The sequence below is a fragment of the Thermostichus sp. OS-CIW-26 genome, from assembly GCF_054058395.1.
Genome location: NZ_JBSSAG010000001.1, coordinates 170,023 through 226,233, shown reverse-complemented (window position 1 = coordinate 226,233; position 56,211 = coordinate 170,023). Strand labels below are relative to the sequence as shown.

Here is a 56,211-nt window from a genome sequence, read left to right as displayed (position 1 = left end):
GGGCTGTTCGAGGATGTTTACGTCGAGGTCGACCGCCGGCGAGCCGTAAGCAGGGCGGAAGCCTCATGAATCGTGACCTGGCCTATGTTGCCCTGGGAAGCAACCTGGGGGATCCGCTGCAGCAGTTGCGCTTGGCTGTGCAGAAGTTGCGCCGGTTGGGAGAGGTGGTGGCCTGTTCCAGTCTCTACCGCAGCCCAGCCCAAGGGGGGCCACCCGGACAGCCTGACTACCTTAACGCAGTGGTGGCGTTGGATCCCTTTCCCCCCTACCAGTCTCCCCTGGAGTTGCTCGGGGCGCTGCTGGCCATCGAGCAGGAGGCAGGACGGGTGCGGCGCATCCGCTGGGAGGCCAGAACCCTGGATTTGGATCTGCTGGCCATGGGCAGCCGCATCCTGAACAGCCCTGAGCTGACGTTGCCCCACCCCCGCATGATGGAACGTGCTTTTGTCTTAGCTCCCTTGGGGGAGATCGCTCCCGACTGGCGTCACCCTGAGACCGGTGTGGGGGTCAAAGAGGCACTCATCAGTTTGGATCAGTCCTGGCTGGAGCGCACAACCCTCGGCTGGGAGTAAGAAAGAGTTTGGTAAGCTGGTTAGGGATTTCGGCAAAAGGGATCCCATGGACAGCCTCCAACTCTGGCAGCGCTACTGCGATTGGCTTTACTACCATCCCGGCCTGGAGATTTTCGTCGATATCAGCCGCATCCGTTTCACTCCCCCTCAGGTGGAAGCGCTACGGCCTCGCTTTGCCCAGGCTTTTGCCGATATGCAGGCTTTGGAGGCAGGAGCCATTGTCAACCCCGACGAAGGCCGCCAGGTGGGCCACTATTGGCTGCGGGCGCCCGAGCTGGCTCCCACCCCTGAAATCCGGCAGGCCATTCAGGATTCCATTGAGCGAGTGGAAACCTTTGCCGAAAAGATCCATCGCGGAACCATCCCGGCCAGCGGGGGGGGACGGTTCACCGAGCTGCTCTGCATCGGCATTGGCGGCTCAGCTCTGGGGCCGCAATTTGTGGCGGAGGCCCTGGCTCCGCTGCACCCCCCCCTGAACATCCACTTCATCGACAACACGGATCCCGACGGGTTTGACCGGGTGCTGGGGCGGCTGGCCAACAAACTGGGGCAAACGCTGGTGATCACCACCTCCAAATCCGGCAGCACCCCGGAGCCCCGCAATGGCTTGGTGGAGGTGAAGCTGGCCTACCAAAAGGCTGGGATCCCTTTTTCTGCGCATGCGGTGGCCATCACCGGCCCCGGCAGCCAATTGGAGCAGCAGGCGCGGCAGGAGGGGTGGTTGGAGGTCTTCCCCATCTTCGACTGGGTGGGGGGGCGCACCTCCGAAACGTCCCCGGTGGGCCTGTTGCCGGCAGCGTTGCAGGGCATTGATATCCGGGCTTTGCTGGCCGGGGCAGCCACCATGGATGAGGCCACCCGCCTGCCCCACCTGGAGCGCAATCCCGCCGCTCTGCTGGCCATGGCCTGGTACATCGTCGGTCAAGGGCAAGGGCGCAAGGACATGGTGGTTTTGCCCTACAAGGATCGCCTGCTGCTGTTTAGCCGTTACTTACAACAGTTGGTGATGGAATCCCTGGGCAAATCCCACGATCTAAACGGCAACCGTGTGGAGCAGGGCATCGCCGTTTACGGCAACAAGGGCACCACCGACCAACATGCCTACGTCCAGCAGTTGCGGGATGGCTTGAACAACTTCTTTGTCACCTTCATCGAGGTGCTTCAGGATCGGGAGCCTGGGATCCCTTCCCCCTTCGTGGAGCCGCAGGTGACCAGTGGCGACTACCTGAACGGCCTGCTGCAGGGCACCCGCCAGGCCCTCTACGAAAACGGTCGCGACTCCATTACCGTGACGCTGCCACGGGTAGATGCCCGCTCGGTGGGGGCCTTGATTGCCCTCTACGAGCGAGCCGTGGGCCTCTACGCCTCCCTAATCCAGATCAACGCCTACCATCAACCGGGGGTGGAAGCAGGCAAAAAAGCCGCCAGCGCCGTCTTGGAGCTGCAACGGCGATTGCTAGAGACGGTGCAGGAGCAGCAGGGATCCCTGACTTTGCCCCAACTGGCAGAGAAACTGGGCTGCCCGGAGCGCATAGAAACCCTGTACTGGATTGTGCGGCACCTACACGCCAATGGCCGCGGAGTCCTGTTGACAGGGGATCCCGCCCGCCCCCTGGAGCTGAGCATCCAGCCCCGGCCCGCTTGATCCTCTGATTTCCTGGATTGGGTGTGGAGCGCAGGCTTGAGTTGGTCAATCTGTACCTCGCCTTAAGCCCTTCCCCGCCAGCCGGCCCGCCTGCCTAGAATCGAGCAAGAGTCCACTCCAGGAGGAGACTATGGATCAATCTGCTGCCGTCCTGCCCCTACAAACCCCGAAAGATGTCTCCATCGAAGATATTGAGCAGGAGCTGAACAAGATCTGGTCTTCCAAAGGAGAGAGCGTTGCCGCCCGCGCTGCCACCTTTACCCTGGTGGTGTACGAATCTCTGGACGATGCGCTGTTGCTGCCTTCCCCCACCGTCGAAGCCATCGCCACCCAGAACCCCTGTCGCGTCATTGACCTGCGAGCCAAACGAGAGGGATCTGCAGACGACGCCATCGAGGCCCAGGTGGCCGCCTACTGTCCGGTGACCCGTGAGCAGCGCAGCTCGTTGGTCTGTTGCGAATACATCACCCTGAAAGCGCCCGAATCGGCCTTTGTGCGGGCCTGCAGCACGGTCGCCTCGCTGCTGATCCCCAACTTGCCCACCTTTTTGTGGTGGCAAGGGGATCTGGATTTGAACAGCTTGCTGTTTCAAAAATTGGTGGCTCTGAGCAACCGGGTCATCGTCGATTCACGGGGCTTTGTCAATCCAGAAGAAGATCTGCAGGAAATCCACCTCTTGGTGGGTGAGGGGCGCCACTGTGGGGATCTCAACTGGCGGCGGCTGCTGCCTTGGCAGGAACTCACCGCCCAAGCCTTTGACCCTCCCGACCGGCGGGAGTCCCTATACCTCGTAGATCGCGTGAACCTCGACTACAAAGCCGGCAATCCCTGCCAGGCGTTCCTCTTCCTGGGCTGGCTGGCCAGTCGCCTGGGGTGGACTCCCACAGAGCGGGTTCAGGCTCAAGAACACGATTACAAGATTGACCGCATCCGCTTTCAAACCCAAATGGGCGGCGAGGTGATGGCAGAACTGGCCGCTGTGCCCTTGGCCTCGGAAATCAGCCAGCCGGGGGATCTCATCGGGCTGCGCCTCACCTCCAGCAACCAAGAAGCCGACGCCTGTACTGTGCTGTGCTCCGAAATCACAGGGTGTATGCGCATGGAAGCCATGGGGGGCGCTCAGAGATGTGTGGTTCGCCAGGTGGCTCCCCTGGAGCAGGATTCCCTCGACACCCTGCTGGCTGCCGAGTTGCAGCGGCTTGGCCCCGACTACCTCTACGAAGAAACCCTAGGGGTGGTGGATCAGATGCTGAAGCTGGGCAAAAGCTGAGATCTGCTTCTGGTTTAAGTGACATACTCCCGCACTCATGCTGATGCAAAGCGCTCCGCGCCGCTAAAGCGAGAGAGTGCGGGCTTCAAGGACTCCGTCCCGCTGACGCGAACAGTGACTCCGGTTAGCGCTCCGCGCTGCTAGCGCGAAAAGGACGGGATGCCCCACCACCCTGTACTTGATGTTTATAGCGGCAGTGTATAAAACCCCGCTACTTTTTATGTTTATGGCACCAGTCAAGGACAAAACATCATGTCCCCGCCTTTCATCCCGACTCTCACCCTGGATAGTGGCTAGCCACTAGTCACTAGCCCCTAATAGAGGGCGGGGCTTCCCAGCGGTGTAGCTAACGGGGTGCAGGGGCAATCAGTCCCGCGCCCTGTCCACAGGACGAGCGCCGGGAGGATGTTATAGTAGCTACAGAGGGGTCGGCTAGCTGCGCAAGGTCACCGGAAATTGTGTTGCCAACTGCGCCCTCACCTGGTTTTGCAGAGCTTCTACCTCCGCATCCGTGAGGGTGCGATCGGGAGCGCGGTACACTAGGCGGAAGGCAAGGCTGCGCTGCCCTGCAGGTACTCCTTGGCCCCGGTACTCGTCGAAAAGCTGCACCGATTGGAGAAGTTCTCCGCCCGCTCGACGGATAACCTTCTCGATCTCACCAACGGCAAGGTCGAGTGGCGCAAAGAAGGCGATATCCCGATCGGCAGCAGGAAAGGGCGAAAAGGGGACAAATTGCACAATGCCCCGTCTCTCCAGGCTTTCCAGCAAGGGATCCAACTGCAGCTCAAAGCCATACACCTGATCTGGCAGCCCCTTTTCCTGACAGAGGCGGGGGTGCAGTTGCCCGAACAAACCGATGCGGGATCCCTCAATCCACAAACTGGCCTGGCGACCGGGGTGAAGCAGCGGCGATTGCTCTTCAGGGGGATCCAGACGAAACTCCGGGCCAAATCCCAGCCGCTCCAGAGCGGAGACCAGCAGCCCCTTGGCCTCGAACCAGTCCATGGGTCGGTTGCGGTGCTGCCAATCGTGGGGATTGGGATCCCCGCCCAAGATACCGCCGATATGCTCAGCTTCCCGGTAAGGGTGGGGGTTGGGGGGAAGGGCATGGGCAAAAACACGACCGATTTCAAAGGCTTGGAGCGGGCCGTTGCCTTGATCCCAGTTGAAGCGGAAGGCCTCCACCAGGCCGGGAAGTAGCGCATTGCGCACGGCTGAATATTCAGGCGAAAGTGGATTGGCAATCCTCACCAAAGATCCATCCTCCTCCGCTGGGCAGAGGGAGATGTGATATACCTCTGTCAGGCCAATGCCCCGCAGCACTTCTCGGATCTGGCGGGTGAACGTTTCCCGCGCCGAAAGGGATCCCACCTGCGGCTCGGTGGGTAGGGTTTCTGAGAAGCGGTCATAGCCGTAGAGACGGGCAAACTCCTCGATGAGGTCGATCTCCCGCTCAATGTCCCGCAGGCGATAGGGGGGAACGACGACCTGCCAGACGCAGCGGGCCACGGTTGCCGTCTCGGTAGCGGGGGAGAGGGCACTCTGGGAATTGGCCCCTTCGCAACGGGAGAGCTGAAAGCCCAAGGCAGATAGGATCTCCTCCACATCCGCCGCCTGCACCTCGTCCCCCAACACATCGATCAGCCGCGACAGCCGCAATTTCAGGGTGCGTTCCAGGGGGGGCCGCTGGTCAAAGGTGGTGAGGCCGGCCACTGCTCCCCCTGCCAGTTCCAGGATCAACTGCACCGCCCGATCCCGGGCCTGATCGAGGGTGGCAAAGTTAACCCCTCGCTCATAGCGGGTGGAAGCCTCGGTGCGCAGACCTTGAGACCGGGCCGAGCGCCGCGTCACCGCTGGATCGAATAGGGCTGCTTCCAAGAAAATGCGGGTGGTGGTCGAGCCGACCTCGGTTTCTTCCCCTCCCATGACCCCGGCCAGAGCTACCGGTTGGCTGCCGGCCACAATGAGATGACTGTCGGCTTGCAAGGTGCGGGTTTGGCCGTCCAAGGTCTTTAAGGTTTCTCCCGGCTGGGCCAAGCGCACCTCGATGGTGGGTTTTTTCTTGCCCATGACCTGGAGCAGGCGCTCCCAGTCAAAGGCGTGCAAGGGCTGGCCCCATTCCAGCAGGATCAGATTGGTAATATCCACTACATTGTTGATGGAGCGCATCCCGGCGGCGGCCAGTCGGTGTTTTAGCCAGTCGGGGGAAGGGCCGACTTTCACCCCTTCGATCAACACGCCACTGTAGGCGGGGCAGGCTTTGGCGTCGGCAATGCGCAACTGAAAGTTGGGGATGGGCTTGGTTTGGAGAGGCTGGACGGGGGGCAGGCGCAGCGGGTTGCGGGTGAGGGCAGCCACTTCGCGGGCGATCCCCACCATGCTCAGGGCATCGGCCCGGTTGGCGGTGGAAGTGAGATCCAGCACCACATCGTCCAAGCCCAAAAGAGGACGCACATCAGAGCCAAGCGGATGGGCCTCCAGATCCAAGTCGGGCGGGAATTCGTGGATCCCTTCGGAAGATTTCTCCAGCCCCAGCTCGGCCAGAGAGCAGATCATGCCCTCCGAGATCACCCCCCGCTTGTCGGCTTTGGCAATGGTGAGGGAGAGGGCGGGCAAATGGGTGCCGGGTGTAGCCACTGCTACCAGGATCCCAGGGCGGGCGTTGGCAGCTCCACAGACAATGGTGGCAGGCCGATCGGATCCCAAATCCACCTGGCAAACCTGCAGCTTGTCGGCGTTGGGGTGAGGCTCGGCAGCCAGGATCCTGCCCAAAACCACCCCATCTGCCCAGGTGCGGCGGTCTTCGATCTCTTCCACTTCAAACCCCGCCAGGGTGAGGGCCTCCCCCAGTTCTTCGGGTGAAAGTTGGAAATCCACCAGTTCTCGCAGCCACTTCAAGGAGATGCGCATCGCTGAGCCATCGGTGCAAACGCCGCACCCATTATCGCTCACCTGGCCCTCTTCTCCAGCCGGGATCCCGGCCCAAGATCGTGGGATGGCATAGACCCAGTTCTGGCCGGAACCGGTGGGACAGGGTGGGATGCTAAAACGGTGAAGGCGACGGCTAAGGTCAGATCCAGCGGATGGCAAGGTGAGGAAAGATGAAGGAAGACTGGGCAAAACGGTTGCGCAACGGGTTGATTGCCGCAGTAGCTGTGCTCTTGGCAGCAGGACTGTTTTTGGCTAACCAAGGGCGTCAGGCGGGCAGCAACCTAGAGGCTCTAGCCCAAGAAGCCATACCTTGGGAGCAAGCTCAGGCCAATGGCAAGCCTTCTTTGGTGGAGTTCTATGCCGATTGGTGCAGCACCTGTCGTGCCATGGCACCCCTCCTGGCCAATCTCAAAAAGGAATTTGCCGATCAAGTCAACTTTGTCATGCTCAATGTGGATAATCCCAAGTGGCTGCCGGAGCTGAGCCGCTACCGGGTGAACGGCATCCCTCATTTTCTGTTTTTGGATCGGCAGGGAGAAGTGCTGGGATCGGCGATTGGCGAACAGCCGCCGCCGATTTTGCGGGCCAATGTGTTGGCTCTGGCAACTGGACAGCCCCTGCAGTTGACCAACATCGGGCCAGTGTCTGCGCTGGAGCGGAGCGGGCCTATCCTCCCCAATCAGCCGGATCCCCGCAGTCATGGTTAGGAGTTTGGTCCAGGGTTTTGTTGTCTTGGACACAGGCGGAAAGGTCTGGCCTCGGTTTGATATTGGATAACTTCTATCCATTCTCGTAGCTCACAAGAGCAGGCCATGGCTGTCGAGACAACACCGATTTTGCCGGATCCGCAACGGTTGATCCCGAGCGAGCGCCTCAGACAACTGAATGTCCGCTCTAATTCAGCCGGGATCCGGCAGCTTTTGGGACATTTGGCGGTGATGGCGGTGAGTGGCAGCCTGTGGGTGACCCAGAAAGGTGTCAATGGCTGGATTGCCCTGCCGGCGCTGGTGGTTTACGGGGCCAGTTTGGCGACGATGTTTGCTGCTTTGCACGAATGTGTACACCGCACCGCTTTTGCCAGCCCAAAACTGAATGACGGGGTAGCCTGGGTGGCGGGCTTGCTCTCGTTTTACAACAGCACTTTTTATCGCCGATACCACAAATGGCACCACCGCTATACCCAGATTCCGGGCAAGGATCCGGAGCTGGAGGATCCCAAACCCCAGAGCTGGCCGGAGTATTTGCTCGAGCTGAGCGGCTTGACTTGGTGGATCGGCAAGGTGAAGACCTACATCCGCATAGCCAGCGGCCAGTTGCAAGGCTATCCCTACATTCCTGAATCGGCCCGCCAAGAGGTCATTCGTTCGGTGCGGTTGCAGCTAGGGGTCTACGGCCTTGGGAGCTTGCTCTCCCTTCTGCTGGGGGATCCCTGGATAGTGTGGCTGTGGCTGTTGCCTTTGGCGGTAGGGCAGCCGCTCTTGCGCTTCATTTTGCTGGCAGAGCACACAGGCTGTAGCCAAACCGAGGATCCCTTCTCCAATACCCGTACCACCCTTACCCTTTGGCCAATCCGCTTTTTGATGTGGAATATGCCTTACCATGCTGAGCATCACCTTTACCCCTCCATTCCATTTCATGCTTTGGCCGATGCCCATCAATACCTCAAGCCCCATCTGGCTCATCTAGGGCAGGGGTATGTGCGGGTTCATCGTCAGGTGATTGAACAATTTCAGGCATGACTCACTACACCTGGAGCCTGAACGATTTTCAGCTACAGTGCGGGATCCAACTGCCCCAAATCACGCTCGCCTACGCCACCTACGGGACTCTTTCCCCCCGAAAAGACAACCTGATCCTCTACCCCACCTCCTATGGGGCTCAGCATCCCGACCTGGAGTGGCTGATCCGTCCCGACGGCATCCTCAACCCGCAGCGGTGGTTTATCCTCATTCCCAATATGCTGGGCAATGGCCTTTCCACTTCCCCCAGCAACGATCCAGCCTGTGGCTTGCGGGAAGATGGCTTCTGGTTTAGCCACTGGGACAATGTGCGCCTGCAGGAGAGCCTGATTCGCCAACACTTTGGGATCGAACGCATCCGCCTGATCTACGGCTGGTCGATGGGGGCTCAGCAAGCCTATCACTGGGGATCCCTGTTTCCTGAGCGGGTGGAACGGATCGTAGCCCTCTGCGGCACCGCCAAGACCACAGTTCACAATCGGGTTTTTCTGGAGAGTTTGCGCTCAGCCCTAACTGCCGATCCCGCCTGGAACGGTCGTCGATTTACGGGTGTCCCAGAGCGGGGTCTGCGAGCTTTTGCCCACATCTACGCCAGTTGGGCTGTTTCCCAACCTTTTTTCAACCAAAAATGCTATGAATCCTTGGGGTATGCCTCTCTCGAAGATTATCTAGAGCGAGGCTGGGAGGCCAATTACCGCCGCCGGGATCCGCAGAATTTGCTATCGATGATCGAAACCTGGATTCGCTGCGATATCAGCGACAACCCCATTCACCGGGGAGATTATCGGGCTGCTTTGAGGGCAATTCAGGCCCAAACATTGGTGATGCCCGCCCAGACGGATTTGTATTTCACCCCAGAAGATTGTCGGGCTGAGGCAGAATGGATCCCGAACGCGGTTTACAAGATCATCCCCTCCATTTGGGGGCACCGGGCCGGTAATCCTCATCAAAACCCCGAGGATGAAGCTTTTATTCGCACAGCCGTGCAGGAGTTCCTGGAGAGCTGAGGGCACCTACACAGATTGCAGGCGCAGGTGTTGCACCAGAGCCTGTAGCCCCAACAGGTAGCTTTGCGCCCCAAAACCACTGATTTGCCCAATCGCTACGGCGGCGATGTAAGAGTGCTGGCGGAAGGGCTCGCGGCGATGGATGTTGCTTAGGTGGACTTCCACAGTGGGCAATCCTACGGCTGCAATGGCATCTCGGAGAGCAATGCTGGTGTGGGTATAGGCGCCGGGGTTGATCAGAATGCCGACATGCTGCTGGCGGGCACGGTGAATGGCATCGATGAGCACCCCCTCATGGTTGGACTGGAGAATCTCCAGCTTCGCCCCTAGCATTTCTGCCTGCCGATGCAGAGCCTGATCGATCTGCTCTAGGGATACTGAGCCGTAGATGCCCACCTCTCGCACCCCCAGCAGGTTGAGGTTGGGGCCATGCAGTACCAAGAGGCTGAGAGGCTCGCCGCCGGGGGCAATGGCAGTCGGATTAACGACGACGATGGGATCCATCTTCTACCGGAATGGGAGCAGGTTGAGGCTGGGGGTTCCCCAGCAGGGTGTCGATCACACGTTCCACCCATTCCCGGATCTTTTCCAGCACCTTTTCTACCCAATCCATCCGATCTGCCTCGCGAGGTTTTACGAAGGGAGTTTATTCGACGGACTTCTATGATAGCGCTTCTTTCCGAGGGGTGTAGAGGTAAACTACCCGGCTCCGACCGCTAAGCGGTACGGAGCGGGCTTTCAGTAGCCCTGAGCCTGTTCTGCTCTACCAGAGAACAAAACAGGCCCGGACCTCCAGGCTGGTTTACGACAGCCCCCAAGAGCGCAATCACATTCGCACCATTCAAATCCGCATCCCCTTCCCATCCACAGTGCCCACACTTAAACGACTTGCCACTGCGATAGGATTGCGCAGGGTCGGGATGGATGTGCAAACACCGGTGGCAGGTCTGCGACGTGTAGGCAGGCGGCACAAGAATCAGAGAAACCCCTGCAACCCTCGCCTTGTATTCCAGAAACTGGCGTAGCTGGTAGAACGCCCAACTGTTGGTCCTACGCCGCTCGGCTTTGCTGCGGGGTTGTTGATTGACCCTTTCCCGGATCCCTGTCAAGTCTTCCAGAGCAAGAGCGCTATTTGTCGCCTTTGCCCTAGAGACAATAGCTTTGGAGATGCGATGATTGACCCACACTTGAAAGCGTCTCTCCTTGCCAGACAGCCGTTGCAGCAGTTGACGGCATCTGCGCCGCGAACTGCGGGTGCCCTTACTGGCTTTGCGTTGGAGTGCCGCCCTCAGCTTGGAGTAGTGGTCTCGGATTCGGTTCAACTGCTGTCCATTCCAGTTATCCCCTTCTGACGTATGAGCAATATCCGTCCTTCCCAAATCCACCCCGATCACCTTGTCGGTATCTTGTTGCTTGGGTGGCTTTTTCTCTACGCAAATCTGGATGTAGTAGGAGCCATCCTTCCGCTGGACTAGGGTGGCCGATTTGGGGTTAGAGCCAGCCAGCATTCCCCTCTGGTAGTTACCAATGGCTAGCTCAAAGCGTTCTCTCCCTTCCACCGTGGTCAGCGACACCGTCCAGTCTTTCTCGCGGAATGAAAAGATACGTGCGTCGTAGGTAACGAACCCACGCTTGAACTCTTTAACTGGACGGTTGCGCTGTCTCGCCACTTTGCGGGCGCCGGCCACCCGTCTGCAGACCTGTTGGGCCAAGTTGCTAGACAAGCCGAATCGGGCGCGAATCTCGTAGTAGCAAAGGGATTGCAGTTTGACCGCGTTGACGATCTTCTCCGGCGTGTTCTGGTTGACCCAGTTCAGTGCCTGCACAAAGGCATCCATCGTCGCGTCCAATTTAGCGGCTTGCGACTGGGACACCTTGAGCTTGCAGGATATGGTCAGGACTTGGCTCATAAGTTCATTGTACTTCATCAAAGCGCATTCCTCCCGGCACTGACCCTACGGGTACAGTGCGGGGCTCCTGCGATTTCTAGCTGACTGGCTGGCCGGCCTTTTTCCCCAGCAGGGATCCCTTGTTTTGCCTACCCTTTTACAAGAATCTGAAGAAAATCCAAAACCCCTCAGCCAGACCAGTTCTTCAGCATCTGGCTAATGGTTCTGCAGATGATCCGCAGGGTCATGGAGCGCAGCAGGATCCCCATCTGAAGGTCTGTCCCCGGCAATTCAAATCGCTCCGCCTGGCCCGCCACCGTCAAAGTTAGGGTGGATCCCCGCTGCAGGAAGAGGGCGCCGCCGGGGTTGAGATCCCGTTTCAGGGTTTGCAGCTCTTGATCGGAGGGATCCCGCAGCACCACCAGATCGCTGCCTTCGTAGGCCAAGCCCTCCCGCTCCAGGGTCTCTTCGTCGGCTTCCGCCAAAAGCAGATCCAGTTGGGGATGGCGCAGCAGGGTTTTCACCTGGCGAAAGAGGCTGCCCTGCAGGGGTCTAGAGCTGTGGTTTAGCAGCACACCCTCCCGACAGACGGATCCCACACATGCGTTGGGGCGGTGGGACAAAATATGCTCCACCAAGGTGTGCGCCTCCGCCAAGGTGAGGCGGTTGAAGGTCAAAATCGGGATGCGGGCCGTCTTGGGAAACAGATGGTCGAGGATTGCCCCCGGCACATCCACTCCCGCGCCAATGGCAGGTTTTTGGTGCATGAGCACACCTGGCGCAGCATTGATCTCGATGATCCCCAGGGATCCCTCCTTCCAGGAGCGCTCCAGGCTGGGGGCAATGACATCGATGCCCAAGCACACCAGCGAGAACTGCTGGGCAATGGTTTGGGCCAAAACCACGTTGTCGGGATGGACGGTGGCCGTGACATCGCGGCTCACTCCTCCCGCCGAGAGATTGGATACCTTGCGCAGATAGACCGTCCGCCCCGGTTCCAGCACACTGTCCACTGTCAAGCCTTGCTCTGCCAGAAAGCGCTCCATTGCCTCATCCCATTGGATCGGCCCCAGGGGAGAAGTGGGGGTATCCCAACGGACGGGATCCCGGTTGGCCTGCTCGATGAGCTGCCCGATGGTGCTTTGGCCATCTCCCGTCACTGAGGCGGGGCGTCGTTCCGTGGCCGCCACAAAGCGGCCTCCCACACACAACAGGCGAAAATCGGTGCCCTGCAGATGCTTTTCCAGGATCAGCCGGATGGGCTCCTCAGGGGGAAGGGCTGCCACGGCTACCTCGTAGGCAAAGGCCAGTTCTTCTGGGGTTTGAATGCCTGCTGTTACCCCTATCCCCTTGTGGCCGGCCACCGGCTTGAGCACCACCGGATAGCCGATTTCTTGCGCTTGCTGCAAAGCTTCTGCCAAAGAGGCGACCACCTCTCCCTGGGGCACGGGGAACCCTTGCGCCGCCAGAAAGGCTTTGCAATCGTCTTTGCGGGTGGTGAAGTCAGAGTCGAGATGGCTGTCGCAGTGAAAGGTGGTGGCCACCCCTCGCACCTGGTTGCGACCATAGCCATACTGCATCACCCCTTCATCCCATAGGTAGTAGGTCGGGATCCCGCGTTCGTGAGCAGCCCGCAGGAGGGCATAGACCGTTGGCCCACCGTACACTGAGTCGCGAAACAATTGCTGCAGGCGGCGCATCTCCCCTTCAACGTCGAAGGGCTCCCCTTGGGCGATGGCTTCCAGCCAATCCCAAGCAAAATAAACCGCGGCACGAGTGGTACGGCCATGCAAGGTCTGCACCGCGATGCGCACATACTCTGGAAACAGGTGACAGCTCCACTTCTGCAAGTGGAGATCCATCTGCAACCGGTTCACCTCCGTCACCAGCCGGGCAAACAAGTGGGCGTAGGAAGGATAAGATCCCTCCTGCAACTGGGGGAAATGGAAGCAGACCTTGGACAGGTAGACATCAATGGGCAGCGGCTGTGGGCACTGGGTAAGGGCAAAGTCGAAGGTGAAAGCGGCTGTATTGAGATAGGGGTTAGGGCCGAGATAATGCTTCAGGTTGAAAATGTCGAAAACATCCGACTCGCGCGCGTTGATGCGGGGCACGCCCGCCGCCTCCTGTAAAACCATAGCCGGCCTCAAGAGAAGGGAAACAACGACCTCAGCGCGGGGAAAACCCAGCTCTCCCGGCTGGGGCCGCTTCCATTATTCCCGATCCGGCCCCCATCCCCGGCGGCTTGCCCTCGCAGCACAAGGGATCCCAGCTAGCCTTTTGCTGGTCAATTAACAGTTGCCTGACAGGCAACTTGGTAACTTGGAAAACCCTTCCCACCCTCTGATCGGGTTGGGGCTATGGTCATTTCGATTCAAACCAGGACACTGCCCCACAACCCAATGTTGACTGCACACGGCCAAAAGGCTTTTCTCGATGGCTCAGACGTCTCGCCCCAACCTGAAATGACTGGATTTATTATTTCAAGCTGCGGTGAAACTGCTTGCCAACTTTGAGATCCCCTCTCCTCATAATGGGCAAGGGGCTGGGAGTGCTTGCCTGTAGCAGTGCTAGAGGAATGCCTCAGACTTAGACTTGTTCGGAATCACCTAACGATGGGCTTGCCAAGTTGGACTAGCGAAGGGCGCTCAGAAGCACAACATCCATAACCAGCAGCGCCCCGGCAAAGGCCAGCAGGCTGCGCACGATCTGGCGCTCTTGCTTAGAACGATGGGATCCACCCACACGAAGCCATTTCAGAGATTGGGGAAGGCGGTACAGCATAGGAGATTCGGCGGAACCCTAGGGTGATCATGCCCTATTTTGTGGGGTTTGGATTCCCCACGCTGGGGGGGAGAAACGGCTAGCCCTGAGGGGCAATTCCCTCTAGAGTGAGGGTTAGTCCATTGCCCCTGTCTATGACCACTCCCTTGACCCAAGCCGAAACCGTTTTGCAAAGGTGCTGGGATCATTGGCAATCTCTGGCCAGCCGTCGGGATTTACAACCGGAGTTCAGGGCTCTATCCACTTTGCGCAAGCGCCTCACCGCGCGGCTGTTTTCCATTGCGGTGTTTGGGCTGGTCAACCGTGGCAAGTCGGCCGTCCTGAACGCCCTAACCGGCGAGGAGCGATTGAAGGTGGGCCCCCTCAATGGGGTCACTCAGCAGCCCCAATCCCTGCTGTGGCAGCCGGGGCCAGGGATCCCTTGGCGGGTGAGGCTGGTGGATACTCCGGGTTTGAACGAAGTGGAAGGAGAAGCCCGCGAACAGTTGGCCTGGGATGTGGCCCGCTCGGCGGATTTGATCGTGTTTGTCATCGCCACCGACCTGACCCAGTTGGAATACCAAGCTCTCTCGGAGCTGCGCACTCTATACAAGCCCATCCTGCTGGTGTTGAACAAATGCGATCTCTACTCCGAAGCGGAGTTGCAGGCCATTTGTGCCCAGATCAGCCGCCACCTAGGCTGGGTATCGCCGCAGGAGATTTTGACCGTGGCCGCTTGCCCAAAACCTCTGAAAGTCCGCACCCACTGGCCGGATGGCCGCATTACTTTGGAATGGGAACGGCCTGCACCCCAAATTGAAGCCTTGCGGGGGCGAATTCTGCAGATTTTGCAAACCGAGGCGGGATCCCTCCTGGCTTTGAATGTGTTGAAGCGGCTGGACCGGGTTCAGGCCCAGATTCTGGAAAAACAGTGGCAGCATCATGCCCGCTTTGTGGAGCAATGGGGCAGGATTTTCGCCCTCGGCAAGGGGATTGTGGTGGGCTTGGCTCCGCTGGGGTTGGATTTGCTGTTGGCCCCACTGCTGGATGGCTTTTGGCTGTTGGGCTTGGGAGTGCGGCTTCACCTACCCCGGACGGCCTTGTGGAGGGGGCTGGTCTCCTTTCGCGAGGGGCTGTGGCGACCGCTGCTGCTCAATGGGGCTCTGCTGCTGCTGGCGGAAGGGGTGAGTTCCTGGCTGTGGGGAGACTGGGGCAACGGCCTTTTGCCGGGTCTGGTGGCGGGGGTCAGCCTGTATCGCCTGGGATCCCTGGCGCCACAGGTGCTCAGCCGGTTTGCAGCCCGAGCGTTCGGCCTGGAAGCGGGCCTTCGTGCCTTGATCGGACGGGAAAGGTTGGCTATGACAGACTGCACAGCCTCTCTGCCAAGCTCCCTGGCCTAGTTCTCAACCATTTCGGCAGCGTGGTAGGAGCTGCGCACCAATGGCCCTGAGCGCACCTGGCGAAACCCCATCTGGCGGGCTATCTGGCCCAGCTCGGCAAACTCTTCCGGAGTCCAGTAGCGTTCCACAGGGCGATGGGCCAAGGAAGGTTGTAGGTATTGCCCCAGAGTCAGACGATCGCATCCCACCGCCAGCAGATCCCGGAAAGTTTCCAGCACTTCTGCGCGGGTCTCCCCATGCCCCAGCATCAGCCCAGACTTGGTGGGTAATCCAGGATTCAGCTCCTTGACCGTTCGCAAAACCCGCAAGGACAAGTCGTAGCCGGAGCTGCGCCGTACTGCCTGGGAGAGGCGTCGCACCGTTTCGATGTTGTGGTTGTAGCAAACAGGCTGGGCAGCCACCACACGGGCAATGCACTCGCGATCCCCGCGAAAGTCGGGGGTGAGCACCTCGATCTGGGTGCCGGGGCAGCGCCGCCGAATTGCCTCCATGACCTCCACAAAGCGACCAGATCCCTGGTCGGGCAGATCGTCGCGGGCCACCGAGGTCAGCACCACATAGCGGAGCCCAAGCAGCTCAACCGCCTCGGCCACTTTCTCCGGTTCTGCGGGATCCAACGGTGCGGGCCGTCCACTGGCCACCTGGCAAAAAGAGCAGGCGCGGGTACAGATCCCTCCCATCAACAGAAATGTAGCGGTTTTTTGGCTGTAGCACTCGGCTCGGTTTGGACAGCGCCCCTCCTCACAAATGGTGTGCAGGCCCCGCTGCTTGATCACCTGCTGCACCGCTGAAGTCTCGCTGGCTTTGCCGATGGAACGCTTGACCCAACTGGGAAGAGGGCTAACCGACATAGGGAGAACCGTTGCGTTAACTGGGTATCGGCAACAAGACTGCGCCCCTCTACAGCCGAAGGATGCAGCGCCTGCTCTGCCATTCTGACATGATGAAGCTCTGGGTTCCGAAAAGGGGAGGCCGAAGTCTTTGGGTCGACGGACTTCTCGGCTCGCACCAGCGGGACAAAGTCCTCCCAAAGCTCAGCCCTGTTCAGGGTTGCATGGGTCTTTCGGGGAGATTAAGCCACCTGGGGTGTGGTCAGCATTTGGTCGACGATGCGCTGCACAATCTGGAAGCCGGTCACCGCCTGCCAACCCAAGATCGCCAGGATCACCACGTTTAATAGGACATGCACATTACGCGCCCAGACCTTTTGCCCGTCTTTCATCAGCGGTGCTAGAGCCGCAGAGCTGGCCACCAAGGCCACAATGCCCAACCCAGCCAGCAGGTGAGGCCCAACAAACAGCTTGCCATTGTTCAGGTAGGTAACCCCCATGCCGCCCAGCGCCCCGAACACCATCAACACCAAGAACAGGGATCCGGCGAGGAAATGCCGCTGACCAAACTTCCCTTTGATCAGCTCCTTGCGTTCTTCTGCCGAGGCAGTGCGCACCCGTCGCGCTTGCAGACCCAGGTAAAGGGCATACAGGGCCAGCGCAAACGCCAAAATCATCAGCACAGGATGAAAGAAAGGCAAGGCCAGTTCTAGCCAGCGAGGAAGTTGAATGCTCATAGAGACCGCGGGAAGAAAGAGGAAGATGCCCCCAAATTAACATGAGTTAACCTGATGCGCGGCAGTCTCCAGTCTCAGCGCAGCGGACTGGCACCCTATGGCAGGGTAACCCCCTGCGTCACTTTGTGGCTACGCAACGCTGCCGCGGCCCAGCTTTATCCCAGTCGCCAGCAAGAAAAACTCTTGCACCACTGGGGGCGGATGTGCTGAGCCCTCTACAGCGCGGCGGTGGCAGATCGCAAAACCAGCTACCAAAAGCTGGGCAGGTCTGTCAGCTACTTCGACACCGCTGACGGGAATAAGCAACTGAGCTCGCTGAAGCGTCAGGCTATCGCGAAAGTCCGCCGGCCAGTTGAAGGCTCGCTTCTGCAGAAAGCTGCCAGCTCCCAAAGGTTCTAAAGGCCGGCAAACCCATCCAGCTGGCTCGGAGGAGAGATGGGCATGTCAGGACAGGGATCCCACCGGCGCGAGATATTTTCCGTCTATGAGAAAGATGCCATTGGCAAACTGCACACTGTAGGTGCCCAACAGCCGCCGCTGCAGGATCACCCCTTGTTCGTGCAAGCGGATCAAATGGGCCGGGCGCAACATCGGCATTGGGTCAGCCGTTTTTAGGTAAGGAGGCATCTCCACCACTTGAACCGTTGCCCCCACTGGCAGTAAACCCTGGGCTTCAGACATGACGGGAGTCCATGTGGCAAGTGTCTCTAGCTTAGCTGAACGTAGGACGATGTATGCCCAAAACCGAACCCGAGCAGGATGACAGCATTAGGGCAGATCCCAGAGGAGCCGAACAGATTGGATCCCCGAAGAATTGTTGTAAGATTTTTATCAAGCACGAGGATTCAACGAGATAAAAAGGTAACATCTTGCAAGGTGAGTTGGTTTTTCCCACAAAGAAAAAGCAGTCGGCCTTTCGGGGTGCTGCCAACTGATCGCCAATTTGCTACCATACCATGAACTCTTGGTACCCATTTTTTGTGTCCTTGGATACAGAAACCTCATTTGCTGAGGCAATTTAGGGGTTTTCTTGCCGTGGAGCTGTGGGCACAGGGCTTGGTAAGCTCACCTGTGGCCTATTTGCCAGCCGGATCTTTGCCGAAACTCTGTAGGAGTGTTAAGAATAGTTACGTTAGTTTACTATCTTCTCAGTTTCATATTTGTCCTTCTTCAGCGCTGCGAAACGACCATGCTAGATCCCATTCCCCCCCCAGCCCTTGAGGAATATCTCTTGCAAACGGGCATCATCGACCGTTCTCAACTGAGCCTGGCCAAGAAGCTGCAACATCGCCAGCAAGGGCCGTTGCTGATGATTCTTTTGGAGTTGAGTTTCATCGATCTGGAGCAGCTCAGCCGCCTTTTGGATTTGGGCCGCACCTACCCTTTTGACCATGCTGCAAACGCTGGATAGTCTTCAGCCCGACTGGCAACAAGCTCTGGCTCGGTGGTCTACTGCGGAGCAGGGATCCCTACTGCTGAAAAGCTGTGGGGGAAAGGATCCGGCGGAGCTGCGCAGTGTTTTGCAACAGGTCTGTGCTCCTGTCCAGCCTGTTACGTTGTTAACGGAGGGCTTAGAGGTGGTGGCCGGCCCATTGACGCTCCAAAGCTGGGATCCCCAAGCAACGGGGCATTTTGCCCACCTCTATCTGGAGCGTTCCGCCTCTACCTCGCACCTGAGTCGTTTGGCGGCTGTTGTTGCTCGGTTGCGTGCCCCCGATGGATGTCCCTGGGATCGGGCCCAAACTCCGGAGTCTCTGACCCCCTACATTCTTGAAGAAGCGTATGAGACGGTAGCTGCCATTCGAGCCGGGGATCCGGCAGCAATTGCCGAAGAGCTGGGGGATTTGTTGTTGCAGGTGGTGTTGCAGTCTCAGATCTTTGCCGAGCAGAACCACTTTGATCTGGAAGCTGTGGCTGCGGGAATTGCCGATAAGCTCATCCGCCGTCACCCCCATGTGTTTGGGGATGCTGTGCCGGCAGACCTTCCGGAGTTGCACCGCTCCTGGGAACAGATCAAGCAAGGGGAGCGACCGGATCAAAGCCTTGGCCAAAAACTGCTGCACTATGCCCAAAGTTTGCCTCCCCTAATGGCTGCCCTGAAAATTTCCTGCAAAGTGGTGGGGGCAGGGTTTGAGTGGCCAACGGTGGAGGGGATCTGGGCCAAGATCCGCGAGGAAGAAGCCGAGCTGCGTCGAGAATTGGAGAGGGATCCCCCCGATCCAACTCGGCAGGAAGCCGAACTGGGGGATCTGCTTTTTGCCCTGGTCAACTTGGGCCGTTGGTATGGTTTGGATGCTGCCCAAGCTCTAACCCAAACCAACCTGCGCTTTGCTCGCCGTTTTTTGCCCATGGAAGAGCTGGCTCAGGAACCAGCGGGATCCCTGCCCGGCGATGGCATAAGCTCCCTTCTGAAAGGACGCAGTTTCCAGGAGCTGGAAGTCCTGATACATTTACGCTGAACACTGCTGAGCACTACTGCTCAACGGTGAAGCGATAGCATTCTGCCTGTTTCCGTTGTCGCTACGCGACGCTAACGCGACCGCGTCAGCGGGACGGAGTCCGTTCGCGTTAGCGGGACGGAGTCCGAACAGAAAGGCGGTATCCCGCAAAGCTCTGAGCATAACACCCAGAGCGCCTTGCCAATCTCGTGGCAACCTATGGTTGCACTTTGGGCATCTAAACACCTTTGCGCCACCCAACTTGGTGTGGATGTGCCCGCACTTGGTACAGGTTTTGCTGGTGTACGCTTCCGATACTTCCACGACGACCACGTTTTTCTTCTTGGCTTGAAACTTCAGGAACTGCTTGAACCGGTAGTGCGCCCAGGTGAGCATCGCCCTTGCCGTCTTGCTACCAAACTTCCTCCCTGCCTTGGCAACCATCTTGGCTGACTCGAAAGTGGGGAGGAATATCAATCGGTAGTTATCCGTTAGGAACGCCGCTACCTTGCGATGGCACTCGTCCACCAAGTTCCTGATTCTCTCCCGCAGACGAAACGCCGCTTGCCGCATTCGCCTACGCTTGGGTCTCGGTGCTTTACTCAGCCTAGATTGCAGATCGTCTAGGTGGTAGCACAGCCGAGTGATTCTACCAAAGTCCCCTTTGGCAATATCTACAAAACCTGCCCCATCAAACCCTGTGAAGAAACTTCTTACTCCAGGGTCAAGCGCAATCACCCCCTTTGCTAACGAACACTGCTCGTTCACGGGCTCAGGAAAGATGGCATACCATCTGTCTTTCACCCGCATTAGCTCAGTTCCGCGTGCCCATTCTCTGGGCATCTCCTCGGATGCACGGAACGCCAAACCTCGGGTGAGTTTCGGATACCACGTCCCATTGCGAAAGTTGCCGGCGTTGAATTGCAGCGTATGCGACCTGTCCCGCACACTGCGAAACCTCGCGTCTTTGCTTCGGCGAAACGCCAGCCACGCCTCGACGACCGCGTTCTGCTTGATGTGGCAAGGGGCGTCCTTCACCCACCCGGGCAGGTCGGAGCGCAGGATGATGTCCCGCAGCTTTCTGGCCGTTTTTGGGGTGCCATGCTGACGCTGATAGGCAATCGCTTGGTTGTAGCAGTACCGGCACGCCGCTTGCCAATGCTTCCAAACCTTAGCCAGCGCTGGTTCCGGATAAATCCGTATCTTTCTCGATTGCAGCCCAGTATTTTCTGAGTCCGTAGAGCCGACTGCTGAAGCAGTGCAGGATGGTGAGGATATCCTCAACCAGTTCCTGTTGGGGAGAAAGGCGATCGTCATCGAGAACCAAGATTTCGCATCCGTATTGACGGCAGTACCACTCAACGAACTCAAATCCAAACCGGCAGAGTCGATCCCGGTGAGCGACCACAATTGTTCCGACATCTCCCGCACGGACTCGTTCCAATAAGGCAAGGAACTTCGGTCTTTTGAAGTCGAGACCGCCGCCAACCTCTCCGACCACTTCGGCTCCAGGATAGAGGTTAACCAGTCTTGCAATCTATCTCTCCAAGTCTGGTTTCTGCCCTCGACTGCTGACTCGGGCGTACAAAACGACTCGTTTGGCCTTTCTGGGCGCTTTGTTCGCGTCAGCGGGCCGGAGGCCAATGTAGCTGTCGAGGTCATACCTTCTCGCCCTACCGGATGGTGTACGTATTGCATTGATCCAGCCCTTTTGTTCCCATCGCCTCAAGGTGTGGAGACACACCCCAAAATAATCCGCCGCTTCTCTCGGTTTCACATACCTAGCCATACCAAGCAGCCATACTGAACATACTGTACATTATTTTCAGTATAGTCCAGCGTATCATTGACTAGAGTCATGCTCTGGCAACAGGCCAAGCAAGAATATCCCTAGTTTGGATATGGGGTTGAGCTGGCGCTGGCTTTGAGGGGGTATCCGCCCACACAGTCTTGGGGCAAGTTCTCTTTGTAGGGTAGGAGCTGTTCTGAGCACCTGTCTCTATGTCGGCTATGTCTCCAGTTTCTTTCCTTGAGCAGGCTGGGGCTTGGATTGAATGCCTGCCCACATGCCAGAATGCAGCAAACCCCCCTCGCTATGCTCCTGTACGGGCCGGGGAGTATATTCGCTCTAAGCTGAAGGTTTCGATGATTGGGGAGGCAGGGCAGAGCTCTCGGAGATCTCAAACTCAGATAAAGTTTCAAAGCTCCCCGGCAGAGGATACAGCTACCTCCTGGCTTTGATTCGAGAGCAGTTTGGGTTACCTGATCTCAAGGCTCGGCTGCCTGTGGTGAAACCTCTTGCCCGTCATTTGGCCTGTGCAAATTCAGATCCGCCATCTCATCGAATATCGCTACAGTCGTCCAGTCCAACTGGAGCCCCACACGGTGCGATTGCGACCGCGCTGCGACGGGATCCAAACTCTCCTGGCTTTTGAGTTGCAGGTGGATCCGCAGCCGGTGGGCCAATCGGCGCTGGTGGACCTGGAGGGCAACGCGGCGGTTCGGCTCTGGTTTGGGGATCCCACCGAGCACTTGCGCATCCAAACTCAGGCCACGGTGCTCACCCTGCGGCAGAATCCCTTCGACTACCTGCTCTGCGATTGGGCCACCCATCTCCCCATCGACTATCCCAGCACGCTGGCAGCCCAATTACAGCCTTATCTGACGGCTCAGGCGGATCCCGGCATCCAGGCCTTGGCCTGGGAGCTATGGGATCACGTGCAGGGGGAAACGACAGCTTTTCTGCCGGCGCTGAACCAGCGCATCTATTCAGAATGCCGCCACATCTTGCGGGAAAAGGGGGATCCCTGGCCTGCCGGCTTGACCTGGCATCGCAAAACCGGAGCCTGCCGCGATTTGGCCCTGGTGTTCATGGAGGTCTGCCGTACGGTAGGCTTGGCCGCGCGCTTTGTCAGTGGCTACCAGGTCAGCCCCTCGCAGCCTTCGGGGGAGAGCAGGGGTGGAGAACCCCCAGAGCCTGTGCGCCGTCATTTGCACGCTTGGGCGGAGGTGTACTTGCCGGGGGCCGGTTGGCGGGGCTTTGACCCCACCCAGGGGTTGGCCGTGGCCGATGGTCATGTGGCTTTGGCGGCCAGCGCTTACCCCAGAGATGCCGCTCCCATTTACGGCCATTGGCTGGGCAAGGGCGTTCACAGCAGTATGAGCTACACCATCCACATCCAGGCGGGATCTTCTGCGCAAAGCCAAGCCCAGCTTGCTGCAGACAGCCTGAGCACTCCACCAAAAGTTTGGGGCTGAAGCCGTAGAGCGTCAACTTGGCCGGATCCCAAAGCGAAAATTTGAGATAGCATAGCCTAGCCAAGATCTAGAGAATCTGCCGAGGGATCCCGTTGACCCAGTCTATTGATGTCCCCACCAGCGTTGATACGTTTTTGCAGGAGTTGGCCGCCATTCAGCAAGTTGGGCCGAAGCGAGTGGCCATCCTGGGCAGCCGTCATGTGCCCATTACCCATCAGTATTTGATCGAGACCCTCAGTTATGCCCTGGCCCTTACCGGCAATCAGATCCTCACCTCTGGGGCCATTGGCACCAACTTGGCCGTCATTCGGGGGGCGATGCGGGCGGATATGAAGTCCTTGACGGTGATCTTGCCCCAGAGTTTGGAGCGACAGCCGGCAGAGTCGCGGGCCAGCCTGGAGCAGGTGCTGCATCTGGTGGAGCATCCGGAAAACGACCATCTTCCCCTGGCGGAGGCCAGCCGCCTGTGCAACCTGGAGATCATCAGCAAGTGCCAGCAGTTGATCTGCTTTGTTTTCCACGACAGCGTCACGCTGCTGGATGCCTGCAAGCACGCCGAGGAGCAACACAAGTTGGTGACTCTCTTCTATTTCGACTGATTCGACCTTCTTACTTTGGCCCAGCCTGTGGCAGGGGGAAGTGTTCTTGTAGCCAGGCTTCAGCTTCTGCCGGGGTGGTGAGTTCGCCGTTCAGGGTGAGGCAACGCAGTTGCTCCAAAATGGCTTGGAAGGGGCGACCTGGCTTGTAACCCAGACGACGCAGATCGTGGCCGTTGAGGAGCGGCTTCACCCAGTACCACTCCTGCAAGTAGCGCCAGATCAACCGCCGGGCCGGCTTGGGGGCGATCCCGGCCACCAAAATCACCGCCGGGATCCGCAGCCCCTGCAGCAGTTGCACCACCTGGGCCGGAGAGAGGGTGCCGGGATCCAGTTGGGCCAACAGGGTTTGGTAATGGGGGAAATGGCTGAGGCGTTCGATGCCTGCTTGGGTAAGGTGGAGTTGGCTGGCCACCTGGGGGGCTTGGGGTAGGGTGAGGAGGAGAGCCTCTAGGCGCAGTTGCCAGATCTCCTGGGATCCCAGCTCAGGATAGCGGCGGCGAAAGTGATAGGCCCAGCGGCCCACCCGTTGCAACCGCTGACACAGGGAGGGATCCCACTCCAGGTCGGGGTGAATACAGCGCAAAGCTCCCCATTCTGCCAGCCGCTCAAAGGCTTGGGGCCAATCGCGGGATCCGAGAATGTAGGCCAGCTCCTGCTTGAGGCGATCCCCGCCGACGGCATCGTGCAGACCACTGGCCACGGCAGCGCGGATCCATTTTTCTGTGGTCGAGTCCAGGGCGAAGCCCAGGCGCACCGCAAAGCGCACCGCCCGATAAATGCGGGTGGGATCCTCGATGAAGCTGTTGGGGTGCAATGCCCGGATGATCCCCTGTTGCAGATCCGCTTGTCCGCCGAAAAAATCCAGCACCTGTCCTCGCTGGGGGCCGTTGAGGCGCAAGGCCAAGGCGTTGATGGAAAAATCCCGCCGATAGAGGTCTTGCTGAATGGATCCCATGGCCACTTCGGGGGGAGAGGCCGGGTAGGGATAAAACTCCGTGCGGGCGCTGGCGATATCCACACAAAAGCCTCCTGGCCAGATCAAGGCCGCCGTTTGGAATTTGCCGTGGATCTCCAGCCGCGCTTCTGGGAAGTGCTGTTTGAGCGCTTGTCCCAAAATCAAGCCCCAGCCCGGGGGATCCGTCCCATCCAGGGCCGGAGAGTAGGGCCCATCCACCACCAAGTCCAGATCCAGCCGCTCCAGGTTGGGTGAGGGCTGCCGTCCCCACCGGTGCAGCAGCAGATCCCGCACCGTTCCCCCCACCAGATACAACCTCAGGCCCTTCTCATCGGCGATGTGGGCGGCCTGCTCCAGCAACTGTCGATGCCGCTCCGACAGGGCCGCGAAGGTGAGATCCAAAGGGCAGGAAAGGGTGGGCAAAGCCAACTGCGGTGAGAGGGCCGGCAACTCGTGTAGGTGCCGCAACACATCGGTGCGAGTTACAATGCCCACCAACTGTCCATCCTGGAGAACCGGCAGGCGGCCAATATCCCACTGCACCATCAACCGCTGAATCTCCGCCAAGGGGGTGTCGGGGGAGAGGGTTTTCACGTCGGTGGTCATGTAGCCCTTGACGGGGGCATGGCCAAACCCGTGATGCAGGGCGATATCGATATCCCGCCGCGAGATCACCCCCACCAGGCGACCTTGAGCGTCCACCACCACCAGGCCGGAATGGCCGTAGCGCAGCAGCACCCGCTGGGCCTCGTCGATGGTGATCTCCGGTCGGATGGTGCGCACCGGAGCCGACATCAAATCTTTGGCCGTCACCGGGGGCGGGATCCGCTCTTTGACAGCCTGCCTGAGAGCCGCCATGACTTGGGCCGGGTCGGGCAAAGGCTGCTCTGGGCTGGCTTTTAACGTGGCTGCTGCAGCACAATCGTGTCCACCGCCGCCGTAGAGGGCCATCACCCTGCCCAACTGGGCAAACTCCTGCCGCGCCCGCCCGATCAGGCTGAGCCGCTCCCCCTGCCGCGCCACCAAGAGCAGCACATCCACTCCCGTCAGATCCATCAGCCGCATCACCAGGCCAGCCAAGCCGGGCACAAACTCCGGCAGCTCCAGCAGCCACTCTCCCAGGCGATACTCCCCCACCTGCTGCACCTGCATCTGGGCCAACCCCTGGCTGAGCAGCTCGCGCATCTCTGGGGTGAGGCCATCCCCCAAAAAGCGCCGCAACAAGACCAGGTTCACCCCCTGATCCAACAGCCAGCTCAGGGCAGCAGCATCGCGGGCGGTGGTCTCCGGGAAGGTCAGGGATCCCGTATCCATGTGAATGCCCAAAGCCAGCGCCAGCCGCTCAAAAGGGCTGAGAGGGATCCCAGCAGCCTGCAGCCGCTCCACCAGCAAGGTACAGGTGGCCCCCACGGCCTCGATATGACAGTTCACCTGCTGCTGCGGCCAAAAGCCATCCGGTGGGGTTTCCGGATCCCTGAGGTGATGGTCGAAAATCTCAATCTGCGCGCCGGGGACGCTTAACCAAGCGGCAGCTTTGCCCAAGCGATCCGGATCGTGACAGTCCACAACAATCCACCGCTGCACCTGTCCCGGATCCACAGAGCGCAGCTCGATGAGGGGAAATTCATCTCGGTACAAGGCCAAAAACTCCTGCACCCCCGGCAGGGATCCCCCGGTCAAGGCGATGCGGGCACCCGGATACAGGCGGGCCGCTCCCACCGCCGCCCCCAGGGTGTCGAAATCCGCCGATTGATGGCACAGGATCAGATCCATTGCGGCAAGAGTTGTCGTATTCCGCTCTTCCATCCTGGCCTAAGCCGGGATCCCTCTTGTTGGAATTGGACGAGGAGAAACGAACGGCTGCCCGACTTCGAGGGGCAAGTGGAAACCTTGAAGTTTCGGGATGAGTGTCGAGTTTTGATCAAAAAATGGGGTCTTTAACCCCGTCCTACGGCTATGCAGAAGCAGGCCAGTAGCGTGGGGAGTTATGTCCACAAGGAGCTTTTACAGCGTCGTCAGCTCCTTTTCTTTTTCTGCCAGCAGCTCATCGATCTTTTTGATATAGCGGTCGGTCAGCTTCTGGATGGCATCCTGCAAGCTTTTGGACTCATCTTCAGACAGCTCGCCATTTTTCTCTCGCTTGCGCACCGAGTCAATGCCATCCCGCCGGATGTTGCGGATCGAGACTCGCCCCTCTTCGGCCAGCTTGGCCACCTGTTTGCTCAGCTCTTTGCGCCGCTCTTCTGTCAGGGGGGGAATGTTGAGCCGCACCACCTTGCCGTCGTTGCTGGGGGTTAGACCTAGGTCAGAGGCAACAATGGCCCGCTCAATGGCCGCCAAGGTCGAGGGATCAAAGGGCTGGATCAAGAGAGTGCTGGAGTCTGGCGTGGTGAGGCTGGCCAGGGCCTTCAGGGGAGTGGGCACGCCGTAGTACTCCACCTGAATGCGATCCAGCAGGCTGGAATTGGCCCGCCCGGTGCGCACCGTATTAAAGGAGCGCTGTGTGGCTTGCACAGCTTTGTTCATCAACTCCTCAATCTCAGCTAGCTCCACGGGGTTTTCCTCGCTTTCAAAACAGTTTCCAGACAGTCAGGCTTGGGCAGCCAACCTGGCCCCTCTACGGTGAGCCTGACCTCAATTTTACTGCCTTGTCTTAGGATCCCGTTCCCCAAAGCTGCACCTGCAGTCGGCGAATTTCTCGCCAGATGCCCCCCAGTGGGATAGTACGAGCTCAAAGCTTTTCTTAGACTGGTCTGGACTTTACTGCACAATACAGGCATGACGAAGTTTTATGCCCTCTCGTCAAGTTTGTTCTTCAACGGCCCTAGCCTGGCTGATCGGCAGCTTGAGTCTCTTGGGTTTTGGAGCGGCTGCGGCAGCCTTAGAGCTGCAGATTGTGTCCCCCAATGCTTATAAAGTGCCCTACCTGGGAATTGATGGTGTTTTCACTCTGGATACGTCCCTGGAACAATCGGCCAACGATCCGCGCAATCCAAAAGCGGGTGAAGTTCGAGAAGATGGAGTTTTTCTCCTTTTATGCCGACCTGGAAGGGAAAAAGCCCCTGGCGGAAAAATGTCGCTACGCCTATCGGGGGGCTGCGCCGGATCCCTTCTACTACCCTGAGCGCTCCTTAAGTTCCATCTGGGATTTGTTTCAGTTGCAGCCTGGAGCAGACGCCAGTTGCGAGACCTTCACCTATGTGATTCTGCGGGCACCCCACGGGGATCCGGTGCACATGCACCTGCGCTACGGAGGCCGCAACAGCAGCTTCCAGGAACTTCTGAACATCAGCACTCTGCCGGAGGATCCTGCCAACTTCAACCCCTGGTGGAGCACCTACTGCGCGGAGGGGGTAACCGGCTGCGATTGAGGGGCTGAGCGGCTCACAACTCCTGCCGCGCTTCCAAGGCACGGGCCAGGGTGACCTCGTCGGCGTATTCCAGCTCGGATCCCATGGGCAGGCCGAAGGCCAGGCGGGTCATGCGCAAGGTGGGGGCAACCGGCTTCAGGTAATCCTTGACCACGTGCATGGTCACCTCTCCCTCTACACTGGGGCTGAGGGCGAAGATCAGCTCCTGCGGTTTTTCCCGTGCCACCCGAGCCACCAGCTCGCGGATGTGCAGTTGATCGACCCCGATCCCGTTCATGGGGGAGATGAGGCCGCCCAAAACGTGGTAGAGCCCCTTGAACTCGCGGGTGCGCTCCATCGCAATCAAGTCTTTGACGTCGGCCACCACGCACCACAGCAAGGGATCCCGCTGTGGCGAACGGCAAATCTCACAGGGATCCTCCGCCGACCAGTTGAAGCAGATGGAACAGTGCCGAACGGTTTGCTTGGCTTCCAGCAGGGCTTTGGCCAGGGCCTCGATCTCGCCGGCAGGCCGGTTGATCAAGTGGAGAGCTAGGCGCTGAGCGGTTTTGGAGCCAATGCCGGGCAGCCGTTGCAGCTCTTCGATGAGGCGAGCCAAGGGGCGAGTGTACATACAGAGTTAAGCAAGCGGGGTTAAGCAAGTGGGGCTCAACCCAGTCCCAACCCCGGCAGACTGATGTTTCCGGTCAGCTCTTCCATGCGTTTGCGCATCGTCTCAGCAGATTGGGTGTAGGCGTTCACCATCGCCGTCAGGAGCAAGTCCTCTACCACATCCACCGACTCCTGGAGAATCTGGGGATCCAGAGAGACCTTAAGGGGTTCTTGGTTGCCGTTTACCGTCACTTTCACCAGCCCATTGCCGGCTTCGCCGACGATCTCCATCTCTTCCAGCTCTTTTTGCAGCCTTTGAGCGCCATCGCGCACCTCTTGGGCTTTCTTGAGCGCTTCTTGGATTTTGCCGAAGGGGCCAAAGCCTCGAGTCATGGGATCCTCTCTTGGGTTATCCAGATACTGCTGTTCTACTCTACCCGTTTCCTCCCGCCGGTGAAAGCACTCGCAAGTCTGGGCAGAGGTGCTCCGCACCGCTAAGGCGACCGGCCTTCCTTAGGTTGCCCTTAACTCTGGCAGATTATCCTCACAAGAGAAGCCAAAGATCGACCCAGAAACTCCATCTGCTCATCAGCGTTTGCTGTCCGGAGGTGCCATGGCCCAACTGTTGCAGGATCCCCGATCTCAAGTGGCCCAGCCCAGTTCAACTCGGGTGGAGCCTTCTCCCTGGCGTTGGCGGCGCTGGATCCCGGAGCGTTGGTATGTGCATTTGGGCCTGGTGCTGGCCTGCTTGGTTCTGGGATTTCCGGTGTTGTACGCCCTGCTCGTGAGCACCCAGAACAATGCCGAGGTGTTCCGCTATCAATTGACCTTTGGCTCCTCTTTTGCCTTCAACTGGCATCAGGTGATGGTGGCGCGGCACTTGGGCCACTACATGGTCAACAGCACCATCGTGGCGGTGGCAATCACGGTGGGCAAGACGGTTTTGTCGCTGCTAGCCGGGCTGGCCTTTGTGTACTTCCGCTTTCCCGGCAAAGGGCTGGCCTTTGGCTTTGTGCTGATCACGCTGATGATGCCCACAGAAATCTTGATCATTGCCCTGCTGCGGTTGGTCACCAACTTGGGCTGGGGATCCACCTACTACGCTTTAATCGTGCCCTTTCTGGCCAGCGCCACGGCCACGTTTTTGTTCCGCCAGCATTTTTCCAACATTCCCCGCGAGCTGGCGGAGGCGGCCCAACTGGACGGGGCCAACCCGCTGCAATTTCTCACCCAGGTGCTGATCCCCTTGAGCTGGAACGCCATCGGGGCGCAGGCGGTGATTCACTTCGTTTACGCTTGGAATATGTACCTGTGGCCCCGCTTGATCGTGCAAGGCCGAGAGCGACAAGTGGTGCAGGTGGGGCTGCAATCCCTGCTCAATCTGGATAGCTCGGCCTCCTATGGCCCCATGATGCTGGGGGCGATCATCGCCAGTATCCCGCCGCTGCTGGTGTTTATTGCGCTGCAGAAGCCCTTCATGAGCGGGTTAGCCCTCAATCGCGACAAGTAAGCCCTTAGGTTCCCTTTCATGCCCAGAGATCTACGCCGTTTTATTGCTCTGCTGGAATCCCGTGGTCAGCTCCGCCGCATTTCGGCAGAAGTGGATCCGGATCTGGAAATTGCCGAGATTGCCGATCGCCTCTTGGCCTGCGGGGGGCCGGCGCTGCTGTTTGAGCGGGTGAAGGGATCCTCAATGCCGCTGCTCATCAACACCCTGGGCACGGTGGAGCGCATTTGCTGGGCTTTGGGAATGGAGCAGCCTCAGGATCTGGAGGAACTGGGGAAAAAGCTGGCCCTGCTTTACCAGCCGCGGCCACCGCGGAGCTTTGCCCAGGCAGTGGAGTTGGGACAGGCGCTGCTTAGCGTCTTCAAAGCGAGACCCAGCCGGGATCTGATCCCTCCCTGTCAGCAGGTGGTGCTGCGGGGAGAGGAAGTGGATCTCACCCAATTGCCCCTGTTGCGGGTCTACCCCGGCGATGCCGGACGGGTGCTGACCTTGGGCCTGATGGTCACCAAAGACCCGGAAAACGGGATCCCCAACGTGGGGGTGTACCGCCTGCAGTTGCAAAGCCGCAACACCATGACGGTGCAATGGCTGTCGGTGCGGGGGGCGACTCGGCATCTGCGCAAAGCGGCGGCCCTGGGCCAAAAGTTGGAGGTGGCGGTGGCAGTGGGGGTGGATCCGGTGGTGATTCTGGCGGCGGCCACACCTCTGCCGGTGGATCTGTCCGAGTGGCTGTTTGCCGGTCTCTACGCCGGAGAAGGGTTGCACCTGGCCCAGTGCAAAACGGTGGATCTGCAGGTGCCGGCTCATGCTGAGATCGTTTTGGAGGGCACCATCACCCCTGGGGAAGTGGCCCCCGACGGGCCTGCCGGGGATCACATCGGTTACTACGGCCCCCGCAACGAGCAGGCCCCTCTGATTCGCTTCCACTGCTTGACCCACCGCCGGGATCCCATCTATCTCACCACCTTCAGCGGCAAGCCCCCCAAAGAAAACGACATGATGGCGCTGGCCCTGAACCGCATCTACACCCCCATCCTCAGGCAGCAGGTGCCGGAGATTGTAGATTTCTTTTTGCCGATGGAGGCGCTGGGCTACAAGGCCGCTATTCTTTCCCTCGACAAAGCCTACCCCGGCCAAGCGCGGCGGGCGGCTTTGGCTTTTTGGAGCGCCCTGCCCCAATTTAGCTACACCAAGTTTGTGATCGTGGTGGACAAGGATATCAACGTCCGGGATCCACGGCAGGTGCTGTGGTGCCTGTGCTCGCGGGTGGATCCGCAGCGGGATGTGTTTATTCTGCCGGACAATCCCTTCGACGCCCTGGATTTTGCCACCGAAAGACGGGGTCTGGGAGGCAAGATGGGCATTGATGCCACCACCAAGATCCCCCCGGAAACCGATGCTCCCTGGCGGGAGCCCCTTGCTCCAGATCCGGAGGTGGCCCGCTTGGTGGATCGCCGCTGGGCAGAATATGGCCTGGCGGATCTCGATGGGCAGCCGGCGGATCCCCGCCTGTTTGGATACGAGCTCTAAGCCCGCAGGGCCTCAATGGGATCCAGTTGCGCCGCTTTGCGGGCCGGGAAAATGCCAAAGACTAGCCCAATCCCAGTGGACAGGGAGAACGCCACTCCCACTGCCACCCCATCGACTTGGGTGGCCAAGGGGGTGAACACCTGCACCGCCACCAGCAGGCCGCTGCTGAGGAGGATCCCGAGCACCCCCCCGGTCACGGCAATGAAAATCGCTTCGGCGGCAAACTGCTGCAAAATCTGCCGGCTATCCGCCCCAATCGCCTTGCGCAGCCCGATTTCATGGGTGCGTTCCGCAACTGAGATAAGCATCACATTCATGATCCCCACCCCTCCCACCAGCAGGGAGAGGGCCGCCGTGCCCGTCAGCAGCACCCGCAACAGGCTCAAAATCCTGGCCGACCCATCCAGGAGCACCTTTTGGTTGCGGATGATGAAGTCATCTTCTCCCACCAATTGGTGCCGCCGGCGCAGCAGGTTGCGGATTTGGAACTCGGCAGCGGGCAGATCGGCTTCAGAGCGGGCCGAGACGAAAATCGCCGTCAGCTCTGTGCCGTAGGGGGAGCGTCGCCCGACCAACTGATTGGCCACCACATCCACCGGCAGAAACACTCCGGCATCGCTGTTGCCAAACACCGTCGGCTTCGAGCGCAAAGTGCCGATTACCTCGAAGGGCAAATTGTTCAGCAGGACGGTCTCCCCAATAGCAGCGGCAGGGTCCAGGCCGAACAACTGGCTGGCGGCATCGCTGCCCAGCACCACCACCGGGCGCTGTTCCTCGATATCCGAGGGCAAGAGGAAGCGGCCTGCCTCGATCTCCAGGTTCAAGACCGACAAGTACTCCGGCCAAGTGCCGGTGGCCTCATAGCGGCGATCCACTCCACCTCGCACAGCGCGCACATTGGTGCCCAGGCTGGGGACAGCTGCTGACACGGCAGGCACTTCCGCAGCAATGGCTCGCACATCCTCCAAAGTGAGGGGGCGGATGTTGCCGGCATCGACCAGGCCCAAGTTGGCCGAAAAGACGATCAGCAAGTTGGTGCCCAGAGAGCGAAATTGATCCACCGCCATCTCTTGGGCGGCGTAGCCAAATCCGGCAATGGCCACCACCGCCGCATTGCCGATGAGGATCCCGAGCATGCTCAGCCCGGTGCGCAGGCGATGTCGTCGCACCATTTGCCAGGCCATTTTGGCCGCCGTTGCCAGGCTCATGGCTGTTGCTCCGCTCTTTTAATCAAAGTCTCTAGGTTCACCCCAGGAGGCAGGGCAGTAAAGACCCGATCCCCTGCCTGCAGACCGGAGAGGATTTGGGTAACTCCACCCTGAGTGATGCCCGTTTCCACGCGGCGATAGACAGGTCGTCGGGTTTGGGGATCCAGCAGGAGCACGCCTTCCTGGCTTTCCTCCCGGAGGATAGCCACTGAGGGCACCGTCAGAGCCTGAGGCTGGGGATCCCCAATGAAATCCACCGAAACAGTCATGCCGGTGCGCAAAAAGTCGGCCCCAGGCTCCGGTTCAACGAAGACCCGAAAGACGGTTACCTCTCGCACCACCACCGTAGCGGGTGCAATCCGCTTCACCCGCCCCTGCACCAGGCGGTCGGGGTAGGCCAGGGAGCGGATCTCCACCGGCTGACCCACCCGCACCTGGGCAATTTGGGCTTCTGGCACTTCTGCCCGCACCTCAATTCCCTGAGCCAGCGCCAAAATGGAACTGGAAGAAGCTGCGGTGGCATCGGAAGCTGCTGTTGTGGGAGCTACAAAGGATCCCACCTCGGCAAAGCGCTGCACCACCACACCGGAAAAGGGGGCGCGGACTTCGGCCTCGGCCAGCCGGGATTGCCGTTGGGCCAGCTCGGCTTGTGCCTGGGCAATTTGGGCTTGAATTTGCTGTAGGGTTTCCGGGCGGCTCCCCAGTTGCAATCGCTCCAACTCCTGTTGAGCAGCTCGCAAATCCGCTTGCGCTTGTTCCAGGCGGGCCGAGCGTTGATCCAACTCGCTGCGGGCTACCACCCCCGCCTGCACCAGGGCCTGGATGCGCTCTAACTCCCTCTGAGCCAAGTCCACCTGCGACCGGGCAGCATCCACCCTGGCCTGGGCCGCCGCGATCACCTGGGGGCGCTCTCCGGCCTGTTGCTCCGCCAGACGAGCTTGCAGCTCTTGAATGCGGGCTTGGGCTTGGCGAATGCCACTGGCGAGATCGCCGTAGTCCATCCGGGCCAATAACTGCCCTGCCACCACTTCATCTCCCTGATCCACCAACAGTTCCGCCAGGCGACCCGACTCGCGAGGGCTGACATTCACCTGGCGGAGTGGCTGCACCTGGCCGCTCACCCGCAGGCGTTGGGTCAGATCCACCACTTGAACCGGTACCGTCAATCTTTCCAGCCGTTCTGCCCTCTGCTGCTGCAGCTGACGCTGGATCAGGAGACCGCTGCCCCCTAGGCCGGCCAACAGCAAGCCCAGGAGCATCCAGCCGAAGGGAAATCTCTTGGGGCGGGGTTTGCTCTGGGGCAGAGGCTGCTCTGCAAGCTTGGGAGTAGACAGGGATCCCGTCTTGGGCTCATCGGTGTGCAGGATCACAAAAGTCTCCCGTTTGTAACAAAAGCTTTATCTTTGTCTAGCCTATTGGAAAAATGGGGGAAGCGTAAACACAGTCTCCCACCTCTTAAGCTCTATGTCGGCCAGCTCTGTACAAAAAACAGCGACGATTGTTACCATGGTTAGCTGCCGGTAGCGCGGGAAGGCCATGAACGTTCGCATCAACGCTGAGGAGATCATCCGCTCCATTGAAGCTGCCCAGATGAAGTCGGATCTGCCGGAGATTCGGGTTGGGGATCAGGTACGGGTGGGAGTTCGCATTCAAGAGGGGGGCAAGGAGCGGGTACAAGCCTTTGAGGGCACGGTCATTGCCATGCGCCACTCCGGTATCAACCGCACCATTACGGTGCGCAAGGTTTTCCAAGGGATCGGTGTGGAGCGGGTTTTCCTCATTCACTCCCCGCGCATCGAGTCGATTCAGGTGCTGCGGCGGGGTAAAGTGCGTCGGGCCAAGCTGTTCTATTTGCGGGATCGGGTGGGCAAAGCCACTCGTATCAAGGCCAAGACAGAGAGTGCGGATAGCAAGGAACAGCTTCTTTGAAAGGTGGGTGTACCTGCTACACTGGGTAAGTGGGTGTGACCCTAGGCCAATGCGTCCTTAGTTCAGTTGGTAGAACGTCGGTCTCCAAAACCGGATGTCGGGGGTTCGAGTCCTCCAGGGCGCGCTAACCATCAGACCCCCTTCTGTGGCGATGGCTTCAGGTGGGGACACCCCATCCAAGGTGGTTTTTGCAGCCATGAAGTCCGTCAGTGTACCCAACCTACTCCCTGCGCTGCTGCTGGGGCTGCTGTTTTGGCTAGGGATCCCTATCTGGCCTGGATCGGGTGTGGTGGCAACGGCAGCGAGCAACAGGGTAGATCACGAGATCGATCGACTGTTTGAGGAGGCCTTTGCTGCAACTCAGAGGGGAGATTTTGCCCGGGCGGAAACCCTGTGGACTCAACTGTTGCAGATCCAGCCGGACAACCCGGCCCTGTGGAGCAACCGGGGCAACGCCCGTGTCAGCTTGCACCAACTGCAGGCAGCTCTGGAGGATTATGCTGAGGCCATTCGTTTGGCCCCTGAGGCACCGGATCCCTATCTCAACCGAGGGGCTGCTTTGGAGGGGTTGGGGCGGTGGCAGGAGGCGATTGCAGACTACGAACGAGTGTTGCAGTTGGATCCCAACGATGCGGCAGCCTACAACAACCGCGGCAATGCGGAAGCAGGGCTGGGCCAATGGCAACAGGCCTTGGCTGACTACCGCCGCGCTACAGAACTGGCTCCCGACTACGCCTTTGCTCAGGCCAACTATGCTCTGAGCCTCTACCAGGTGGGCGAAACAGAAGCTGCCCTGCGCTTGATGCGGGCTCTGGTGCGCAAGTACCCGAAGTTTCCAGATATGCGGGCTGCTCTCAGCGCCATCCTTTGGGTGCAGGGTCGGCAAGGAGAGGCCGAAAGTCATTGGGTGGCTGTGCAAGGGCTGGATCCCCGCTACGCCGACCTGGAATGGGTGAAAACCGTCCGCCGTTGGCCACCGGCAATGGTGGCAGCTCTGGAGCGTTTCCTTTCTCTCAAGTAGTGAGGCTTACGATTGCGGCGGAGGCACTCTGGGTCTTGACTCTGCGCATTGACGAAACGGTTGCTGGGGATCCCCGCAGCTAGAGCCTCAGGTTACATCCTGGCTGGGGGGATGGAGATTGCTAGATTGGGATCAAGCCGAGGGAGGATTCCGGCAGCAGGCTCAACCCAGAGCCAAGAGAGCGCAAAGGGATCCCGGAGCCTCTCGGTAGACTGTGAAAAAGACTGTGTAAAGGATTGCTTCCTGCGACACCTTGTCGCTTTCTTCTTCGTCTGTTTTAGACCTATCGCGGCGCGTGGTATCAACGTGAGTGCAATGGCTTGTTTCTCTCGCTCTTCTTCCTTCTTCCCTGATGGGAGAGGGAGGCTGCGAAATCACTGGAGCTGGGCAGGGCTGTTGCTCATGGTTCTGCAGATTGGGCAACCTGCCGTCGCTCAGACGGAAACCCGAGTTTGGAGCGGAACCGGCCAAATTTTGAGCGGCCAGGGGCAGGGGGCGACGGTGCAATTGATCTTGGAAACGGGTGGCGGGCGTATCTGGAGCCAATCGGGGCCGGCTTTGGATGCACCCTTTTCCGGCGGCCATATTTCGGTAACCAGCGGCGATGGCACTTGGCAAATTCAATCGCAAGGGGATCAGTTGTTGGTTACCTTTTACCGCGGCGAGCAGATCATCCGCTGGCAACTGCGGCCCATGGGCGAGATCCCCAGCTCTTCTCCTTCTGCGCCATCCAGCTCCCTGAGCAGTGACTCCGCCCAGCCCGTAGCGCTGCCCGTCCAAGAGCTGGTGATTCCAGTACTGAAGAATTTGCCCGGTACCCCCTGAGGGATCCCTGCCCCGCCGGTTCTCGACCCATGAAACCTGGTGCGTTGGCCGCTGGGGCTATCAAACCTGTGGCCACTGGAATGGGCTGGGATGATTTTGGGGGCGGTGGGCCTGGGGATCCTATCCCATCGGCAGTTAGCCCGCCTGTTGTTTAGCTGAGCAGCGGGACACAGGGCAGGGGCAGTTGAGCCGCTGCCGCCGCATCCAGCAACCACAGCAGCCGTCCTCTGGGGTTTACGCGCTGGCAGGGTAGGTGGGCCTCGGTGGTCAGCGCCTCTTTCACGATGGGGGCTTTGTTCGCTCCGGTTACCAGGAACACCACCTGGGCTGCCTGATTGAGGACGGGATAGGTCAAGGTTAGACGCGGCTCCTGCCCTTTTTGCCCCACTGTCACCCAGCGGTGCTGCACCTGCAGAGCGGCTGTGTCGGGAAACAAGGAAGCTGTGTGGCCATCTTCCCCCACTCCCAGCCATACCAGGTCGAGAGAAGGGCACTCTGTACCGAAAATCTGCCGTAGGGTGGCCTCGTATTCGGCAGCATCGCGAAGGGGATCCCTCGCTTGGGTGGGCATAGGGAAAACTTGAGCCGCCGGGATCCCGATCTGCTGCAGCAGGGTTTCTCGTACCATACGGTAGTTGCTCTCAGGGTGATCCGGGGGAACATAGCGCTCGTCTCCCCAGAACAGCCAGGTTTGTTGCCAAGGGATCCCTGGGGTTTGGGCCAGGGCAGCATACAGCTTCTTGGGGGTGCTTCCCCCGGCCAAGACCACCGTAAAGCGTCCCCGCTCGCGAATGGCAGCGGCTGACCGAGCTTGCCAAATCTCGATGGCCCGTTGGATTAAGACGGGGCCCTCCGGAAAGATCTCCAACTGGAATCCCTGCATACACCGAAGCCCTACTGCCGACCTATGCTGGGTCAGCCGACCTGCACCAACACTTTACCGAAGGGATCCCCTAAGCGGGGCAAACACTAGGAAGCCACCGCCAGCTCTTTGGCTTCTGCCCGAATTTGCTCGTAAAGGGCGCGCAGCTTCAGGCCCACGATGATCTGAATCAGACCAGAGCCATTGCGGGATCCCGGGTATTCCGGGTGCTTGCGCAACAGTTCCGTCAGCTCGCCATAGTAGCGGGTGGACAAGTTGCTCAGGTGGTTCTCGATGTAGATGACCTCTTCCAGCTTGTCGAAGGTGCCGTCGATCTCCAGAATCGAAACCGGGTGCTCGAAGTAGGTGGAAGGGCCATAGTGGAGGCGGATCCCTGGATAGGAACAAGTCAGCTTTTTGCCGCAGGGGATCCAATCAATGGTGGAGCCTTCGTCAAAGAGATAAACATGGTCGAAGTACTTCACCCCTTCCCGCTGGATCAGCCGCACCCGCAGTACTTTGTGCTCTGGATCCAGCTCCGGCAACAACTGGGTAGGCAAAACCTCAATGACGGCATCGGCGTACTGCTTCTGCACATCGACATAGGCTTCAAAGTCCGGGCGGCGAGCCTCGATTGAGCGCAACACATCTTCGTAGGTGTGGCCCCGCTCCGCCATGTCCCGCTTCACTTTCCAAGCAATCTTGATCTCCGGCGCCAGATCCAAGTACACCTTGAAGTCCAGCAGCTGGCGCACCCGCTCGTCATACATGGGATGCAGCCCCTCCAGGACGATGATGCGGTTGGGCTCCACCAGCTCCGGTGGGTCAATCAGCCCCGTCTCGTGGTTGTAGATGGGCTTCATCACACTTTGGCCGTTCTTAAGCGCCTTGGCCTGCTCGTACATCAGGTCGAAGTTGTTGGCGCGGGGATCCAGCGCCGTGATGCCCTTCTCTTTGCGCTGGTAGCGATCCAAGGAGTGATAGTCATCCAGACAGATGGTGGTAATCAGATCCCGGCCAAATAGATCCCCCAGCCGGCGTAAAAAGGTGGACTTGCCACAGCCAGAATCTCCGGCGACACCAATCATCACAACACGATCAGGACTGCTTGCCATGGGAACTCCTTGGGGACGGGCAGGGCAAAACTGAGAAAAAGGCTCTAAAAAGTTACCAACTGTTACGGCCTTGCATGATACCAAATGAAGCCGTTACCTCACAACCCGCTTGTGGGCCAGAGAGGTGGGCACCCTAAGCAACAATTTAACAAAAAATCCATATTTTTGGCCGATGAGCTTGGCCGGGATTATTTTTCCGGGGTTGCCGCTCTCAGGACGGCCTGGGGGGCTGGCGAAGGTCGTCTGCTGTTCTTCTGGCAAGTTCCGTTTGAGCAGCCGGGCTGCTATGGTGTTTGCTATCTGTAAACTCATTTCCTCCCAGAGCCAGGAGCAGATCACGGTTATGGTTGCCAGCGCAGAAAAGCGAGAGGTTGTCGTCAATCTGTATCGTCCCAACGCCCCCTTGATCGGCCACTGCGTGGAGACCTACTCCATTGTCGGTGAAGGAGCACCCGGACTGACCAAGCACATTGTGCTCAGCTTGCCGGATCCCAACTACCGCTACCTAGAAGGGCAAAGCGTTGGCATTATCCCTCCTGGCGAAGATGCCAAGGGCAAGCCCCACAAGCCCCGCCTCTACTCGATTGCTTCCACCCGCTTTGGCGATGATGGCGAGGGGCGCACCGTCTCTTTGAGTGTGAAGCGGGCCGAATATGTCGATAAAGAGACGGGCCAACCGGGGGTGGGGGTCTGCTCCGGCTTCCTCACCGATTTGAAGGCAGGCGACGAGGTGATGATCACGGGGCCATCGGGGAAAACCTTCCTGTTGCCTGAAGATGAGAATGCCAACCTGATCTTGATCGCCACCGGCACCGGCATTGCCCCTTTTCGCGCTTTCATCAAGCACCTGTTTGAGGAGGATCCCAACTATCAGGGCAAGATCTGGCTGTTCTTTGGGGTGCCCACCACCTCCACCTTGCTCTACCACGGGGATCTGGAGGCTTGGAAAGCCCAGTACGGGGATCGCTTCCGCGTCGATTACGCCATCAGCCGCGAGCAACAAACCCCCGATGGCAAGAAAATGTACGTGCAAAACCGCATGGCCGAATACGGTGCCGAGCTGTGGGACATGCTCCAGAAGCCTAACACCTACACCTACATCTGCGGCCTCAAGGGGATGGAGGACGGGATCAACAACGTCATGGGGCCTTTGGCGGAACAAGCCGGTCAGGATTGGAGCAAGTTCCAGAAGGAACTGAAGAAAGCAGACAGGTGGCACGAAGAAACCTACTGATCCCTGCTTGTGATCCCTGCTTGTCGGTTTGTCAGCGCCAATAGGGATCCCGTTCCTTGCTTGAGAGCACTGGCGTGGGGAGTATGTCAAAATGCTTCTATCTCCCAGCGTGAGCGCTTTTTTCCCAGGAGCATCGAACCGTGGACGCGCGCTACAATCCCCAGGCCATTGAGAGCAAGTGGCAGGCCCACTGGCGTGAAATCGGGCTGGATCGCACCCCAGAGCTGAAGGACGGGAGCCGCAAATTTTATGCCCTGTCTATGTTCCCCTACCCCAGCGGCAACCTGCACATGGGGCATGTGCGCAATTACACCATCACCGATGTAATTGCCCGCCACAAACGAATGCAGGGATACGCGGTGTTGCACCCGATGGGCTGGGATGCCTTTGGCCTGCCGGCGGAGAATGCCGCCATCGACCGGGGGATCCCACCGGCCAAGTGGACCTACCAAAACATTGCCCAGATGCGGGATCAGTTGCAGCGGTTGGGCCTGTCCTACGACTGGGAGCGGGAGATCACCACCTGCGCCCCCGACTACTACAAGTGGACGCAGTGGCTCTTCCTGCAATTTTTCAAGGCCGGCCTGGCCTACCAGAAGGAAGCGCCAGTGAACTGGGATCCGGTGGATCAGACGGTGTTGGCCAACGAGCAGGTGGATGCGGAGGGGCGTTCCTGGAGATCCGGCGCCCTGGTGGAAAAGCGCATGCTCAAGCAGTGGTTTTTCAAAATCACCGCCTATGCCGACCAACTGCTGGCGGATCTGGAAAAGCTCTCCGGCTGGCCGGAGCGGGTGCGCACCATGCAGGAGAACTGGATCGGCCAATCGGTGGGGGCTAAGGTGATTTTCAAAACCGAGGCAGGGGACGAGCTGGCAGTGTTCACCACCCGGCCCGATACCCTCTGGGGGGCCACCTTCATGGTGATGTCGCCGGAGCACCCCTTGGTGGACAAGCTCACCACTGCCGAGCAACTGCAGGCCGTCAGAGCCTATCAAGCCCAGGCCGCTGCCCGCAGCGAGATCGAGCGCAGCGCTGAAGACCGGGAAAAGACAGGGGTTTGGACGGGATCCTACGCCATCAACCCCGTTAACCAAGAGCGGATCCCCATCTGGATTGCCGACTATGTGTTGATGGGCTACGGGACGGGGGCCATCATGGCCGTGCCCGCCCACGACCAGCGGGATTTCGAGTTTGCCCGCAAGTTCGGCCTGCCCATCAAGCGGGTGGTGCAGCCGCCGGAGGGTTCTCCGGCCTCAGCGGATCGCGCCAGCGGGACGGAGTCCTTGGAACTGCAGGCTGCCTGGACGGGGGAAGGGGTGATGATTAACTCTGGCCCCCTAGACGGGATCCCGGTGGGCAAAGGCCCAGGGCAAAGCGTGGAAAGAGCCATCGCCTGGCTGGAAGCCCAGGGGCTGGGGGAAAAGCAGATCAACTACCGCCTGCGGGATTGGCTGATCTCGCGGCAGCGCTACTGGGGTTGTCCCATCCCGGTGATCCATTGTCCCCACTGTGGCATTGTGCCGGTGCCGGAGAAGGATCTGCCGGTGCTCTTGCCGGAGGATGTGGAGCTGACGGGGCGAGGGGGATCCCCGTTGGCCCAGTTGGAGGACTGGGTGAAGGTGAAATGCCCCACCTGTGGTACGGAAGCCCGCCGGGAAACCGATACCATGGACACCTTCATCTGCTCGTCGTGGTACTTCCTGCGCTTCAGCGATGCCCGCAACGACCGAGAGATCTTCCGCAAAGACCGGGTGAACGCCTGGCTGCCGGTGGATCAGTACGTGGGCGGCATTGAGCACGCCATCCTGCACCTGCTCTACTCCCGCTTTTTTACCAAGGTGTTGCGGGATCGGGGGCTGCTGGATTTTGACGAGCCGTTCTCGCGTCTGCTCACCCAGGGGATGGTGCAAGGGCGCACTTACTACAACCCCAACAAGTCCGGCAAGGATCGCTGGATCCCGGCAGCTCTGGTGCAGGATCCCAACGACCCGCGGGATCCGGAAACGGGCGAGCCCCTGCAAGTTATCTACGCTACCATGTCCAAGTCCAAGGGCAACGGCGTGGATCCTGAGGAGGTGCTGGCCCACTACGGGGCGGATACGGCCCGCATGTTTATCCTCTTCAAGGCCCCGCCGGAGAAGGATCTGGAGTGGGACGATGCCGACGTGGAGGGGCAATTTCGCTTTCTCAACCGCGTCTGGCGGCAGGTGTACGAGTTTGTCGTTCGCGGTGGCGAGACGGAGTCCTGGCGGGGCAGGGTCTCAGAGCTGTTGCAGGCCAAGGTCGAGGTGGGATCCCTGACCAAGGCGGAAAAAGATCTGCGCCGGGCCATCCACACCGCCATCAAGGAAGTCAGCGAAGATCTGGAAAACGATTATCAATTCAACACTGCCATTGCCGAGCTGATGAAGCTGAGCAATGCTCTGGGGGAGGCCGGGATCCTGGATTCGCCGGTTTATGCAGAGGGGATCCGCACGCTGGTGTTGCTGATGGCGCCTTTTGCCCCCCATATTGCGGAGGAGCTGTGGCAGGCGCTGGGGGGCGCAGACTCGGTGCATCGGCAGTCTTGGCCCAGCTATGACCCGGCAGCGCTGGTGGCCGACACGGTGACCATTGTGATTCAGGTGAACGGCAAATTGCGCGGCTCGTTTGAGGCCCCTGCCGAGGTAACGCCGGAGGAGCAGGAACAGTTGGCCCTTCGGTCAGAAGCAGCGCAGAAATACCTGGAGGGGGCAACACCCAAAAAAGTGGTGGTGGTGCCGAAAAAGCTGGTTAACTTTGTCCTCTAACGGCGGGCCTGGCCAAAATGTTCCGCACTGCTGACACGAACGGGATCGGGGCTTTCACTCGGCGTGGCAGCTCATCGACTTTCCAGGATCGGGCTATGCTGGACTGAGGACTACACCCATCTCCCTGTTGCTATGCGAGACCTTCTGCGCGACATCCTTCGGGATTGCTCTGGCTTTGTGGAACTGCGCTACCACAGCAAGGTGTTCCGCAGCGTCACTGCCGAGAAGGGCCGCCTTGAGCGCACCGCGGTTCGTCGCCGTTCCGGAGTGGGGGTGCGGGTGTTGGAAGCAGGTACTTGGGGCTTCGCTGCCACCGGGGATCCCTCGCCGGCTGCCATTCGGGAGGCCATCGCTGAAGCTCGCCGTGCCGCCCAAGCCAGCGCCGACTACCGCAAACAAAAGCTGGGATCCCTGCCCAGTGTGCGGCTGGCCCAAGGGGAGTTCTGCGAGCCCGGTGTGGAGGAGGTGTTGAACAAACCGCTGGAGGCGAAGATCCAGTTGGCTTTGGAAACCGAGGCGCAGGCCCGGCAGGCCTCTCGCCAAATTAGCTCCGCCAGTTGCACCTACAACGAGATCTACGAGGAAAAAGCCATTGTCACCACCGATGGGGCGGATGTGGCCTTTCGTCTGGTGCGCCCCGAGCTGCGAGTTCAGGCGGTGGCCGAAGCTGCCGGCCAGCTCAGCAGTGGCTCCGAGGCCATTGGGGTAACGGGGGGATGGGATTGCCTGTTCCGCTTGCATCCCTTGCAGATGGCGGAAAAGGCGGCTGCTACCGCGGTTGATTTATTGTCCGCAGGCTACGCAGAAGGGGGATGGGCCACGGTTATTCTGTCGCCTTCCATCGTGGGGCTGTTGGTGCACGAGGCCATTGGCCACACGGTCGAGGCGGATTTTGTTCTGGCGGGTTCTGTGGCTGCCGGCAAGCTGGGGCAGCGGGTGGCCAGCGACTGGGTTACCCTCAAAGACTCCGGCCATTCAGAGTTTATGCCGGGGGCAGGGGGAACCCTTCCTGTGGACGACGAGGGCGTTCCTACCCAAAGCACCACCATCATCCAAAACGGCATTCTGGTCAGCTATCTCCACAACCGCGAAACTGCTGCCCACTTTGGCGTAGAGCCCACCGGCAATGCCCGCGCCTGGGAATATGCCGATGAGCCTTTGATCCGCATGCGCAACACCTTCATTGAACCCGGATCCCAAACGCTAGAGGAAATCATCGCCAGCACTCCCGATGGCTACTTCCTGGATGGGGCCAGGAACGGGCAGGCGGACTCCACGGGCGAGTTTATGTTTGGGGTAGAGCGGGCCTACCGCATTCGCGATGGCAAGCTGGCGGAGTTGCTGCGCGGTGTCACCATCACCGGCAATGCTTTTGAGGTGCTGCAATCGGTGGATGCCGTCTCGCGGGACTTCCTGTGGGACTTGGGATCCGGCCATTGCGGCAAGGGTCAACCGGCCAAGGTGGATGCGGGCGGCCCCTACATTCGCTGTCGGGCCATTGTAGGTGGGCAACAACCTGTGTAGTTATTCCCTTGGCGCTCCACAGCTAGCCCAGAGGTGAAGCCTACAGCTCGCTCTGTAAAGGGGACTGGCAGGCCGGCTCCAGGACTACCGAAAGCTGCTGGCCAGGAGCTACACAGAAACTCTGTCCTGCCGGCACGACTGACTGTGGGGGAGTTCACAGAACAGCCAATCCGTCCGCAAAAATTAGGGATCCCCTCACCTGCGGGGATCCCAGATGGGGTACTGGATCAAACCTTAGCGAGGGAAAACCACCTGGGCTCGCAACTCGCCCGGCGGGTTGGCCTGCGTGTGAATGTTGATGTAGTAAGCTCCGGCCAAAAAGCTGGAGACTTGCTCAGGGGTGAGGTTGGCTTCCAGTCGGAAATTCCCCGACTGATTGCCTGGATTCGGCAACATGTTCAAGACAAAGGCCACCGGCCCTGTGGCCTGGGCGAAAGATTGTCCTGGCTGCGGCTGAGCAATGTGAATATGTCCAGGGCCAAAGTTAGCAATGGGTAGAAGTGGGGGTTGTGAGATTTGTAAAGCTTCCTTAACCGCTGAGAAACAAGACAGCAACCAGGCAAAAGCCGCAAAAAGCCTCGAAAATTGAACGAGGCCGAAGGGAAAAACCGATCAACAACATGGAAAAAGCTCCTCGGTCAGAGAACAGGCCAAATAAGTTACGTATCAGGCCCAGCTTCGGATTCATCTCTGGGTTTAAAAGACGGCGACATCACTGCTACCGAGAGACAAAAATCCCCACCCTGTGGGGGTTGGGGGATGGTGTAGACTGCACGCGGAGCAGAAATCTCTGACCGTACCTATAAAGTTGCGGAGAGGGGGAGAGGGTTCACCCAGGCACTTTCCCCAAGCTCGGTTCAGGATAGATCTGTCTATCCTCTGGCCGAGGCAGCCAAGGCGGAGTTCATAATCGGCCAGAACCAGTGGGGCCGCATCAGGATGACAGTGTCGATGACGTGGATGATGCCGTTATCGGCTTCGATGTCGGCTTGGATAACGGTGGCGTTGTTCACCTCGAACACATCCCCTTCAATGGTGAGATCGATGGGGGATCCCTCTACCGAGCCCACACTTTGGTACTTGGCCAAATCCGCCTTTTTCAGGCGACCGGGCACCACGTGGTAACACAAGATGCGAGTCAGTTGGGGGATATTTTGCACCAGGGTGGTGATGGTGCCAGGGGGCAGCTTGGCAAAAGCTGCATCGGTAGGCGCAAAAACAGTAAAGGGGCCAGGGCTTTTGAGAGTGTCTACCAGGTTTGCCGCTTTAACGGCAGTTACCAAGGTGGAAAAGCCCTCAGCAGAGACGGCAATATCGACAATATCGGGCATGGCTGGGATCCTTTGGCTGGGAAGTTGCTGCTAACAAAGTTGCTGCTCGAAATGTTTTGGGATGGTTAAAGTTGCCATAGGCTAGCGATAATTCTGATCTTGGATGTAGGAAAGACGGGCTGCTTCCCGGATCCCATATTCCGGTCGAGTGAAGCGATTGAGTTGGCCCTCAAAATAACGGCGATTCATCATCAAGTGCCGTGGATTTGGATCATCAAGGGGATACAAGAAAGCGGCCCTTCCCGCCTGAATCACGGCTGAGGTGACGTTGTACATGGAGCGCTGGAAGCTAACCCCCAATTGAATCAGCATGTCCTCTTCGCCGCGGCAATGCTTGCGGTAATATTCCACCAAATACTGGGGCAAAAAGTGGTACATATCCTGGTGCAAGAGCGTGGGCGGGATCCCGGCGGTGCCCACCGGAAACTTATCGGCGTAGAGGATCCCGTAGTGGAAGTCCAACTGGTTGGTGGGAACTTCGTTGGCCTGGGCGTTGTAGGACTTAGTGCCGCGGAAAGGAGAGGTGCGATAAAACACGGCCTCTACATAGGGGAAGGCAGCCTCATATAGCCAGGTGAATCCTTTGGATTTGGGCACAATATCGTACCATTCTCCCCGAATACGCACGCGGTGGTAGATGGGTCGTCCGGCAATGGCGAAGATCCCGTTGACCAGAAAGTTCATCGCCTCCGGCACGCTGGTGATTTTGCCTTCATCGTAGAGATCGCTCATCTCAAAAAAGACCGGAGCCATCACCTCCCAAAACAGGCCCAACACCGAGTACATGGTGGCCTGGCGGCACAGCTCCAAAAACATATCGGGGAAGAGCTTGTATAGCCCCATCAACAAGGGGTTGCCCTGGCAATAGGCGCGGATGGCGCGGTCGGCATTTTGCTTGTATTCTTCGGAATCCATGTAGGGATCCAGCAAGCCCCCCATATCCCGGTGCCAGAGCATGGCCCGCATACATTCTTCGGCAAATTCCATGTTGATGCGGTCATGCCAGAGGTGATGCAAAATTCTGGGCAGCTTGCGCTTCAGCTCCCCTTTTTCCATGAACTCCAGCAGCTCGGGATGGGCCGTAGCCTGGCCTCGCCAAATGCGCAAATCCGCGTTATCTCCCGCGTAGTGGTTGGCCAGCTTCAGATACTCTTCAGGAATGATGAACTTGAAAAAAGGCAAGGGATCCACAAACACCTGCTCGGCAATGTAGAGCAGATCCCGCCAGTAGAAATCCATCGGCACAGCATAGGCTTTGTAGAGGCCGATAATTTGCATCAGGTTTTCCGGCGTATCCGGCAGCATGGATCCCCCAGCCTCCAAGCGGTGGACTACATCCGCAAAAGGGTGGGTAGAAGGGGGAAGCTTGCGGGCTGTGAGGGTTGTCGTCATAGAAGAAGTCTCCAACTCTTCAAAAGTTCTGGCTCCTTGAGGTCATTCCTTGGGATCTCCCTTGAGGTCATTCCTTGGGATCTCAATTCCTGGAAGTTTCCCGATTGCCTGGATCGGCTCCAGAGAGGGTGATGGGGGCAAGGTCACCGGCTGATGCCAAGATAAGCGTTTGGGCCTGAGCCACCTGGGTGGATAGGGTAAAGGCCAACGGTTGTGGCCATTTCACCAGGCTCATGGGCTGGATCCCAAACCAAACGATCAAGGCCGTCAAAATCAGCCCCGGGATCCGCTCCCAGCCGTGCACGCGTGGGTAGTAGGCGGTGCGGTTGTCCAACCTGCCAAAGCAGGTGCGGTTCAGCAAAATCACAAAGTACACCGCCGTCAAGCCGGTGCCACAGATGCTGATCAAAGTGGGCAGAGGAAAATCTTGGTAGCTGCCCTGGAAGATCAAGAACTCCGCCACAAAGCCCACCAGGCCAGGGATCCCGGCGCTGGCCATCCCCCCCAAGATGAGCAGGGCGCTCACTGTGGGCAAGCCTCGCAAGGGGTTGAGCAGGCCGTTGAGTACGTTCAGATCCCGCGTTCCCACTTTGCGCTCCACCAAGCCCACCAAATCGAACAGCAGCGCCAAGATGAGACCATGGGAGACCATCTGCACCATCGCCCCGGTCAGGCTAATGGGGGTGGCTGCCGCCATGCCCAGCAAGATGTAGCCCATGTGGCCGATGGAGCTGTAGGCCACCATGCGCTTGATGTCTTTTTGGGCGATGGCTGCCAAAGCCCCGGACAACACGGCAATGGCTCCCCACCAGGCTAGGATCCCGCCCAGGTCGGCCCAAGCTTGGGGAAACAACTGCAGCCCAAAGCGAAACAGACCGTACGTGCCTAACTTGGAGAGGATCCCTCCCAGAAGGATGGCCACTGGCGGCGACGACTCCCCGTATGCATCAGGCAACCAGGTGTGGAAGGGGATCAGCGGCATCTTAATGCCGAAAGCCACGATCAAGGCCAACAGCGTCAAGGTCTGGGCAACAGGGCTGAGAGAGGTGATGCGGATCTCCAGCAGCTCAAAGCTATGGGGATCCCCCAGCCAGTAGATGGCCAAAAAGGCCCCCAACAGAAAGATGGCGGAAACGGCGGTGTAAATCAAAAACTTGATGGCAGCATAATCCCGCTTGGGGCTGCCCCAAATGGAGATGAGCAGGTAGATCGGGATCAGCACCAGCTCGTAAAACAAGAAGAACAAAAGCAGGTTCTGGGCGACAAAAGCGCCGTTGACCGACCCGCTCATGAGCAAAATGCAGCCGTATAAGAGGTTGGGCCGCTTCACCTCTGGCTCAGCCGTCAGCACCGCAATCAGCGTGAGCAGCCCATTCAAAGCCACCATCAGCAGGGAAAACCCGTCCAGGCCCAGGGAGTAGCTCAGCCCAATTGACGGGATCCAATCCCACCGCTGCACCCACTGCAGCCCTTCCGCTTGCAGATCAAAGTTGGCAAACAGCAGCAGCGAGATCCCCAGCAGGATCCCGGCCAAGGCCACTGCCAGCTTTCGCCCCCCCAAGCCTAAGAACAGGAGCAGGGATCCCAGGATCGGCAACACAATCAAGGCACTCAGCATGGTCTCTTTCCTCTTTATTCAAGGACTCCGTCCCGCTACCTTGCCCAAGCCTAGAGAATCAGCCAGCCCAGCAGGGCCACCCCCACCACAATCGTCAGCACGTAGGCTTGCAACTGGCCAGAGGTGGTGTATTTCAAAACCTGTCCACCCGCCAATACCGCCAAGCTGGTTAAATTCACCAAGCCGTCCACCACATAGCGATCGAACAGGGCCGTGATCTCAGAGATGATGCGCACCACAAACACCACACTGGCCCGGTAGAGCTTGGGGGTGTAGAAGTCGTTGGCCAACAGATCCTGCCAGTCGGCCAAGAAGGCCCAGTCCACCGGCTGCCGCTGCGGACGCAGATACAGCCAGGCTCCCAAGGCAATGCCTGTCAAGCTGGATCCCGTCATTACCCCAACAGGGATCCCTTCCAGAGCGGGAATCAGACCTAGTGCCGCTAGGATCATGGGCATGTGCAGCGTTACCCCCATCATGGCGGTGCTGGGCAGCATCATCGGCCAATGCACCTCTGGCGAGCGCTCGCTCATCTGCTGCGGTTTGCCCCCCCAAACAAGGCCAAATACCCGCGTTAGCCCCAGCGCCGTCACCGCATTGGTAACCAGCACAACTGCCGCCCACAACCCCTGCCCCGGTTGCACCAACTGCTGCCAGAGATCCGTCAGCACCCAAAAGGAGCCGAAGGGAGGCAAAGCGATGATTCCGGCCATCCCGGTCAAGAAGCACAGCCCCGAGATAGGGCGCCGCGACCACAAGCCTCCTAGATAGCGCAGATCCTGGGTAATGCTGTTCCAGATCACCATGCCCAGCGCCATCACCAACAGGGCCATCGCGGGCGCATAGGTCAGCAGCAACCCATAGGCTTGCTGGGGATGACCGGTGCCCACCGCCACAAAGATCAAGCCCATGTAGGCGCTCACCAGATAAGACAGGGCCCGCTTGGCATCGATCTGGGCCAAGGCCACCAGGGATCCCCCCACCGCTGTCAAGCCGCCGATGGTTAGCATCACCCTTAGCACTGTTGGGGAAAGCTCATAGAGGGGTTGCAGGCGAATCAACACCCAGGCCCCTGTGCCCACCACCACCGCATTGCGCAAGATCGTCGAGGGGATCGGCCCTTCCATCGCCTCATCCAGCCACAGGTGCAGAGGAAATTGGGCACACTTGCCTACGGGGCCGGCCAGCAACCCCAGCCCTACCAGGGCCAGCAGGGTGGGATCCACAGTGACAGATCCTGCCTGCACCGCCTCTGCCCAGGCCGCCAAATCCTCAAACTCCCAGGAGCCGGTCAGGGGATAGATGGCGATTACCCCCATCAAGAGCAACAGGTCGCCGATGCGCTTGGTTAAAAAAGCATCCCGCGCTCCCGTCACCACCAGCGATTGGTTGAACCAAAAGCCCACCAACAGGTAAGTGCCCAGGGTCAAAATCTCCAGGATCACGTAGCTGAAAAAGAGGGAGTCGCACAAAGCCAAGGCACACATCCCCCCCTCAAACAGGCCCAGCAGGGAGAAAAACCGCGCCCAGCCCCAGTCCATTTCCATGTAGCCAAAGCCGTAGATCTGGGCCACCAGGTTCAGCCCCGTCACCACAGCGCAGGCCCCTAGAGTTACCGATGACACCTGCAGCGGCAGCTCTAACATCAGATCCCCCACCTGTAGCCAGGGCAACCGAATGACCTGCGCCGGCTGATCCCAAATTGCCACCAGCGCCCCCACGCTGTGCAGGAAGGCCATCAACGTCAAGAGCGCATTCAGATAACCTGCCGGACGTGGTCCCGTGCGCCGGGTGATTCCTGGGGACCAGATCAGCGCTCCCGCCCACGCCACCAAGGCGTAGAGGGGAATCAGCCATGCAGTTGTGACCAGCCCGTTCAAGCTCATAATCCTCCTTCGGCCAGGGATCTTGGCCAAACTGGAACACTTGCTGAGATCCTGTAAAAAGTCTTAAGCAGCATCTTAGCTGCGAACTAGGATAGATAAAAATTGAACTTTTCGATAAAAACTATAGACAAAAATCTATAGTTCAAGCAGGGGGAGCAGAATAACCTCTGTCGTTGTCACCCCCTCACTCTCTAAAGCGTAGATGGAAATGAACCCCTTGGGAACCTAAGGATTTGCGATTGTTTGGACACAGGGAATGATCAAGAAAACTGGGTTTAGCGCTCCGCACCGCCAAAGCGAAGGCCTACGGCTCGCTGTCGCGACAGAGCGGCTTTGTGTTATGGTACGGGTTGATCTCCGCCAACTTGAATATGGCGCAGTGTCAATAAAAAGTGTCTGGGAGTTCATCCCAGTAGTTGGGGCTATGGCATCCACTAACGCAAACACGACCCCGTCCACCCCTTCTCCCAAGGTTGCTGCTCAAGCTGCTGTGAAATTGCCAAGAAGATGAAGACTGAGAACAACGACTTAGAAGGGCGTCTTGACTTTGGGTTGCTTGACCTTTAGCTCGCGAAGCCGTTTCAACATCTTCTGGAAATACTCCGCTAGGTAGTCCTCAAGAGAGGTCAGAGAGGCCAGTTCAATCCCCAGGGTTTCGCATACAGGCGTCATATCGGCGTGCATGGGTTCTTTGGCCGCGATCACCTCCACAAACGCCAGCCGGTCGGCAATGTTCCAGCTCCACTGAAAAAACTGCGCCACCTTGCGCGCCCCTCTCAGCAGTCCCAGCGGCATGGTGCTGACTTTGGCCTTTTTGCCGGAGAGCTGCTCGCACAAGGCAATGACTTCTCGAGCCGTCCAAGCCTTGGGCCCCACCAAGGGAAAGATTTGCTGCTTGGCAGCTTCTACAGTGAGAGCTCGCACCGCAAACCGGGCTGCATCTAGGGTGTCTAGGTAGGCCGTTGGCATGCCCTCGCCGGTTACCCAGACGATTTGTTCTTCCAAGATGGGGATGGCGTACTGGCCAATCAACCCCTGCATAAAGCCCGCTGGCCGGAAAATGGTGTAGGGCATCTGGGATCCAACCAAATACTTCTCAATGTGATGCTTGAAATTCATCAGGGGCACATTGGGATACTCGTGGTGGGCGCCCATGATGGAGAAAAAGATAAAATGCCCTACCTGGGCAGCCCGTGCCGCATTGATCAGGGCAACTTTGCCATCCCAGTCCACCTGACGGGCGCTGAGGGTATCGGTCACCCGCACCGTGGCACAGTCGATCACCGCCTCGATGCCTTCCATGGCGGAGTTGAGGGTGCTGGGCTGAAGCAGATTTCCCACCTTCAGTTGAGCGCCCCATTCACTTAAGAAAGCAGCCTTTGCCGGATTTCGCACCAGACAGGTAACTTGGTGTCCCTCTTCGATGGCTCGGCGTACCACTTGACGGCCCAGCGTTCCCGTCGCCCCCACAACCAGCACGTTCATAAAATTATCATTTCTTAACCTTAGGCTTAGTCTATCAGACCGACACAGCTCCCAACACAATCCAACACAACTTTGAGGCAGCGACAAAATGGGGATCCTCTGCCAAGCCGGCTTTGAGGGATCCCCAAAGTTGGGTACTGAAGCGTCTAGCTGGCCAGCTCGTTCATGCGTTGCGCCAGGGTAAAGTCCAGTTCTGTAATGCCCCCGGCATCGTGGGTGGTGAGATCCACCCGCACGCGGTTGTAGACATTGGTCCATTCGGGGTGGTGCCCCATGCTCTCGGCCACCAAGGCCACACTGCTCATCCAGCCAAAGGCTTCGACAAAGGAGCGAAACTGAAATTGACGATGCAGCTTCCCATCCTGCAAAGACCAGCCCGGCAGATTTTCCAGCTTGGCTTGGACCTCAGCTTCACTGAGTTTGACAGGTCTGGACATGGGCGTTCCCTCCGGTCGATGCCATCGTTTTCATCACGCTTTCATCAAAGGAGCAACTGAGAGCGGATCCCAGCTTATTTACAAAACTTCATAACCTTTTGGTTCTGCCACGCCAGCGGCGCCGAGGGGTTTGTACAGCCAGTAGCCTTGCACGGAGAAATGGGCCCGCTTGTAGAAATTGAGGGCAGCCTGGTTATGGCGATAAACCTGCAGGGTGATGGCCGCCAGCTGCTGCTGGGATCCCCATCGTTCCACCTGTTGCATCAAAGCTCTGCCCAGGCCCTGCCGGCGATGGGCGGGATCCACCCAGAGCAGAAAAATGTAGGCTACCCGCCGATGGGTGGCTTGATCGGTGGAGATGCCGGCCCAAACACAGCCCACCGGCTCTGCAGTTTCTTCTTTCAAGATCCACCAGCAGGGGGTGCGGGGTGGGTCGAAGAGGCGATCCAGCGTCTCTTCCAGGTGATCCCAGTTGCTTTGCTCTGGAAAAGATTCCTGCAACGTGGCCTGCAATCCTCGTCGCACCCAGGGCCGATCCCAGGCTGAACCGATGCGCCAACGATAACCCACAGGCAGAGGGATCCCTTGTTCAGCCATCCTCAGGCATTTGCAGAAAGGGCCACAGGCGTCGCTTCTTCTAGAGGGGCAGGCTGGGCCATATCCTCCGGCAGAAACGAGCGGATGCTCACCACCACCAGGGTAAACAGAAACACCAGCAGGATGAGGGCAGGAAAGATATATTGCCGCAAGATGTTCATATTTCTACATAACCTTGGTCTCTACAGCATAGCGTGCAGGGAGGGATCCCTGGGCACCCTTTCGGATCATCCTCATCTCAATCCCTATCAACTGACCCTGGGGGATCCCATGCGTCAATAAGGTGAGAAAGTGTAGCCTACGATTCCAAAGTGAGGTTGGCTGTGCATTAAGGTCGAGCGTAGTTGTGGGTCATCCGCCCCACCTGATCCCACTGCTGCGCGACGCGAGCGGAGAATCCATGAGCACTCCCAATCGCCCCTTGAAGACCCTTGGGATCCCTCCCAATGCCTGGGCTGTGAATGCCGAAATGGCCGACCTCACCCGTCCGCCCTTGGATCCCCGGCCCATCCTGCTACCCACCTCCAGCAAAACCCTGCGCTTGGATCTGGCCAAGGCGGCGTTGTTGGTGATCGACATGCAAAACGACTTTTGTCATCCCGACGGTTGGCTGGCCAGCATTGGCGTCGATGTTACACCTGCACGGGCTCCCATCGGCCCTCTAAAAGCCCTGCTGCCCCGCCTGCGACAAGCTCAAGTGCCGATTGTGTGGGTGAACTGGGGCAATCGCCCTGACTTGCTCAACATCAGCGCCGGCTTGCGACATGTGTACAACCCCACCGGAGAGGGAGTAGGGCTGGGGGATCCCTTGCCTAAGAACGGGTCTTTGGTCCTCACGCGGGGCAGTTGGGGCGCTGCTGTGGTGGAGGAACTGGAGGTCAAGCCCGAGGATATCTGGGTGGATAAGTTCCGCATGAGCGGCTTTTGGGATACCCCTCTCGATAGCATTCTCAGAAACCTGGGGCGCACCACCCTCTTTTTTGCCGGCGTGAACATCGACCAGTGCGTCATGACCACGCTGCAAGATGCCAATTTCCTCGGCTACGACTGCATTTTGCTGGAAGACTGCGCCGCCACCACCTCTCCTGAATACTGTTTGCTAGCTACCCTCTACAACGTCAAGCAGTGCTTTGGCTTTGTCGCCTCCTCCTCAGATTTGCTCGCGGCTCTCCCCTGTTAGCACTTGCCCACTATTCACCCCTCATCTCTTGAGCGGAGGATCCGGATGCAAACGCTTTCCCGCTGCGTGATTCCAATTGTTAAAACCCCTGCCGATTATCAGGCTTTTCGCATCAGCCCCCACGATACCAATCGCCTGGCCATCGTGTTCGATCCTTCTCATGCTCAGATTTCTCTAACCTTTTGTGTGGAGATCTTCGATGAGGGAGGCAAAACCCCTCCAAATCGCCATCAAATGGCTGTGGAAATGTTTTTTGTTCTCAAGGGGGAAGGCCTGGCCATTTGCGATGGAAAAGCTGCTCCCATCAAAACCGGAGACAGCATTTTGGTTCCGCCAACAGGCGTGCATGAAATCCGCAACACCGGCCCAGGCCGCCTCTACGCCCTCTGCTTCATGGTGCCCAACGAAGATTTTGCCGAGCTCATCCGCTCCGGCACTCCTGCGGACTTGGATGAGGAGGATTTGCAGGTGCTGTCGGGGGGCTGGAGAAGGGCATTTGCTGAGGCTTAGGCCTCAATGGCTCTGGGAGCTGTAGAGGTTGGAAGTCAGGGGTACTGATACATTCACGCTGAACTCTCCTGAACATGGTTCAGGAAAGAAGCGATCGCATCCTGCCTATCTCTGAGCAGGAAGGCGGTATCCCGCAAAGCCCTGAGGAATACCCCCCGAGCGCTTTCCCCCTTCACTTCCCGGCAACCGTTGCGGTGGACTCAAGGATCAGGGGGAAACTTGGTCTACTATATCCCTCTCAATGACTTTTGCCAAACCGCCTAAAGCTCAGTAAATTCAGCAAAGTTCAGGGTTTTGGGGGTTAGAGGCATGCTCCGACAAATCTTTTCCCAGGGTCTCTGTTTCCATAAATCCATAAAAGCCATAAAAGAGGGGTCTGGAGGGGGCTGCGTTTGCGCCAGCAGGCCGGAGATCAAGGGCAATACCAGGGAAGGGGCTCAAACTCTGGTGGGAGCTTCTCCCTCTCATAAGGGCTTCTGTTTTATCTTAGGAAGAATCCACCCAGGGATCCCTTAGGTTGTCCTTGGTTGGTATCCCTTTGGCAAGATCCGCTAGCCCAACCCAGGCCATGTTGCCCGTTCGCCCCCGCGAAACTGTTTCCATGTTCACCCGCGACGGGATCCAACTGGACGCGGATGTCTATCGCCCGCAAGGGGAGGGGAGCTACCCGGTTTTGCTGATGCGGCAGCCCTATGGGCGGGCCATTGCCTCGACGGTGGTGTATGCCCATCCCAGGTGGTATGCGGCCCAGGGGTACATTGTGGTCATCCAGGATGTGCGCGGACGGGGAACTTCCAAAGGATCCTTCTACCCTTTCCGCCATGAGGTGGAAGACGGGTTTGACGCCGTCAATTGGGCGGCTGCCTTGCCGGGGAGCAACGGCGTAGTGGGCATGTACGGCTTCTCTTATCAGGGCATGACCCAGCTGTATGCGGCTTCTACCCGTCCTAGCGCCTTGAAGGCCATCTGCCCGGCGATGCTGCCTTACGATCTCTATGCCGATGCCGCTTACCCAGGGGGAGCCTTTGCCTTTCAGAACAACCTCAGTTGGGCCTTGCAACTGGAGACCGAAGGGGCGCGTCTCAGGGGGGATGCCAATGCCTACCAAGCGCTTTTGAAAGCTGCCCGCAATCTCCCCCTCTACGACCCTATCCCCCTCAAGCCGGGGGTGTTGCAGCAGTATGCCCCCCAATCCTATTACTTCGACTGGCTGGAGCACAGCGAGCCGGATGAATACTGGCGCAAGCTCTCTCCCCGTCTAGAGGTGGTGGATCTGCCGATGCTACACATTGCCGGCTGGTTTGACAGCTACCTGAGTGGTAGCCTGCGCCTCTACAAGGAAATGAGCGCCCGCAGCCAGAACCCTCAATACCTGATCATCGGCCCTTGGATCCATCTCCCTTGGGGGCGCAAAGTGGGGGCGTTGGACTTTGGCCCAGAGGCTGTCAGCCCCATCGATCGCCTGCAGGTGCGCTGGTTTGACCAGTTCCTCAAAGGCAAAGATACAGGGATCCTCCAGGAGCCGCCGGTACGCCTGTTCGAGATGGGATCCAACCGCTGGCGCGGCTTTGATGCTTGGCCTACCCCTGAGCCAAAAGCTTTTTACCTACACAGCACCGGCTTGGCTGCCCTTTCAGAAGCAGAGGGATCCCTTCGCCCTGAACCCTCGCCTGCACAACAGTCGGATACGTTTGTTCACGATCCCTGGCGACCGGTGCCGGCCTTGGGGGGCCACCTAGTTCAGCCTGCCGGGCCGCAAGAGCGCTCCGCCCTCGACTGCCGCACCGATGTCCTGACCTATACCACTCCGCCGCTGCAAGCCGAGCTGGTTCTGGTCGGGGACATTGCTGTGGAGGTGTACGCGGAGGCCGACAGCCCCAGTTTCGATCTTTGCGCTGTGCTCTCGGTGGTAAGGCCCGATGGGCAGGTGTATAACTTTTCCCAAGGCTATTGTCGCCTACGGGATCCCCAGCCTGGTACCCCCATTCTGATTCCCTGTCAGCCCACCTGTATTCGCATTCCTTGCGGTCATGCTCTGCGCCTCAGCCTTAGCGCGGCTTGTTTTCCGGCCTATCCTGTCAACACAGGCACGGGAATGCGGGAAGAGCGGCTGATTGAGGCCCGCATTCTCACCATCACTCTCCACAGCGGCGGCGAGACGTCTTCGCGGCTGCACCTGCCCATGGCTTGAAGCCAAGAAGAGACCAAGCTTCGGGGTCCCGTTCGCAATCCCCGC

Annotated in this window: 51 protein-coding genes, 1 tRNA gene and 1 pseudogene (1 of these 53 only partly in view); 25 read left to right on the top strand and 28 right to left on the bottom strand. The window is 58.9% G+C overall.

The window, feature by feature from the left end; all coding sequences use genetic code 11:
- From folB to ACVW0C_RS01005, 4 genes are all read left to right on the top strand, one after another.
- Positions 1 to 69, top strand: partial view of a dihydroneopterin aldolase gene (gene folB / locus ACVW0C_RS01020; RefSeq protein WP_457384018.1) — the final stretch only. 315 nt of this gene lie to the left of the window's left edge; 69 of the gene's 384 nt are visible here — the last part of the coding sequence; the start codon falls outside the window, past its left edge; it ends in the stop codon at positions 67 to 69.
- Positions 66 to 572 carry a 2-amino-4-hydroxy-6-hydroxymethyldihydropteridine diphosphokinase gene (gene folK, locus ACVW0C_RS01015; protein WP_457384017.1) on the top strand — a complete coding sequence of 169 codons (507 nt, stop codon included), beginning with the start codon at positions 66 to 68 and terminating at the stop codon, positions 570 to 572. Before folB ends, folK begins: the two co-directional genes overlap by 4 nt.
- Before the next feature lie 46 nt (positions 573 to 618).
- Positions 619 to 2,217 (top strand): glucose-6-phosphate isomerase, encoded by a 1,599-nt coding sequence (locus tag ACVW0C_RS01010; RefSeq protein ID WP_457384015.1) that lies wholly within the window; start codon positions 619 to 621, stop codon positions 2,215 to 2,217.
- A gap of 130 nt (positions 2,218 to 2,347) precedes the next feature.
- On the top strand, positions 2,348 to 3,487 hold the full coding sequence (locus ACVW0C_RS01005) for a glucose-6-phosphate dehydrogenase assembly protein OpcA (protein WP_457384014.1): 1,140 nt from the start codon (positions 2,348 to 2,350) through the stop codon (positions 3,485 to 3,487).
- 432 nt (positions 3,488 to 3,919) lie between these two features.
- Here ACVW0C_RS01005 and pheT read toward each other — a convergent pair whose 3' ends face one another.
- Positions 3,920 to 6,397 carry a phenylalanine--tRNA ligase subunit beta gene (gene pheT, locus ACVW0C_RS01000; RefSeq protein ID WP_457384050.1) on the bottom strand — a complete coding sequence of 826 codons (2,478 nt, stop codon included), beginning with the start codon at positions 6,395 to 6,397 and terminating at the stop codon, positions 3,920 to 3,922.
- Positions 6,398 to 6,588: 191 nt separating this feature from the next.
- Here pheT and ACVW0C_RS00995 point away from each other — a divergent pair, with 191 nt between their 5' ends.
- The 3 genes from ACVW0C_RS00995 to ACVW0C_RS00985 all read left to right on the top strand — a co-directional run bounded on the left by ACVW0C_RS00995 (position 6,589) and on the right by ACVW0C_RS00985 (position 9,164).
- Complete coding sequence (locus ACVW0C_RS00995) at positions 6,589 to 7,125, top strand: thioredoxin domain-containing protein (RefSeq protein ID WP_457384013.1); 537 nt, start codon at positions 6,589 to 6,591, stop codon at positions 7,123 to 7,125.
- Between the two features lie 105 nt (positions 7,126 to 7,230).
- Complete coding sequence (locus tag ACVW0C_RS00990; RefSeq protein ID WP_457384011.1) at positions 7,231 to 8,157, top strand: fatty acid desaturase family protein; 927 nt, start codon at positions 7,231 to 7,233, stop codon at positions 8,155 to 8,157.
- Positions 8,154 to 9,164, top strand: a complete 1,011-nt coding sequence (locus ACVW0C_RS00985) for an alpha/beta fold hydrolase (protein WP_011434449.1) — start codon at positions 8,154 to 8,156, stop codon at positions 9,162 to 9,164. Before ACVW0C_RS00990 ends, ACVW0C_RS00985 begins: the two co-directional genes overlap by 4 nt.
- A 6-nt stretch (positions 9,165 to 9,170) precedes the next feature.
- Here ACVW0C_RS00985 and aroQ read toward each other — a convergent pair whose 3' ends face one another.
- The 5 genes from aroQ to ACVW0C_RS00960 form a co-directional block, all read right to left on the bottom strand.
- A complete protein-coding gene (gene aroQ, locus ACVW0C_RS00980) occupies positions 9,171 to 9,668 on the bottom strand; it encodes a type II 3-dehydroquinate dehydratase (RefSeq protein WP_414344089.1) in 498 nt (165 codons plus the stop codon).
- Positions 9,646 to 9,777: a hypothetical protein gene (locus ACVW0C_RS00975; RefSeq protein WP_011434447.1), complete on the bottom strand. Its 132-nt coding sequence runs from the start codon at positions 9,775 to 9,777 to the stop codon at positions 9,646 to 9,648. Before ACVW0C_RS00975 ends, aroQ begins: the two co-directional genes overlap by 23 nt.
- A 103-nt stretch (positions 9,778 to 9,880) precedes the next feature.
- Positions 9,881 to 11,074: an RNA-guided endonuclease InsQ/TnpB family protein gene (locus ACVW0C_RS00970; protein ID WP_457384049.1), complete on the bottom strand. Its 1,194-nt coding sequence runs from the start codon at positions 11,072 to 11,074 to the stop codon at positions 9,881 to 9,883.
- A gap of 167 nt (positions 11,075 to 11,241) precedes the next feature.
- Entirely contained in the window at positions 11,242 to 13,191 is a 1,950-nt protein-coding gene (locus ACVW0C_RS00965) for an acetate--CoA ligase family protein (protein ID WP_414407162.1), read from the bottom strand.
- 496 nt (positions 13,192 to 13,687) lie between these two features.
- A complete protein-coding gene (locus ACVW0C_RS00960) occupies positions 13,688 to 13,837 on the bottom strand; it encodes a hypothetical protein (protein WP_011429585.1) in 150 nt (49 codons plus the stop codon).
- A 134-nt stretch (positions 13,838 to 13,971) separates the two neighbouring features.
- Here ACVW0C_RS00960 and ACVW0C_RS00955 point away from each other — a divergent pair, with 134 nt between their 5' ends.
- Entirely contained in the window at positions 13,972 to 15,216 is a 1,245-nt protein-coding gene (locus ACVW0C_RS00955; RefSeq protein WP_457384010.1) for an Era-like GTP-binding protein, read from the top strand.
- On the opposite strand, the gene lipA is transcribed toward ACVW0C_RS00955, so the two are convergent.
- From lipA to ACVW0C_RS00940, 3 genes are all read right to left on the bottom strand, one after another.
- The gene (lipA, locus tag ACVW0C_RS00950; RefSeq protein ID WP_457384009.1) at positions 15,213 to 16,067 is read right to left on the bottom strand and encodes a lipoyl synthase; all 855 of its coding nucleotides are present in this window, start codon (positions 16,065 to 16,067) and stop codon (positions 15,213 to 15,215) included. The two genes, ACVW0C_RS00955 and lipA, sit on opposite strands and share 4 nt — an antisense overlap.
- 221 nt (positions 16,068 to 16,288) lie before the next feature.
- Positions 16,289 to 16,783, bottom strand: coding sequence for a DUF4079 domain-containing protein (locus ACVW0C_RS00945; protein WP_011434440.1), 495 nt, complete (start codon positions 16,781 to 16,783; stop codon positions 16,289 to 16,291).
- Positions 16,784 to 17,227: 444 nt separating this feature from the next.
- Positions 17,228 to 17,464 carry a DUF3148 domain-containing protein gene (locus tag ACVW0C_RS00940; RefSeq protein ID WP_011429589.1) on the bottom strand — a complete coding sequence of 79 codons (237 nt, stop codon included), beginning with the start codon at positions 17,462 to 17,464 and terminating at the stop codon, positions 17,228 to 17,230.
- A 508-nt stretch (positions 17,465 to 17,972) separates the two neighbouring features.
- On the opposite strand from ACVW0C_RS00940, the gene ACVW0C_RS00935 reads away from it, so the two are divergent.
- Both ACVW0C_RS00935 and mazG read left to right on the top strand, forming a co-directional pair.
- Complete coding sequence (locus tag ACVW0C_RS00935) at positions 17,973 to 18,194, top strand: DUF2949 domain-containing protein (protein WP_414332365.1); 222 nt, start codon at positions 17,973 to 17,975, stop codon at positions 18,192 to 18,194.
- Complete coding sequence (gene mazG / locus ACVW0C_RS00930; RefSeq protein ID WP_457384048.1) at positions 18,175 to 19,242, top strand: nucleoside triphosphate pyrophosphohydrolase; 1,068 nt, start codon at positions 18,175 to 18,177, stop codon at positions 19,240 to 19,242. The genes ACVW0C_RS00935 and mazG overlap by 20 nt, the downstream gene beginning before the upstream one ends.
- Here mazG and ACVW0C_RS00925 read toward each other — a convergent pair.
- Together ACVW0C_RS00925 and ACVW0C_RS00920 are read right to left on the bottom strand one after the other, a co-directional pair.
- Positions 19,234 to 20,505, bottom strand: coding sequence for an RNA-guided endonuclease InsQ/TnpB family protein (locus ACVW0C_RS00925; protein WP_457384008.1), 1,272 nt, complete (start codon positions 20,503 to 20,505; stop codon positions 19,234 to 19,236). The two genes, mazG and ACVW0C_RS00925, sit on opposite strands and share 9 nt — an antisense overlap.
- Positions 20,393 to 21,010 (bottom strand): annotated as a pseudogene (locus ACVW0C_RS00920) (IS607 family transposase). The gene ACVW0C_RS00925 and the pseudogene ACVW0C_RS00920 overlap by 113 nt, the downstream one beginning before the upstream one ends.
- 527 nt (positions 21,011 to 21,537) lie before the next feature.
- On the opposite strand from ACVW0C_RS00920, the gene ACVW0C_RS00915 reads away from it, so the two are divergent.
- Both ACVW0C_RS00915 and ACVW0C_RS00910 read left to right on the top strand, forming a co-directional pair.
- The gene (locus tag ACVW0C_RS00915; RefSeq protein ID WP_011434438.1) at positions 21,538 to 22,479 is read left to right on the top strand and encodes a transglutaminase family protein; all 942 of its coding nucleotides are present in this window, start codon (positions 21,538 to 21,540) and stop codon (positions 22,477 to 22,479) included.
- Between the two features lie 92 nt (positions 22,480 to 22,571).
- The gene (locus ACVW0C_RS00910; protein WP_011434437.1) at positions 22,572 to 23,078 is read left to right on the top strand and encodes a hypothetical protein; all 507 of its coding nucleotides are present in this window, start codon (positions 22,572 to 22,574) and stop codon (positions 23,076 to 23,078) included.
- 10 nt (positions 23,079 to 23,088) lie between these two features.
- Here ACVW0C_RS00910 and ACVW0C_RS00905 read toward each other — a convergent pair whose 3' ends face one another.
- On the bottom strand, positions 23,089 to 25,806 hold the full coding sequence (locus ACVW0C_RS00905; RefSeq protein WP_457384046.1) for a CBS domain-containing protein: 2,718 nt from the start codon (positions 25,804 to 25,806) through the stop codon (positions 23,089 to 23,091).
- Positions 25,807 to 26,037: 231 nt separating this feature from the next.
- Entirely contained in the window at positions 26,038 to 26,586 is a 549-nt protein-coding gene (gene frr / locus ACVW0C_RS00900) for a ribosome recycling factor (protein ID WP_414351818.1), read from the bottom strand.
- A gap of 383 nt (positions 26,587 to 26,969) precedes the next feature.
- Between frr and ACVW0C_RS00895 the strand changes: the two genes are divergently transcribed.
- Complete coding sequence (locus ACVW0C_RS00895) at positions 26,970 to 27,404, top strand: hypothetical protein (RefSeq protein WP_457384006.1); 435 nt, start codon at positions 26,970 to 26,972, stop codon at positions 27,402 to 27,404.
- A 13-nt stretch (positions 27,405 to 27,417) separates the two neighbouring features.
- Here the strand turns inward: ACVW0C_RS00895 and recR are convergent, their stop codons facing one another.
- The gene (recR, locus tag ACVW0C_RS00890) at positions 27,418 to 28,017 is read right to left on the bottom strand and encodes a recombination mediator RecR (protein ID WP_414399715.1); all 600 of its coding nucleotides are present in this window, start codon (positions 28,015 to 28,017) and stop codon (positions 27,418 to 27,420) included.
- Positions 28,018 to 28,052: 35 nt separating this feature from the next.
- Positions 28,053 to 28,388 carry a YbaB/EbfC family nucleoid-associated protein gene (locus tag ACVW0C_RS00885; protein WP_414344527.1) on the bottom strand — a complete coding sequence of 112 codons (336 nt, stop codon included), beginning with the start codon at positions 28,386 to 28,388 and terminating at the stop codon, positions 28,053 to 28,055.
- A 220-nt stretch (positions 28,389 to 28,608) separates the two neighbouring features.
- Between ACVW0C_RS00885 and ACVW0C_RS00880 the strand changes: the two genes are divergently transcribed.
- Together ACVW0C_RS00880 and ACVW0C_RS00875 are read left to right on the top strand one after the other, a co-directional pair.
- A complete protein-coding gene (locus ACVW0C_RS00880; RefSeq protein WP_414329037.1) occupies positions 28,609 to 29,505 on the top strand; it encodes a carbohydrate ABC transporter permease in 897 nt (298 codons plus the stop codon).
- 18 nt (positions 29,506 to 29,523) lie between these two features.
- Entirely contained in the window at positions 29,524 to 31,032 is a 1,509-nt protein-coding gene (locus ACVW0C_RS00875) for a UbiD family decarboxylase (RefSeq protein WP_457384004.1), read from the top strand.
- Here ACVW0C_RS00875 and ACVW0C_RS00870 read toward each other — a convergent pair.
- Positions 31,029 to 32,240 (bottom strand): ABC transporter permease, encoded by a 1,212-nt coding sequence (locus ACVW0C_RS00870; protein ID WP_457384003.1) that lies wholly within the window; start codon positions 32,238 to 32,240, stop codon positions 31,029 to 31,031. The two genes, ACVW0C_RS00875 and ACVW0C_RS00870, sit on opposite strands and share 4 nt — an antisense overlap.
- Positions 32,237 to 33,610, bottom strand: coding sequence for an efflux RND transporter periplasmic adaptor subunit (locus ACVW0C_RS00865; protein WP_457384002.1), 1,374 nt, complete (start codon positions 33,608 to 33,610; stop codon positions 32,237 to 32,239). Before ACVW0C_RS00865 ends, ACVW0C_RS00870 begins: the two co-directional genes overlap by 4 nt.
- Before the next feature lie 166 nt (positions 33,611 to 33,776).
- Here ACVW0C_RS00865 and rplS point away from each other — a divergent pair, with 166 nt between their 5' ends.
- The 4 genes from rplS to ACVW0C_RS00845 all read left to right on the top strand — a co-directional run bounded on the left by rplS (position 33,777) and on the right by ACVW0C_RS00845 (position 36,015).
- Complete coding sequence (rplS, locus tag ACVW0C_RS00860; RefSeq protein ID WP_457384001.1) at positions 33,777 to 34,169, top strand: 50S ribosomal protein L19; 393 nt, start codon at positions 33,777 to 33,779, stop codon at positions 34,167 to 34,169.
- A gap of 51 nt (positions 34,170 to 34,220) precedes the next feature.
- Positions 34,221 to 34,293 (top strand) — tRNA-Trp (locus ACVW0C_RS00855).
- Positions 34,294 to 34,365: 72 nt separating this feature from the next.
- Positions 34,366 to 35,190: a tetratricopeptide repeat protein gene (locus ACVW0C_RS00850; RefSeq protein ID WP_457384000.1), complete on the top strand. Its 825-nt coding sequence runs from the start codon at positions 34,366 to 34,368 to the stop codon at positions 35,188 to 35,190.
- A 402-nt stretch (positions 35,191 to 35,592) separates the two neighbouring features.
- Positions 35,593 to 36,015 (top strand): hypothetical protein, encoded by a 423-nt coding sequence (locus ACVW0C_RS00845; protein ID WP_148202781.1) that lies wholly within the window; start codon positions 35,593 to 35,595, stop codon positions 36,013 to 36,015.
- Between the two features lie 151 nt (positions 36,016 to 36,166).
- Here ACVW0C_RS00845 and pgl read toward each other — a convergent pair whose 3' ends face one another.
- Entirely contained in the window at positions 36,167 to 36,898 is a 732-nt protein-coding gene (gene pgl / locus ACVW0C_RS00840) for a 6-phosphogluconolactonase (protein ID WP_457383999.1), read from the bottom strand.
- A gap of 86 nt (positions 36,899 to 36,984) precedes the next feature.
- Positions 36,985 to 37,992, bottom strand: a complete 1,008-nt coding sequence (locus ACVW0C_RS00835; RefSeq protein WP_414351832.1) for a phosphoribulokinase — start codon at positions 37,990 to 37,992, stop codon at positions 36,985 to 36,987.
- A gap of 343 nt (positions 37,993 to 38,335) precedes the next feature.
- On the opposite strand from ACVW0C_RS00835, the gene ACVW0C_RS00830 reads away from it, so the two are divergent.
- From ACVW0C_RS00830 to ACVW0C_RS00820, 3 genes are all read left to right on the top strand, one after another.
- Entirely contained in the window at positions 38,336 to 39,226 is an 891-nt protein-coding gene (locus ACVW0C_RS00830) for a ferredoxin--NADP(+) reductase (protein WP_457383998.1), read from the top strand.
- Between the two features lie 140 nt (positions 39,227 to 39,366).
- Positions 39,367 to 42,015, top strand: coding sequence for a leucine--tRNA ligase (leuS, locus tag ACVW0C_RS00825; RefSeq protein WP_457383997.1), 2,649 nt, complete (start codon positions 39,367 to 39,369; stop codon positions 42,013 to 42,015).
- A 132-nt stretch (positions 42,016 to 42,147) separates the two neighbouring features.
- Complete coding sequence (locus tag ACVW0C_RS00820) at positions 42,148 to 43,539, top strand: TldD/PmbA family protein (protein ID WP_457383996.1); 1,392 nt, start codon at positions 42,148 to 42,150, stop codon at positions 43,537 to 43,539.
- Positions 43,540 to 43,773: 234 nt separating this feature from the next.
- Here ACVW0C_RS00820 and ACVW0C_RS00815 read toward each other — a convergent pair whose 3' ends face one another.
- The 9 genes from ACVW0C_RS00815 to ACVW0C_RS00775 form a co-directional block, all read right to left on the bottom strand.
- Entirely contained in the window at positions 43,774 to 44,094 is a 321-nt protein-coding gene (locus tag ACVW0C_RS00815) for a CHRD domain-containing protein (RefSeq protein WP_457383995.1), read from the bottom strand.
- A gap of 317 nt (positions 44,095 to 44,411) precedes the next feature.
- On the bottom strand, positions 44,412 to 44,870 hold the full coding sequence (locus ACVW0C_RS00810; RefSeq protein WP_414408665.1) for a fasciclin domain-containing protein: 459 nt from the start codon (positions 44,868 to 44,870) through the stop codon (positions 44,412 to 44,414).
- Positions 44,871 to 44,951: 81 nt separating this feature from the next.
- Positions 44,952 to 46,262, bottom strand: a complete 1,311-nt coding sequence (locus tag ACVW0C_RS00805; RefSeq protein WP_457383994.1) for a CO2 hydration protein — start codon at positions 46,260 to 46,262, stop codon at positions 44,952 to 44,954.
- A gap of 82 nt (positions 46,263 to 46,344) precedes the next feature.
- A complete protein-coding gene (locus ACVW0C_RS00800; RefSeq protein WP_457383993.1) occupies positions 46,345 to 47,880 on the bottom strand; it encodes an NADH-quinone oxidoreductase subunit M in 1,536 nt (511 codons plus the stop codon).
- A gap of 50 nt (positions 47,881 to 47,930) precedes the next feature.
- Entirely contained in the window at positions 47,931 to 49,766 is a 1,836-nt protein-coding gene (locus tag ACVW0C_RS00795) for an NAD(P)H-quinone oxidoreductase subunit F (RefSeq protein ID WP_457383992.1), read from the bottom strand.
- Between the two features lie 528 nt (positions 49,767 to 50,294).
- Complete coding sequence (locus ACVW0C_RS00790) at positions 50,295 to 51,251, bottom strand: NAD(P)H-binding protein (protein WP_457383991.1); 957 nt, start codon at positions 51,249 to 51,251, stop codon at positions 50,295 to 50,297.
- A gap of 146 nt (positions 51,252 to 51,397) precedes the next feature.
- Entirely contained in the window at positions 51,398 to 51,688 is a 291-nt protein-coding gene (locus ACVW0C_RS00785; protein ID WP_414383401.1) for a 4a-hydroxytetrahydrobiopterin dehydratase, read from the bottom strand.
- 78 nt (positions 51,689 to 51,766) lie between these two features.
- The gene (locus ACVW0C_RS00780) at positions 51,767 to 52,285 is read right to left on the bottom strand and encodes a GNAT family N-acetyltransferase (RefSeq protein WP_457383990.1); all 519 of its coding nucleotides are present in this window, start codon (positions 52,283 to 52,285) and stop codon (positions 51,767 to 51,769) included.
- A 2-nt stretch (positions 52,286 to 52,287) separates the two neighbouring features.
- The gene (locus tag ACVW0C_RS00775; RefSeq protein WP_414342473.1) at positions 52,288 to 52,446 is read right to left on the bottom strand and encodes a hypothetical protein; all 159 of its coding nucleotides are present in this window, start codon (positions 52,444 to 52,446) and stop codon (positions 52,288 to 52,290) included.
- A gap of 239 nt (positions 52,447 to 52,685) precedes the next feature.
- Here ACVW0C_RS00775 and ACVW0C_RS00770 point away from each other — a divergent pair, with 239 nt between their 5' ends.
- The 3 genes from ACVW0C_RS00770 to ACVW0C_RS00760 all read left to right on the top strand — a co-directional run bounded on the left by ACVW0C_RS00770 (position 52,686) and on the right by ACVW0C_RS00760 (position 56,166).
- The gene (locus tag ACVW0C_RS00770) at positions 52,686 to 53,465 is read left to right on the top strand and encodes a cysteine hydrolase family protein (RefSeq protein WP_041437718.1); all 780 of its coding nucleotides are present in this window, start codon (positions 52,686 to 52,688) and stop codon (positions 53,463 to 53,465) included.
- A 45-nt stretch (positions 53,466 to 53,510) separates the two neighbouring features.
- Entirely contained in the window at positions 53,511 to 53,975 is a 465-nt protein-coding gene (locus tag ACVW0C_RS00765) for a cupin domain-containing protein (protein WP_414331516.1), read from the top strand.
- A 568-nt stretch (positions 53,976 to 54,543) separates the two neighbouring features.
- On the top strand, positions 54,544 to 56,166 hold the full coding sequence (locus ACVW0C_RS00760) for a CocE/NonD family hydrolase (protein ID WP_457384044.1): 1,623 nt from the start codon (positions 54,544 to 54,546) through the stop codon (positions 56,164 to 56,166).
- Positions 56,167 to 56,211: the final 45 nt, after the last annotated feature.

Excerpts from the sequence above, each read along its gene's own strand:
- ACVW0C_RS00780 (WP_457383990.1), bottom strand. The coding sequence starts at position 52,285 with ATGGCTGAACAAGGGATCCCTCTGCCTGTGGGTTATCGTTGGCGCATC.
- ACVW0C_RS00850 (WP_457384000.1), top strand. The coding sequence starts at position 34,366 with ATGAAGTCCGTCAGTGTACCCAACCTACTCCCTGCGCTGCTGCTGGGG.
- ACVW0C_RS00970 (WP_457384049.1), bottom strand. The coding sequence starts at position 11,074 with ATGAGCCAAGTCCTGACCATATCCTGCAAGCTCAAGGTGTCCCAGTCG.
- folK (WP_457384017.1), top strand. The coding sequence starts at position 66 with ATGAATCGTGACCTGGCCTATGTTGCCCTGGGAAGCAACCTGGGGGAT.
- ACVW0C_RS00760 (WP_457384044.1), top strand. The coding sequence starts at position 54,544 with ATGTTGCCCGTTCGCCCCCGCGAAACTGTTTCCATGTTCACCCGCGAC.
- ACVW0C_RS00830 (WP_457383998.1), top strand. The coding sequence starts at position 38,336 with ATGGTTGCCAGCGCAGAAAAGCGAGAGGTTGTCGTCAATCTGTATCGT.
- ACVW0C_RS00885 (WP_414344527.1), bottom strand. The coding sequence starts at position 28,388 with ATGACTCGAGGCTTTGGCCCCTTCGGCAAAATCCAAGAAGCGCTCAAG.
- ACVW0C_RS00985 (WP_011434449.1), top strand. The coding sequence starts at position 8,154 with ATGACTCACTACACCTGGAGCCTGAACGATTTTCAGCTACAGTGCGGG.
- ACVW0C_RS00810 (WP_414408665.1), bottom strand. The coding sequence starts at position 44,870 with ATGCCCGATATTGTCGATATTGCCGTCTCTGCTGAGGGCTTTTCCACC.
- ACVW0C_RS00940 (WP_011429589.1), bottom strand. The coding sequence starts at position 17,464 with ATGTCTGAAGCCCAGGGTTTACTGCCAGTGGGGGCAACGGTTCAAGTG.
- ACVW0C_RS00995 (WP_457384013.1), top strand. The coding sequence starts at position 6,589 with ATGAAGGAAGACTGGGCAAAACGGTTGCGCAACGGGTTGATTGCCGCA.
- ACVW0C_RS00875 (WP_457384004.1), top strand. The coding sequence starts at position 29,524 with ATGCCCAGAGATCTACGCCGTTTTATTGCTCTGCTGGAATCCCGTGGT.
- ACVW0C_RS00895 (WP_457384006.1), top strand. The coding sequence starts at position 26,970 with ATGGTGTTTTCACTCTGGATACGTCCCTGGAACAATCGGCCAACGATC.
- ACVW0C_RS00795 (WP_457383992.1), bottom strand. The coding sequence starts at position 49,766 with ATGAGCTTGAACGGGCTGGTCACAACTGCATGGCTGATTCCCCTCTAC.
- ACVW0C_RS00835 (WP_414351832.1), bottom strand. The coding sequence starts at position 37,992 with ATGGCAAGCAGTCCTGATCGTGTTGTGATGATTGGTGTCGCCGGAGAT.
- ACVW0C_RS00790 (WP_457383991.1), bottom strand. The coding sequence starts at position 51,251 with ATGAACGTGCTGGTTGTGGGGGCGACGGGAACGCTGGGCCGTCAAGTG.
- ACVW0C_RS00805 (WP_457383994.1), bottom strand. The coding sequence starts at position 46,262 with ATGACGACAACCCTCACAGCCCGCAAGCTTCCCCCTTCTACCCACCCT.
- ACVW0C_RS00800 (WP_457383993.1), bottom strand. The coding sequence starts at position 47,880 with ATGCTGAGTGCCTTGATTGTGTTGCCGATCCTGGGATCCCTGCTCCTG.
- ACVW0C_RS00935 (WP_414332365.1), top strand. The coding sequence starts at position 17,973 with ATGCTAGATCCCATTCCCCCCCCAGCCCTTGAGGAATATCTCTTGCAA.
- ACVW0C_RS01005 (WP_457384014.1), top strand. The coding sequence starts at position 2,348 with ATGGATCAATCTGCTGCCGTCCTGCCCCTACAAACCCCGAAAGATGTC.
- pgl (WP_457383999.1), bottom strand. The coding sequence starts at position 36,898 with ATGCAGGGATTCCAGTTGGAGATCTTTCCGGAGGGCCCCGTCTTAATC.
- ACVW0C_RS00960 (WP_011429585.1), bottom strand. The coding sequence starts at position 13,837 with ATGCTGTACCGCCTTCCCCAATCTCTGAAATGGCTTCGTGTGGGTGGA.
- ACVW0C_RS00765 (WP_414331516.1), top strand. The coding sequence starts at position 53,511 with ATGCAAACGCTTTCCCGCTGCGTGATTCCAATTGTTAAAACCCCTGCC.
- ACVW0C_RS00785 (WP_414383401.1), bottom strand. The coding sequence starts at position 51,688 with ATGTCCAGACCTGTCAAACTCAGTGAAGCTGAGGTCCAAGCCAAGCTG.
- ACVW0C_RS00955 (WP_457384010.1), top strand. The coding sequence starts at position 13,972 with ATGACCACTCCCTTGACCCAAGCCGAAACCGTTTTGCAAAGGTGCTGG.
- ACVW0C_RS00990 (WP_457384011.1), top strand. The coding sequence starts at position 7,231 with ATGGCTGTCGAGACAACACCGATTTTGCCGGATCCGCAACGGTTGATC.
- ACVW0C_RS00845 (WP_148202781.1), top strand. The coding sequence starts at position 35,593 with ATGGTTCTGCAGATTGGGCAACCTGCCGTCGCTCAGACGGAAACCCGA.
- ACVW0C_RS00820 (WP_457383996.1), top strand. The coding sequence starts at position 42,148 with ATGCGAGACCTTCTGCGCGACATCCTTCGGGATTGCTCTGGCTTTGTG.
- recR (WP_414399715.1), bottom strand. The coding sequence starts at position 28,017 with ATGTACACTCGCCCCTTGGCTCGCCTCATCGAAGAGCTGCAACGGCTG.
- ACVW0C_RS00905 (WP_457384046.1), bottom strand. The coding sequence starts at position 25,806 with ATGGATCTGATCCTGTGCCATCAATCGGCGGATTTCGACACCCTGGGG.
- ACVW0C_RS00880 (WP_414329037.1), top strand. The coding sequence starts at position 28,609 with ATGGCCCAACTGTTGCAGGATCCCCGATCTCAAGTGGCCCAGCCCAGT.
- ACVW0C_RS00775 (WP_414342473.1), bottom strand. The coding sequence starts at position 52,446 with ATGAACATCTTGCGGCAATATATCTTTCCTGCCCTCATCCTGCTGGTG.
- mazG (WP_457384048.1), top strand. The coding sequence starts at position 18,175 with ATGCTGCAAACGCTGGATAGTCTTCAGCCCGACTGGCAACAAGCTCTG.
- rplS (WP_457384001.1), top strand. The coding sequence starts at position 33,777 with ATGAACGTTCGCATCAACGCTGAGGAGATCATCCGCTCCATTGAAGCT.
- aroQ (WP_414344089.1), bottom strand. The coding sequence starts at position 9,668 with ATGGATCCCATCGTCGTCGTTAATCCGACTGCCATTGCCCCCGGCGGC.
- pheT (WP_457384050.1), bottom strand. The coding sequence starts at position 6,397 with ATGCGCATCTCCTTGAAGTGGCTGCGAGAACTGGTGGATTTCCAACTT.
- ACVW0C_RS01010 (WP_457384015.1), top strand. The coding sequence starts at position 619 with ATGGACAGCCTCCAACTCTGGCAGCGCTACTGCGATTGGCTTTACTAC.
- ACVW0C_RS00945 (WP_011434440.1), bottom strand. The coding sequence starts at position 16,783 with ATGAGCATTCAACTTCCTCGCTGGCTAGAACTGGCCTTGCCTTTCTTT.
- ACVW0C_RS00870 (WP_457384003.1), bottom strand. The coding sequence starts at position 32,240 with ATGAGCCTGGCAACGGCGGCCAAAATGGCCTGGCAAATGGTGCGACGA.
- ACVW0C_RS00975 (WP_011434447.1), bottom strand. The coding sequence starts at position 9,777 with ATGGATTGGGTAGAAAAGGTGCTGGAAAAGATCCGGGAATGGGTGGAA.
- lipA (WP_457384009.1), bottom strand. The coding sequence starts at position 16,067 with ATGTCGGTTAGCCCTCTTCCCAGTTGGGTCAAGCGTTCCATCGGCAAA.
- ACVW0C_RS00770 (WP_041437718.1), top strand. The coding sequence starts at position 52,686 with ATGAGCACTCCCAATCGCCCCTTGAAGACCCTTGGGATCCCTCCCAAT.
- ACVW0C_RS00965 (WP_414407162.1), bottom strand. The coding sequence starts at position 13,191 with ATGGTTTTACAGGAGGCGGCGGGCGTGCCCCGCATCAACGCGCGCGAG.